At 61.5% G+C, this 54,914-nt stretch carries 61 protein-coding genes (2 of these 61 cut by a window edge); 24 read left to right on the top strand and 37 right to left on the bottom strand.

The genetic code is table 11. The features are described from left to right. Both EOA19_RS08425 and EOA19_RS08435 read left to right on the top strand, forming a co-directional pair. On the top strand, positions 1-863 hold the 3' portion of the coding sequence (locus tag EOA19_RS08425) for a molybdopterin-binding/glycosyltransferase family 2 protein (protein WP_128303295.1). The gene continues 748 nt to the left of window position 1, outside the view; the window shows 863 of its 1,611 coding nt (coding positions 749-1,611); its start codon lies beyond the left edge, outside the window; the stop codon is at positions 861-863. Between the two features lie 239 nt (positions 864-1,102). Continuing rightward, positions 1,103-1,954 (top strand): alpha/beta hydrolase, encoded by an 852-nt coding sequence (locus EOA19_RS08435; protein ID WP_128303296.1) that lies wholly within the window; start codon positions 1,103-1,105, stop codon positions 1,952-1,954. 27 nt (positions 1,955-1,981) lie between these two features. On the opposite strand, the gene EOA19_RS08440 is transcribed toward EOA19_RS08435, so the two are convergent. Beyond that, complete coding sequence (locus tag EOA19_RS08440; protein ID WP_128303297.1) at positions 1,982-3,034, bottom strand: DUF1176 domain-containing protein; 1,053 nt, start codon at positions 3,032-3,034, stop codon at positions 1,982-1,984. A gap of 137 nt (positions 3,035-3,171) precedes the next feature. On the opposite strand from EOA19_RS08440, the gene EOA19_RS08445 reads away from it, so the two are divergent. Further along, positions 3,172-3,678, top strand: a complete 507-nt coding sequence (locus tag EOA19_RS08445) for a DUF1993 family protein (RefSeq protein ID WP_128303298.1) — start codon at positions 3,172-3,174, stop codon at positions 3,676-3,678. A 61-nt stretch (positions 3,679-3,739) separates the two neighbouring features. On the opposite strand, the gene EOA19_RS08450 is transcribed toward EOA19_RS08445, so the two are convergent. Next, the gene (locus EOA19_RS08450) at positions 3,740-3,904 is read right to left on the bottom strand and encodes a hypothetical protein (protein WP_128303299.1); all 165 of its coding nucleotides are present in this window, start codon (positions 3,902-3,904) and stop codon (positions 3,740-3,742) included. 412 nt (positions 3,905-4,316) lie between these two features. Here EOA19_RS08450 and EOA19_RS08455 point away from each other — a divergent pair, with 412 nt between their 5' ends. The 3 genes from EOA19_RS08455 to EOA19_RS08465 all read left to right on the top strand — a co-directional run bounded on the left by EOA19_RS08455 (position 4,317) and on the right by EOA19_RS08465 (position 7,274). Further along, positions 4,317-4,772: a hypothetical protein gene (locus EOA19_RS08455; protein WP_023810362.1), complete on the top strand. Its 456-nt coding sequence runs from the start codon at positions 4,317-4,319 to the stop codon at positions 4,770-4,772. Between the two features lie 115 nt (positions 4,773-4,887). Then, a complete protein-coding gene (locus tag EOA19_RS08460) occupies positions 4,888-5,955 on the top strand; it encodes an aldo/keto reductase (protein ID WP_128303300.1) in 1,068 nt (355 codons plus the stop codon). Positions 5,956-6,008: 53 nt separating this feature from the next. Beyond that, a complete protein-coding gene (locus EOA19_RS08465) occupies positions 6,009-7,274 on the top strand; it encodes a cysteine desulfurase-like protein (RefSeq protein ID WP_128303301.1) in 1,266 nt (421 codons plus the stop codon). Between the two features lie 15 nt (positions 7,275-7,289). Here the strand turns inward: EOA19_RS08465 and EOA19_RS08470 are convergent, their stop codons facing one another. The 5 genes from EOA19_RS08470 to EOA19_RS08495 form a co-directional block, all read right to left on the bottom strand. After that, positions 7,290-8,318, bottom strand: a complete 1,029-nt coding sequence (locus tag EOA19_RS08470) for a histone deacetylase family protein (RefSeq protein WP_128303302.1) — start codon at positions 8,316-8,318, stop codon at positions 7,290-7,292. Beyond that, a complete protein-coding gene (locus tag EOA19_RS08475) occupies positions 8,315-8,830 on the bottom strand; it encodes a GNAT family N-acetyltransferase (RefSeq protein WP_031212950.1) in 516 nt (171 codons plus the stop codon). The genes EOA19_RS08470 and EOA19_RS08475 overlap by 4 nt, the downstream gene beginning before the upstream one ends. Positions 8,831-9,056: 226 nt before the next feature. Further along, the gene (locus tag EOA19_RS08485) at positions 9,057-9,986 is read right to left on the bottom strand and encodes a 3-keto-5-aminohexanoate cleavage protein (protein ID WP_128303303.1); all 930 of its coding nucleotides are present in this window, start codon (positions 9,984-9,986) and stop codon (positions 9,057-9,059) included. Positions 9,987-9,996: 10 nt separating this feature from the next. After that, positions 9,997-11,376, bottom strand: a complete 1,380-nt coding sequence (locus EOA19_RS08490; protein WP_128303304.1) for an aspartate aminotransferase family protein — start codon at positions 11,374-11,376, stop codon at positions 9,997-9,999. A gap of 1 nt (position 11,377) precedes the next feature. After that, positions 11,378-13,021, bottom strand: a complete 1,644-nt coding sequence (locus EOA19_RS08495) for a N,N-dimethylformamidase beta subunit family domain-containing protein (RefSeq protein WP_023810369.1) — start codon at positions 13,019-13,021, stop codon at positions 11,378-11,380. A gap of 154 nt (positions 13,022-13,175) precedes the next feature. Between EOA19_RS08495 and EOA19_RS08500 the strand changes: the two genes are divergently transcribed. The 10 genes from EOA19_RS08500 to EOA19_RS08545 all read left to right on the top strand — a co-directional run bounded on the left by EOA19_RS08500 (position 13,176) and on the right by EOA19_RS08545 (position 21,011). After that, a complete protein-coding gene (locus EOA19_RS08500; protein WP_013532091.1) occupies positions 13,176-13,424 on the top strand; it encodes a ParB N-terminal domain-containing protein in 249 nt (82 codons plus the stop codon). Positions 13,425-13,553: 129 nt separating this feature from the next. Further along, entirely contained in the window at positions 13,554-14,039 is a 486-nt protein-coding gene (locus EOA19_RS08505; RefSeq protein ID WP_023810371.1) for an SRPBCC family protein, read from the top strand. A gap of 43 nt (positions 14,040-14,082) precedes the next feature. Then, positions 14,083-15,039, top strand: a complete 957-nt coding sequence (locus EOA19_RS08510; RefSeq protein ID WP_128303305.1) for an alpha/beta hydrolase — start codon at positions 14,083-14,085, stop codon at positions 15,037-15,039. A 197-nt stretch (positions 15,040-15,236) separates the two neighbouring features. Further along, positions 15,237-15,635, top strand: coding sequence for a GFA family protein (locus EOA19_RS08515; protein WP_128303306.1), 399 nt, complete (start codon positions 15,237-15,239; stop codon positions 15,633-15,635). 184 nt (positions 15,636-15,819) lie between these two features. Continuing rightward, complete coding sequence (locus EOA19_RS08520) at positions 15,820-16,017, top strand: hypothetical protein (protein ID WP_013532087.1); 198 nt, start codon at positions 15,820-15,822, stop codon at positions 16,015-16,017. 189 nt (positions 16,018-16,206) lie between these two features. After that, positions 16,207-17,079: an undecaprenyl-diphosphate phosphatase gene (locus tag EOA19_RS08525; RefSeq protein ID WP_023810374.1), complete on the top strand. Its 873-nt coding sequence runs from the start codon at positions 16,207-16,209 to the stop codon at positions 17,077-17,079. Between the two features lie 72 nt (positions 17,080-17,151). Further along, the gene (locus EOA19_RS08530; RefSeq protein ID WP_128303307.1) at positions 17,152-17,928 is read left to right on the top strand and encodes a phosphodiester glycosidase family protein; all 777 of its coding nucleotides are present in this window, start codon (positions 17,152-17,154) and stop codon (positions 17,926-17,928) included. A gap of 148 nt (positions 17,929-18,076) precedes the next feature. Further along, the gene (locus tag EOA19_RS08535) at positions 18,077-19,165 is read left to right on the top strand and encodes a GH25 family lysozyme (protein WP_023810376.1); all 1,089 of its coding nucleotides are present in this window, start codon (positions 18,077-18,079) and stop codon (positions 19,163-19,165) included. Between the two features lie 154 nt (positions 19,166-19,319). Then, entirely contained in the window at positions 19,320-19,928 is a 609-nt protein-coding gene (locus tag EOA19_RS08540; RefSeq protein WP_128303308.1) for a class I SAM-dependent methyltransferase, read from the top strand. Between the two features lie 117 nt (positions 19,929-20,045). Then, on the top strand, positions 20,046-21,011 hold the full coding sequence (locus tag EOA19_RS08545) for a DUF3592 domain-containing protein (protein ID WP_245486107.1): 966 nt from the start codon (positions 20,046-20,048) through the stop codon (positions 21,009-21,011). A 6-nt stretch (positions 21,012-21,017) separates the two neighbouring features. On the opposite strand, the gene pqqE is transcribed toward EOA19_RS08545, so the two are convergent. From pqqE to EOA19_RS08590, 8 genes are all read right to left on the bottom strand, one after another. Continuing rightward, complete coding sequence (pqqE, locus tag EOA19_RS08550; RefSeq protein ID WP_128303309.1) at positions 21,018-22,139, bottom strand: pyrroloquinoline quinone biosynthesis protein PqqE; 1,122 nt, start codon at positions 22,137-22,139, stop codon at positions 21,018-21,020. After that, the gene (gene pqqD / locus EOA19_RS08555; RefSeq protein WP_128303310.1) at positions 22,136-22,432 is read right to left on the bottom strand and encodes a pyrroloquinoline quinone biosynthesis peptide chaperone PqqD; all 297 of its coding nucleotides are present in this window, start codon (positions 22,430-22,432) and stop codon (positions 22,136-22,138) included. The genes pqqE and pqqD overlap by 4 nt, the downstream gene beginning before the upstream one ends. Further along, the gene (pqqC, locus tag EOA19_RS08560) at positions 22,429-23,187 is read right to left on the bottom strand and encodes a pyrroloquinoline-quinone synthase PqqC (protein WP_023810381.1); all 759 of its coding nucleotides are present in this window, start codon (positions 23,185-23,187) and stop codon (positions 22,429-22,431) included. Before pqqC ends, pqqD begins: the two co-directional genes overlap by 4 nt. Next, on the bottom strand, positions 23,184-24,122 hold the full coding sequence (gene pqqB / locus EOA19_RS08565) for a pyrroloquinoline quinone biosynthesis protein PqqB (RefSeq protein ID WP_128303394.1): 939 nt from the start codon (positions 24,120-24,122) through the stop codon (positions 23,184-23,186). The genes pqqC and pqqB overlap by 4 nt, the downstream gene beginning before the upstream one ends. Positions 24,123-24,509: 387 nt before the next feature. After that, positions 24,510-25,097 (bottom strand): PQQ-dependent catabolism-associated CXXCW motif protein, encoded by a 588-nt coding sequence (locus tag EOA19_RS08575; RefSeq protein WP_128303311.1) that lies wholly within the window; start codon positions 25,095-25,097, stop codon positions 24,510-24,512. Next, a complete protein-coding gene (locus tag EOA19_RS08580; RefSeq protein ID WP_128303312.1) occupies positions 25,094-25,987 on the bottom strand; it encodes a quinoprotein dehydrogenase-associated putative ABC transporter substrate-binding protein in 894 nt (297 codons plus the stop codon). Before EOA19_RS08580 ends, EOA19_RS08575 begins: the two co-directional genes overlap by 4 nt. Beyond that, a complete protein-coding gene (locus EOA19_RS08585) occupies positions 25,959-26,483 on the bottom strand; it encodes a c-type cytochrome, methanol metabolism-related (protein WP_023810386.1) in 525 nt (174 codons plus the stop codon). Before EOA19_RS08585 ends, EOA19_RS08580 begins: the two co-directional genes overlap by 29 nt. A gap of 179 nt (positions 26,484-26,662) precedes the next feature. Further along, positions 26,663-28,564, bottom strand: a complete 1,902-nt coding sequence (locus EOA19_RS08590) for a methanol/ethanol family PQQ-dependent dehydrogenase (protein ID WP_127293373.1) — start codon at positions 28,562-28,564, stop codon at positions 26,663-26,665. Between the two features lie 686 nt (positions 28,565-29,250). Here EOA19_RS08590 and EOA19_RS08595 point away from each other — a divergent pair. After that, the gene (locus EOA19_RS08595) at positions 29,251-29,604 is read left to right on the top strand and encodes a hypothetical protein (RefSeq protein ID WP_023810388.1); all 354 of its coding nucleotides are present in this window, start codon (positions 29,251-29,253) and stop codon (positions 29,602-29,604) included. Positions 29,605-29,731: 127 nt separating this feature from the next. Here the strand turns inward: EOA19_RS08595 and EOA19_RS08600 are convergent, their stop codons facing one another. The 6 genes from EOA19_RS08600 to EOA19_RS08625 form a co-directional block, all read right to left on the bottom strand. After that, the gene (locus EOA19_RS08600) at positions 29,732-30,595 is read right to left on the bottom strand and encodes a quinoprotein dehydrogenase-associated SoxYZ-like carrier (protein ID WP_023810389.1); all 864 of its coding nucleotides are present in this window, start codon (positions 30,593-30,595) and stop codon (positions 29,732-29,734) included. A 118-nt stretch (positions 30,596-30,713) separates the two neighbouring features. Continuing rightward, positions 30,714-31,685 carry a quinoprotein relay system zinc metallohydrolase 2 gene (locus EOA19_RS08605; protein ID WP_128303313.1) on the bottom strand — a complete coding sequence of 324 codons (972 nt, stop codon included), beginning with the start codon at positions 31,683-31,685 and terminating at the stop codon, positions 30,714-30,716. Positions 31,686-31,719: 34 nt separating this feature from the next. Then, positions 31,720-32,460: an ATP-binding cassette domain-containing protein gene (locus tag EOA19_RS08610; protein ID WP_128303395.1), complete on the bottom strand. Its 741-nt coding sequence runs from the start codon at positions 32,458-32,460 to the stop codon at positions 31,720-31,722. Then, positions 32,429-33,253 carry an ABC transporter permease gene (locus EOA19_RS08615; protein WP_128303314.1) on the bottom strand — a complete coding sequence of 275 codons (825 nt, stop codon included), beginning with the start codon at positions 33,251-33,253 and terminating at the stop codon, positions 32,429-32,431. Before EOA19_RS08615 ends, EOA19_RS08610 begins: the two co-directional genes overlap by 32 nt. Beyond that, positions 33,250-34,236 carry an ABC transporter substrate-binding protein gene (locus EOA19_RS08620; RefSeq protein ID WP_128303315.1) on the bottom strand — a complete coding sequence of 329 codons (987 nt, stop codon included), beginning with the start codon at positions 34,234-34,236 and terminating at the stop codon, positions 33,250-33,252. Before EOA19_RS08620 ends, EOA19_RS08615 begins: the two co-directional genes overlap by 4 nt. Positions 34,237-34,269: 33 nt before the next feature. Then, positions 34,270-34,479 carry a hypothetical protein gene (locus tag EOA19_RS08625; RefSeq protein ID WP_023810394.1) on the bottom strand — a complete coding sequence of 70 codons (210 nt, stop codon included), beginning with the start codon at positions 34,477-34,479 and terminating at the stop codon, positions 34,270-34,272. A gap of 363 nt (positions 34,480-34,842) precedes the next feature. Here EOA19_RS08625 and EOA19_RS08630 point away from each other — a divergent pair, with 363 nt between their 5' ends. After that, a complete protein-coding gene (locus tag EOA19_RS08630; protein ID WP_024504374.1) occupies positions 34,843-35,223 on the top strand; it encodes a cytochrome c family protein in 381 nt (126 codons plus the stop codon). A 47-nt stretch (positions 35,224-35,270) separates the two neighbouring features. Here EOA19_RS08630 and gph read toward each other — a convergent pair whose 3' ends face one another. From gph to EOA19_RS08680, 10 genes are read right to left on the bottom strand one after another with little or no spacing between them, the layout of a single operon-like run. After that, the gene (gph, locus tag EOA19_RS08635) at positions 35,271-35,972 is read right to left on the bottom strand and encodes a phosphoglycolate phosphatase (RefSeq protein WP_128303316.1); all 702 of its coding nucleotides are present in this window, start codon (positions 35,970-35,972) and stop codon (positions 35,271-35,273) included. Next, positions 35,969-36,526, bottom strand: a complete 558-nt coding sequence (locus tag EOA19_RS08640; RefSeq protein WP_023810397.1) for a thioredoxin family protein — start codon at positions 36,524-36,526, stop codon at positions 35,969-35,971. Before EOA19_RS08640 ends, gph begins: the two co-directional genes overlap by 4 nt. A gap of 21 nt (positions 36,527-36,547) precedes the next feature. Beyond that, entirely contained in the window at positions 36,548-37,234 is a 687-nt protein-coding gene (gene rpe, locus EOA19_RS08645) for a ribulose-phosphate 3-epimerase (protein WP_128303317.1), read from the bottom strand. A 59-nt stretch (positions 37,235-37,293) separates the two neighbouring features. Continuing rightward, a complete protein-coding gene (cbbX, locus tag EOA19_RS08650; protein WP_128303318.1) occupies positions 37,294-38,232 on the bottom strand; it encodes a CbbX protein in 939 nt (312 codons plus the stop codon). A gap of 7 nt (positions 38,233-38,239) precedes the next feature. After that, a complete protein-coding gene (locus EOA19_RS08655; RefSeq protein WP_013532057.1) occupies positions 38,240-38,674 on the bottom strand; it encodes a ribulose bisphosphate carboxylase small subunit in 435 nt (144 codons plus the stop codon). Positions 38,675-38,692: 18 nt separating this feature from the next. Beyond that, positions 38,693-40,186 carry a ribulose-bisphosphate carboxylase large subunit gene (locus EOA19_RS08660; RefSeq protein ID WP_013532056.1) on the bottom strand — a complete coding sequence of 498 codons (1,494 nt, stop codon included), beginning with the start codon at positions 40,184-40,186 and terminating at the stop codon, positions 38,693-38,695. 21 nt (positions 40,187-40,207) lie between these two features. Beyond that, on the bottom strand, positions 40,208-41,287 hold the full coding sequence (gene fba / locus EOA19_RS08665) for a class II fructose-bisphosphate aldolase (RefSeq protein ID WP_023810402.1): 1,080 nt from the start codon (positions 41,285-41,287) through the stop codon (positions 40,208-40,210). A gap of 11 nt (positions 41,288-41,298) precedes the next feature. Continuing rightward, positions 41,299-43,311, bottom strand: a complete 2,013-nt coding sequence (tkt, locus tag EOA19_RS08670; protein WP_128303319.1) for a transketolase — start codon at positions 43,309-43,311, stop codon at positions 41,299-41,301. A gap of 10 nt (positions 43,312-43,321) precedes the next feature. After that, a complete protein-coding gene (locus EOA19_RS08675; protein WP_128303320.1) occupies positions 43,322-44,194 on the bottom strand; it encodes a phosphoribulokinase in 873 nt (290 codons plus the stop codon). A gap of 8 nt (positions 44,195-44,202) precedes the next feature. Further along, positions 44,203-45,249: a class 1 fructose-bisphosphatase gene (locus tag EOA19_RS08680; RefSeq protein ID WP_023810405.1), complete on the bottom strand. Its 1,047-nt coding sequence runs from the start codon at positions 45,247-45,249 to the stop codon at positions 44,203-44,205. A 124-nt stretch (positions 45,250-45,373) separates the two neighbouring features. Here EOA19_RS08680 and EOA19_RS08685 point away from each other — a divergent pair, with 124 nt between their 5' ends. Next, the gene (locus EOA19_RS08685) at positions 45,374-46,312 is read left to right on the top strand and encodes a LysR family transcriptional regulator (RefSeq protein ID WP_127319312.1); all 939 of its coding nucleotides are present in this window, start codon (positions 45,374-45,376) and stop codon (positions 46,310-46,312) included. A gap of 201 nt (positions 46,313-46,513) precedes the next feature. After that, entirely contained in the window at positions 46,514-46,714 is a 201-nt protein-coding gene (locus EOA19_RS08690) for a hypothetical protein (RefSeq protein ID WP_023810407.1), read from the top strand. A 15-nt stretch (positions 46,715-46,729) separates the two neighbouring features. Here the strand turns inward: EOA19_RS08690 and EOA19_RS08695 are convergent, their stop codons facing one another. From EOA19_RS08695 to EOA19_RS08720, 6 genes are read right to left on the bottom strand one after another with little or no spacing between them, the layout of a single operon-like run. Beyond that, entirely contained in the window at positions 46,730-47,359 is a 630-nt protein-coding gene (locus EOA19_RS08695) for a hypothetical protein (RefSeq protein WP_023810408.1), read from the bottom strand. After that, entirely contained in the window at positions 47,359-48,195 is an 837-nt protein-coding gene (locus tag EOA19_RS08700; RefSeq protein WP_050592673.1) for an ABC transporter permease, read from the bottom strand. The genes EOA19_RS08695 and EOA19_RS08700 overlap by 1 nt, the downstream gene beginning before the upstream one ends. A 35-nt stretch (positions 48,196-48,230) precedes the next feature. Continuing rightward, on the bottom strand, positions 48,231-49,019 hold the full coding sequence (locus tag EOA19_RS08705; RefSeq protein WP_128303321.1) for an ATP-binding cassette domain-containing protein: 789 nt from the start codon (positions 49,017-49,019) through the stop codon (positions 48,231-48,233). Positions 49,020-49,074: 55 nt separating this feature from the next. Then, complete coding sequence (locus tag EOA19_RS08710; RefSeq protein WP_127259695.1) at positions 49,075-49,518, bottom strand: hypothetical protein; 444 nt, start codon at positions 49,516-49,518, stop codon at positions 49,075-49,077. 28 nt (positions 49,519-49,546) lie between these two features. Next, a complete protein-coding gene (locus EOA19_RS08715) occupies positions 49,547-50,518 on the bottom strand; it encodes a YVTN family beta-propeller repeat protein (RefSeq protein WP_023810412.1) in 972 nt (323 codons plus the stop codon). Positions 50,519-50,539: 21 nt separating this feature from the next. Beyond that, entirely contained in the window at positions 50,540-51,769 is a 1,230-nt protein-coding gene (locus EOA19_RS08720; protein WP_128303322.1) for an ABC transporter substrate-binding protein, read from the bottom strand. 38 nt (positions 51,770-51,807) lie between these two features. Between EOA19_RS08720 and EOA19_RS08725 the strand changes: the two genes are divergently transcribed. The 4 genes in view from EOA19_RS08725 to EOA19_RS08740 are tightly spaced (at most 3 nt apart) and all read left to right on the top strand, a layout consistent with a single transcriptional unit that may run on beyond the window. After that, positions 51,808-52,089, top strand: a complete 282-nt coding sequence (locus EOA19_RS08725) for a DUF2380 domain-containing protein (RefSeq protein ID WP_128303323.1) — start codon at positions 51,808-51,810, stop codon at positions 52,087-52,089. After that, a complete protein-coding gene (locus EOA19_RS35830; RefSeq protein ID WP_128303324.1) occupies positions 52,086-53,915 on the top strand; it encodes a (5-formylfuran-3-yl)methyl phosphate synthase in 1,830 nt (609 codons plus the stop codon). Before EOA19_RS08725 ends, EOA19_RS35830 begins: the two co-directional genes overlap by 4 nt. A 3-nt stretch (positions 53,916-53,918) precedes the next feature. Further along, a complete protein-coding gene (locus EOA19_RS08735) occupies positions 53,919-54,470 on the top strand; it encodes a flavoprotein (protein WP_023810415.1) in 552 nt (183 codons plus the stop codon). Next, a protein-coding gene (locus EOA19_RS08740) for a DUF6513 domain-containing protein (RefSeq protein WP_128303325.1) crosses the window boundary here: on the top strand, positions 54,463-54,914 show its 5' end (the start). The gene runs 943 nt beyond the window's last position; only the first 452 of its 1,395 coding nucleotides appear in the window; it begins with the start codon at positions 54,463-54,465; its stop codon lies beyond the right edge, outside the window. The genes EOA19_RS08735 and EOA19_RS08740 overlap by 8 nt, the downstream gene beginning before the upstream one ends.

Here is a 54,914-nt window from a genome sequence, read left to right on the forward strand (position 1 = left end):
GGGCGGGTGGTATAGTCATCCGCGCGGGCATGCCGGTCGATCCCGGCAATCTGCTGGTGCTGGGCACGCTCGGCGGGAAGCACGTCATCGGTGCGCCCGGCTGTGCCCGCAGCCCCAAGGAGAATGGTTTCGACTGGGTGCTGGACCGGTTGATCGCCGGTATCGACGTGACCGCCAGAGATATTGCCGGCATGGGGGTCGGCGGGCTGTTGATGGAGATCCCGACACGGCCGCAGCCGCGCGAACCGCTGCCGGCCAAATCTCAGCTCAAGGTCGGCATCGTGCTGCTGGCGGCCGGCCGGTCGAGCCGCATGGGCGGGCCGAACAAGCTGCTGGCGCTGTTCGACGGCAAGCCGCTGGTGCGCCGCACCGCTGAGCGGGCGCTTGGCTCGAAGGCGTCCGGCACTGTCGTCGTCACCGGCCACCAGCGCGATCGGGTGCGCTCGGCACTGGCGGGTCTCGACGTGACCTTCGCCGACAATTCCGATTTTACCGAGGGCCTGTCCACCTCGCTGAAGGCCGGCATCGCATATCTGCCCGAGGATTCCGCCGGCGTGATGATCGTTCTCGGTGACATGCCTGATATCACGTCCGACGACCTCGACAGATTGATCGATGCTTTCCGCAAGGCCGGCGGCAATGCGGTGGTCCGCGCCTCGCATGACGGCAAGCGCGGCAACCCTGTGCTTTTGCCGCGCTCGCTGTTTCCGGCGATCGCCCATCTCGAAGGCGACACCGGCGCGCGCCATCTGGTCGAGACCGAAGGGCTCGATGTCATCGATGTCGAGATCGGCGCGGCGGCGTCAGTCGATGTCGACACACGCGAGGCACTCGAAGGCGCCGGCGGCGTGCTGCAGGATTGACAAACCCAAGCCTAAAAACGCATGCCAGAGGGATGACTTCATCTTCCATGTTGGCGCTTTTACCCCCCTCTGGCCTGCCGGCCATCTCCCCCTCAAGGGGGGAGATTGGCAGCTTTGACGGCAGCTCACGTCCTGAAACCTTGGAGATTGGTGAAAGCAGAAGGCGCATCCAATCTCCCCCCTTGAGGGGGAGATGGCCGGCAGGCCAGAGGGGGGCGTGCCGCGCTTTCCTCACGGCAATGCTTTTCTTGTTTTCTTCAGCTGCCCACGCTGCCGCTCTCGAACTAAAACCCTTCAAGGACGATCTCTTCGCCTATCCGGCCACGCTGTCGTCCGACACCAGCGGCGCCTACACGGTCATCGACTACCGCGAGATGCGCGATATCAACCAGCGTGACCAGGTGCCTGAGCGCCGGGTGAACGCCCAATACACCGACACCGGCGTCCGCAAGATGCAGCAGGATCTGTTGCTGAAAACCGATGCTGGCGATGTCAGGCATGTCGCCGTCGGCAAGACCGAGGGCGCCGGCATCATCGTGCTTTATCTGCACGGGCAGGGCGGCAGCCGCAAGCAGGGTGTCGACGACTTCACCTTCGGCGGCAATTTCAACCGGCTCAAGAACCTGATGGCCGGCAATGGCGGCCTCTACCTCAGCCCGGATTTTGCCGATTTCGGCGACAAGGGAGCAGCGCAGGTGGCAGCGCTGATCGGTCACTATGCCGAACAGTCGCCAGGCGCGGAGATCTTCGTCGCCTGTGGCTCGATGGGCGGCGCGCTATGCTGGAAGCTGGCCGCGCGCAAGGATACGGGCGGACGCATCAATGGCCTGCTGCTGCTCGGTTCGCTGTGGGATGAGAGCTTTTTCACCAGCCCGGCCTTCAAGCGCCGCGTGCCGGTCTTCTTCGGCCAGGGCAGCCACGACGTGGTCTACCCCGTGGCAAAGCAGGAGGCGTTCTTTCGCTCGATCCTGACCAAATCGAAGACTTACCCGACCCATTTCATCCGTTTCGAGACCGGCACCCATGGCACCCCGATCCGCATGACAGACTGGCGCGGCACGCTCAACTGGATGCTGTCGAAGGCGCCCTGACCGGCATCGCGGAAAGCCCTTCCAGGCTCAGGGCGCGGTGTTGTAGTCGACGACAGTCTGCGGGTTTTGCTCGCCGTCATAGGACGCATCGACGTCGTACTGGACCAGCGAGAAATTGCCGTTGCGGAAAAGATACGTCCCCGCGTCGGACGCATCGCCGATGCCGCGCCACTTGTTGAACGTGGTGATCGTCTGGGTGACCTCGTCATAGTCGGAATTGACCGCCCAGCCGGACGTCTGGAAACCGACGATGGTCATGCCCAGCAATTTGCCGTTGCTGTCATTGTTCTCGTAGCGGATGTCCATCTTGGGTTCGGCGAATTGCAATTGCTGCACGCCCGATATCTCGTCGGTCATGTAGTAGACCGAGCTTTCATTGTAGGCGGCGGCCGAGCAGGAAAAATGGAACAGTCGCGTCTCCTTGTCGGGATCGCCGGGCTGCGCATCCTTGTCCTTGTGTTTGATCGAAAAAACGGTCGGCTCATTGGCGAGGAACTGCTTGTCGCACTGGTCGCCATAGGTTGCCAGAAACGCTTTCTTGGCCTGTTCCAGTGCGGTGTCTTTCTTTGGCGGTGGCGGGCCATCGCCGCAGCTTGGCGGCAGCGCCTCTTCGAAATCGGCGGTGGAGGGTTTCAGCGCGCCTTTTTCGATATGGATTGGATCGAAGGGCGGCGCTGCCTGGATCTGGGCATTCACCTGGCGCAGCGTGTAGCAGCCGGCAAAGACCTTTTCGCCGCCGCTCTTGTCGGTGGCGCGGATGGCGACGGGGACGTTGTAGAAAATGCTGCCCGCCGCACCTTCGTCTGAAACAGCACCAGTCTCGACCTCGACCTTGTCGGTGCCGTCGAAGCCCTTGACGAAACTGTCAAAGTCATTTGCCGGCTTGGTATCGCCAAAATACCCCCAGGCGCGGGCGAATTCGTGCCGGCTGATGGCGCTGTACAGCGAACGGACAACCGCATCGGCGCTCGACCGATCGTCGATATAGGGCGCTTCGGGGGCATCGTCGGCAGCCAATACCGTCTGGCCGATCGGTGCCAGGGAGAGAAAGGCAGTCGCTGCGAAAAGGGCGCGTCTCATCGGGAACCTCCGCTCGATAGAGGATTCTACGATGGCGATTGCGGCAACGTGGTGACGCAGGCTCGACGGACTTGAAGAATCGCGCGCGAAGGCGCTACGTCGCGTCCGCCGGCGTTCGGCCGGGCAGGAGATTTGACGTGACGATATCGATGTATGAGGCGTCCGTGCCGGTGTTTTCGGCCAGACTGAAAGCGCTTTCCAATGTGCTGGCGACCGCCGAACAGAATGCGCTTGACCGCAAGATAGACCCGCAGGTTTTTCTGACGGCGCGGCTGGCGCCAGACATGTTTGCCTTGACCAGGCAGGTGCAGATCGCCACCGATCATGCCAAGGGCGCGCCGTCACGGCTCGCCGGCCGCGAAGTGCCGAAATACGAGGACAATGAGGCGAGTTTTGCCGATATCCAGGCTCGCATCACGAAGACGCTCGACCTTCTCGCGACATTTTCGGCTGCCGAATTCGACGGCTCCGACGACAAGATCATCGAGCTGAAGCTTGGCGGACGGGAAAGTTCGATGCCCGGCCTGCAGTATCTGCTGCATGTGGCCATGCCCAACTTCTATTTCCATCTCACCACGGCTTACGACATCCTTCGCCACAACGGTGTGCCGTTGGGCAAGGCGACGTTTCTGGGGTCGCGCTAAGGAGTTGAGTTTTTTGGAGGTGTCCCGGAGCGATCCGGGACATCCTGAACACCGGATACAGCTAGCGAACGGACATTTCGCGGGCGATGCGGGGGAAGTCGGCCGGCTTGATCCCGATGTCGGCGCGGTCGGCATTGCTCATCGAATGAAGCAGCGCGAGCGCCGAGCGGTATCTCAGATATTCCTGCGGCCGAGGCCGGGCGAACATTTCAGTGAAGAAACCCATGATTCAAGCCCCAAATTGGTCCTCCACGCCAGCCAATATAGGTGAATCGTGACAATTGTGCAGTGCAGCATTTGCATACCTGCCATGTCTTGGCGAATTTTTGCCTTGGCGAATCTTTCGCCATTTTCTGCAACCCGGTGAAACTTTTGGCCGACGCGCACCGTAGCCTCGAATGCTGGCTACATGGCCGGTTTTTCCTCGCCACTCCTGGCGAATTCCGGACTGCGTGAAAATGCAGTCCGGCTTTTGTTTTTGGGATTGCGGTGGGTCAAGCGGTAGACGAGGCGAAGGCTAAATTCGTTAAGATCGGTGCCATGCATTTTTAACGAGCCGGTTCTATGCTTTGATACCCGAATGGTCGGGCGAGGGGGAGGCTGACATCGCTACTGGCGCCAAGCGGGATTTCGCTTCGTTGCTCGACGACCTCTTCATCGCCCCCGACAAGAATGGCGAGGGCGAAGAGGCCGGCGCTCGTCCATCCATCCCGTTCGACTATCTTTCGGTGGCCGATGAACTCCATTCCGGCCGCATCAAGGTTTCCGCTGCCGAATATCGCGAGGCGGGCGCGGATCTGGCGACGGAATTCGCCGCCTTGCTCGATCATGCCAAGCTGGCTCTCGCCGGCGAAGAGCCAAAGCCCGAGGAAAAGCTGCCGCCGATCGATCCCGAAGCCATCGCCATGGAACTCGGCCTCAATCAGCCCAAGCAGGTCGCCGATTTCGGTCGCATGCGCCGCAGCTTTGCCTTTGCCAACCATCCCGACCGTGTCGCCCCGCATCTGCGCCAGCGCGCCATGATCCGCATGCAAGTGGCCAACATGCTGATCGACGAGGCCAAGCGCCGTGCATTGGCAGGTGCTCGCCGCTAACCCGGCTGGTTCACGCAAAAGTCGCTCTGGCGAGGCTTGGAGAGCGGCTCTGCTTTGCCTATAGATGCGGCTTCCTCCGCGCAGTCGCGCCAGCCTTCCTCCGGAGCCGAATTCCATGCACAAGCGTCGTCTCGGTCGGACCGATCTTCTTGTTACCCAGATCTGCCTGGGCTCCATGACCTGGGGCCAGCAGAACACCGAGGCCGAAGGCCACGCCCAGATGGACCTGGCGTTCTCGCGCGGCGTCAATTTCATCGATACCGCCGAGCTCTACCCGATCCCGCCCAAGGCGGAGACGCAAGGGTGGACCGAAAAGATCATCGGCAGCTGGATGAAAGCCAAGGGCAACCGCGACAAGGTAATCCTTGCCTCGAAGGTCGTCGGCCGCACGGCCAACAGCTGGTTTCGCGGCGACAGGCCGTCGCAACTGGTGCGCGCCGATATCTTTGACGCCATCGACAAGTCGCTGGCCAAGCTCGGCACCGACTATATCGACCTCTATCAGATCCACTGGCCGGAGCGGGATATCCCCTGGGGCGCCAACCCGACGCGCGTCGGCGCCGTGTCGCCGCGCGCCGATTCCGTCGGCGCACCGGCCGACGAAACGCCGGTCGCCGAGACGCTTGCCGTGTTCGACGAACTGGTGAAGGCAGGAAAGATACGCCATTTCGGCCTGTCGAACGAGAGTTCCTGGGGCGTGATGCGGTTCCTTGCCGAAGCCGACAAGGACATCGGCCCGCGCGTCGCGTCGATCCAGAACGCCTACAATCTCGTCAACCGCACCTTCGAGGTGAACCTCGCCGAGGTCTGCGAGCGCGAGCAAGTGTCGCTGCTGCCCTATTCGCCGCTGGCACAGGGATACCTGACTGGCAAATACGACCATGGCGCGCGGCCTCAGGGCTCGCGCACGCAGCTATTCAACCGCGGCCAGCGCTACGAGACGCCAGGTGCTGCCGAAGCACAACTTGAATACAATGAGCTGGCGCGCTCCTTTGACCTGGAGCCGGCACTGTTTGCCAATGCCTATGTCTCAAGCCGGCCGTTCGTAACCTCCAACATCGTCGGCGCAACGACGCTTTCGCAGCTCGACATGGCGCTGTCTTCCGTCGATGTCGTCTGGACCGAAGAAATGCAGAAGGCGGTGGATGCGATCCATCAGCGGGTCGGTAATCCCTGTCCTTGAACGGGGATTGGCCGCTGGCCGAATCCAATGATTACAATGGGAGAAGGGCAACAATGAATTTTCCGATCGAGCTGGTCCGCGAAAGATTTCCCGCTCTCTCCCTGACCGACAAGGGCCGTCGCCGCATCTATCTCGACAATCCGGCCGGCACGCAGGTGCCGCAAGTCGTCGCAGACGCCGTGTCGCGCTGTCTTTTGACCACCAACGCCAACCTTGGCGGCTATTTCGAAACGACGATTGCCGCGCAGGCCGTCGTCGATGAGGCGCATCGGGCAATGGCCGATTTCCTTGGTGCGGCGAGCCCGGAAGAAATCATCATCGGCGCCAACATGACGACGCTGACCTATCACATGTCGCGCACGCTCGGCCGCACGATGAAGCCCGGCGACGAGATCATCCTCACCCGCATGGACCATGAGGGCAATGTGTCGCCCTGGCTGCAGCTGGCCGAGGATCTCGGCCTCGTCGTGCGCTGGCTGCCGTTCGACGAAAAGAGCTGGCAGGTCGAAGAGGCGACGCTCGCCGGGTTGCTATCCGACAGGACCCGGCTGGTCGCGTTGAACTATGCCAGCAACCTGACTGGTTCCATCAACCGGGTGAAGGCGCTGAGCGCCATCGCCAGGAACGCCGGCGCGCTGGTCTATGTCGATGCCGTGCAGTTCGCCCCGCACGGCCTGATCGACGTTCAGGAGCTCGGCTGCGATTTCTTGATCTGTTCGGCCTACAAATTCTTCGGCCCGCATATGGGCATTTTGTGGGGCCAGCATGATGTCATCGATGATCTGAAACCCTACAAGTGCCGCTGTTCATCCAACGGCCTGCCGGAGCGGTTCGAGCTGGGCACGCCGCAGATCGAACTGATGGCCGGCCTCACGGCCGCGGTCGATTACTTCGCCGACCTTGGCGCGGCAGCGGGCGAGGGTGGATCGCGAAGGCAGAAGATCGCCAAGGCGTTCGCGGTGTCGATCGCCTATGAAAACCCGCTGGCGCAACAGCTGATCGACGGTCTGTCCGATATCGAGGGTCTGACCATCCACGGCATCACCGATCCGAAGCGGATTGGCGAGCGCGTGCCGACGGTGTCCTTCACCGTCGACGGCATCGTGCCGGAGACGATCGTACGGCAGATGAACGCCGAGAACATCTTCCTGTGGTCGGGGCACAACTATGCCTGGGAGATCGTCCATCAACTCGGCATCCCGGCCGAGTATGGCGCCGTGCGCATCGGCATCGCTCACTACAACACATCTGCCGAAATCGACGAGACGCTGGAGAGCGTGCACCGGGTCATCGCCATGCTCAGGCAGCAGCGCTCCTGACACTGGCTTGAGTACTCACCGCATCTTGCCGCCGAAGCCGGTGAGGAACGCGGTGAGATTGTCGCCGAGTTCGTCGCAGAGGTAGCCGCCCTCCTGGACGATGACCGTCGGCAGGTCGAGCTTTGCGATGGCCTCGCCGATGCGCGAGAAACCCGGCGTCGTCACCGAAAGTCCGCCGAACGGATCGCCCTCGAACGCGTCGAGGCCGAGTGCCACGACCAGCGCGTCCGGCGAAAAGGCACGGATGCGCTGGAACGCCACCTCGAGCGCCTCGAGAAACGCCGCGTCGGCGGATTTGCGCGGCAGCGGCAGGTTGAAATTGTAGCCGAGGCCTGGCCCTTCGCCGCGCTCGTCGGCATGGCCCCAGAAGAACGGGTAGAAACGCACGGGATCGGCGTGCAGCGAGACGGTCAGCACATCCGGTCGTGCATAGAAGATGCCTTGCGTGCCGTTGCCGTGATGCAGGTCGACATCGAGGATCGCCACACGTGCCGCCTGCTTACGCAGAGCCTGTGCGGCGACGGCCGAATTGTTGATGAAACAGAAGCCGCCGGCGACATCGGCAAAGGCGTGGTGACCGGGCGGGCGGCATAGCGCGTAGGCGGCCGGTACGCCTGACATCACCGCCTCGGCCGCATCGACCGCGCTCCAGACGCTCCACAGCGCGCTTTGCCAAGTCTCGCCCGAGATCGGGCAAGCAGTATCGGCCATGTGGTAGCCGGCCTGCCCGACTGCCGAGGCCGGGTAGGAGCCGTTGCGCGCGATCGGATGGATGTTGGGGATCACTTCGGCCGAAGCGCCCTCGATGCGCTGCCAGCGCGCGTAGATATGCTCGAGGAAATCCAGATATTCGGGCGTATGCACAGCCGCGACCGGGCCGAGCCCATGATCCCGAGACCGCTCGATCGTGCAACCGGCGGATAATGCGCCGGCTAACAATCTTTCGACGCGCTCCGGCTTTTCCGGATTGGGCTGCGCCGCACCGCTTGACAGAAAGGCCTTGGGGTCGTGACGCTTCTGTTCCTCGGCGTAGAAGGCTTTCATTCCTGCTCCTCATTCTCGGCCGTGTCGGCGAAGGCAAAGAAGGCATCGCCGATGATCTTCTGGGTCTGTTCGTAGCTCGACCAGGCGATGCCCAGCCTTTCATAAAAGGCCTTGGCGCCCTCATTGTCGGTGTCGACGGATAGCCTCAGATACACGCCGCCTTCTTTCCGGCACTGCGCCGCAACGTGCCGCAGCAGCCGCTCGCCGATCTTGCGGCCACGAAAACGATCCTCGACATAGAGGTCTTGCACATAGACGCCAGGCCGCCCCATCCAGGTCGAAAAGATCGGGAAATGCAGGCAGAGCCCGGCAAATTCGCCGCCGACTTCGGCGATCAGGGTGGAGAAGGATGGCTTTTCACCAAAGCCGTAAGTTCTGAGATCGTCCGGTGTCGAAATGATCTCCTCGGGCGCGCCGATATGGGTGCCGAGTTTCAGGATCGCCGCGTGGATCGTTTCGACGTCGTCGAGAGTGCCGAGTCGAAGGAGGATATTGGGCGGGGGGACAATCATCGGAGGTTCGGTGCCCAGGCACCCCCCTCTGTCCTGCCGGACGTCTCCCCCGCAAGGAGGGAGATTGGCAGTTTTGATACTACCGCCCATCCTGCAACGTTGGAAGTTAGCGAAAGCCGAAATGACATCCGATCTCCCCCCTTGCGGGGGAGATGTCCGGCAGGACAGAGGGGGGTGCGAAGGAACGCAATCATTTCAGATTGTCTCCCTTTCAAACGCCAGCATCTCAAAACGCCACCCGGTCGCCGCCCTTGAGCGCCAGCATGTCGCGCGCTTCGGTGGGGGTTGCAACCTCCAGCGACAGCCCATCGAGAATGCCACGGATGCGGCGCACCTGATCGGCATTGGATTTCGCCAGCTGGCGGCCGTCATAGAGACTGTCCTCCAGCCCGACGCGGACATTGCCGCCCATGGCCGCGGCGATCGAGATCAGCGGCATCTGCTGGCGGCCGGCGGCCAGCACCGAGAACTGGTAGCTGTCGCCGAACAATTTGTCGGCGATCCGCTTCATGTGGACGAGATTGTCCGGGTCAGCGCCGATGCCGCCCAGAATGCCCAGCACGAACTGGATGAACAATGGGCCAGACACCAGCCCCCGGTCGCGGAAATGCGCCAATGAGTAGAGATGGCCGACATCGTAGCATTCGAATTCGAAGCGCGTGCCGCAGCCCTTGCCCAGTCTTTCCAGCACCCCTTCCATGTCGGCGAAGGTGTTCTTGAAGATCGTGTCGCGGGTGGCTTCCAGCAGCTTCGGTTCCCACTCGTGCTGCCATTCCCTCGGCTTGTCGAGCATCGGGAACAGCGCGAAATTCATCGAACCCATGTTGAGCGAGCACATTTCGGGTTCGGCTCTGAGCGGTGCCGCCAGCCGCTGGTCCAGGGTCATCAGCGACGAGCCGCCGGTGGTGATGTTGATCACTGCATCGGTCGCCTGTTTGATGCGCGGCAGGAACTGCATGTAGACGTCCGGATCGGCGGTCGGGCGGCCGTCACTCGGATCGCGGGCGTGCAGATGCAGAATCGAGGCACCGGCTTCGGCCGCCGCGATCGCCTCCGCTGCGATCTGGTCCGGCGTCACCGGCAGATAGGGCGACATCGACGGCGTGTGCACCGAGCCGGTGACAGCGCAGGTGATGATGACTTTTCTAGGCGCCATCTTTGTCGCCTCAGCCTTCGACCGGTAGGTCGAGTTCGGAGGCCAGAACGTCCAGCGAGTCGCCGATGATGGAGACGATCTCGCCGACCTGCTCCCTGGTGACGATCATCGGCGGCGCGACCATGAAATTGTCGCCGTCGACGCCGCCCTTGACCCTGCGGCCATAGATGATCAACCCGCGTTCATAGGCGAGGTCGAGCAGCCGCTGCGTGGCCTTCTTGTTCTGGTCGATCGGCCTCAGCGTCTCGGGATCGGCAACCATCTGGGCGCCGGTGAGCAGGCCCTTGCCACGCATATCGGCGATGAACGGAAACCGCTTCGCCAGCCCCTTCAGCCCGTCCATCAGCACGTCGCCCATGGCGGCCGCATTGGCGATCAGGTCGAGCCGGTCCATTTCACCGAGCACAGCCAGCCCGGCGGCGCAGGCCAGCGGATTGCCAGCATAGGTGTGGCCGTGCTGGAAGCCGCCGGCGTCAAGCAGCGGCTGCACCAGCCGCATCGGGGCGGCGAGCGCGCCAAGCGGCGCATAGCCCGAACCCAGCCCCTTCGACAGCGCAACGATGTCGGGCTTGCAGTTCCAGTGGTCGCCGCCGAGGAATTTGCCGGTGCGGCCGGCGCCGCTCATCACTTCATCGTGGATGAGCAGGATGCCGTAGCGGTCGCAGATCTCGCGGATGCGCGGATAGTAGCTGTCGGGCGCCACCAGCGCTGCGGTCGCAGCGCCACCGATCGGTTCCATGATGAAGGCGACCACGCTCTCCGGCCCTTCGGCCAGGATCTTCTCCTCCAGCATGTCGGCATAGCGGATGCCGCGCTGTTCCATCGAAAGATTGTCGCGGTCGTGCCAGGCGTTCGGCGCCGGCACGGTCGGCATCACCCGCATCATCGGCTCGAAAGTTTCGGCCAGCGCATCGTCGCCGGTAATCGACAGCGAACCCAGCGTGCCGCCATGATAGGAGGGGAAGCGCGTGATCACCTTCCAGCGGCTGGCCTGGCCGGTGGCGACAGCCCATTGCCGCGCCAGCTTGATGCAGGATTCCGTCGCCTCCGAGCCGCCCGAGACGAAGAAGATACGGTCCATGCCTTCCGGCAGCTTGCCGGCCAGCTCACGTGCCAGTTCTTCGGCCGGCTCGTTCTCGAAATGCAGCCGATAGGCGAAGGTGGCGCGGTCCATCTGCCGCTTCATGGCATCCAGCACGTTGCGGTTGGAATGGCCGATATTGGCGACCATCGGGCCGCTCGAGCCGTCGATAAAGCGGCGGCCGTCCTGCGTCCACATATAGATGCCCTCGGCACGGTCGATCAGCGGCCGGCGCAGGCTGGACAGATAGAACAGATGCGAGTCTCGCCGGACTTCGGTTTCTTCAACGGCGGATTGGATTTTCGACATATCAGGGCTTTCCGAGGTAACGATCGAGGACATTTTTTGTGACGCGTTCGACCATCGGGTCCTGTCTTAGCAGGCCGGCGACCCATTCGCAGCTTCCGGCGTGGAACACCTCGCCCTTGCCGCGCGGGAAATTGACGATCATGCCATTGCCGCGTTTGACCTTTTCCAGATTGGCGTCGCTCGCCTCTCCGAACAGTGTTTCGGCGGTGAAGCGACCGTCTTCGTCGGTGAGGAACTGATCCTCGATCGGAATGTCGGCGCTTTCCTCGACCTGGGATGCCATGCCGACCGCGAGAACCTGCAGGCCGTCTGGCGCGCCGCTGGTCGCTGTGGGGTAGGGCAGGCCGCCGCGTATCTCGAAGTCGAGCCCATCGACTTCATAGCCATAGACATGGCTGTCGGAGCCCAGCAGGTCACCATAATAGATGCCGGTGCCGGCAAAGGCCCAGTGCTCCGGCCGGTAGACCGGAAAGCCACGCACGCCGCGCGGCGCGCAACCGCCCCAACCGGTATAAACCCCGCGCGTGGCGTTGAGCCCGAAGGTCGCCGAACCCGGCCGGCCGATTTCCGGCGCTTCCCAGGAGTTGGTGGCGCGGGTGATGTCGCCGCCTGGGAGATAGGCGGGGTCTTCGGCACGCGCGCGATATTTGTAGCAGACCTGCCGGCGGGCCTCGTCTTCCAGCCGCGTCTGCCACATGAAATTGCCGGCAAAGCGCGCCGCATGGCCGCCGCGCTCGACATAGGCGTCGACGGCATCGCGCATTTCCCAGGTCCAGTATTCGTCATGGCCGACGAAGACGGCACAGTCGTAGCCGTCGAGAATTTCGGACGAAAAATGCAGATCGTGCTGGCTGATGAGATCGACGCCATAGCCGGCCTGTTCGGCGAAGCGGAAGAAATGGCTGTCATAGCTGGCCCAGCCCGAAGAGGCGTATTTCTTCGAATGGCCTGTGGCGAGCGCCCATTCCATATGCGGATAGCGGGGAATCGTCTTGGGTGGCACGGCGACTTCCAGCGGCACGCGCGGCGCGTCTTTCGGCAGCACGACGAAGCCGCGGCACCAGGGGCGTTGCGTCGACACGATGGGCGAATACTGGTTGCGATCCGGCCCGGTGATGCCCTGGTAGTGGTTGGAGCCGCCCCAGGTGTTGTAGGCCAGCCATGTGCCTGTCGCAGCCACCTGCAGCACACGGCCGGGTTTACGGCCCGGCTGCGGGCTGACGATGAAAAGATGATGGGATTGGATCGGTTTGCCGTCGCGGCCGTCGGCGGTCAGCGTGACCCGATAGGCGCCGGACGGCCAGTCCGCCCCGACGCGAAATTCGAAGGATACGTCCCAGCCGCAGCCTTCAACCGAACACTGGTCAGGTGTGTCCTGCCGGCGTGCCGCGATGCCCGATTTTTCGAACGCTTTGGTCTCGCTGCCGCCATCCCGGGTGATTGTCATGCCGAAGTTCGGAGCTGTCGAACTGACATGCAACGCCACCGTTTCGCCGGCGCGATAGGAAAAGCGGTCGCTGTAGCACCAGATCTCGCCGCGCTCGCCATCCATCCCCGGCCATTCGTAGTAATGGCCACGCACCGCGTGGCGGCGCTGCTCCGGCGTCAGTCCGAAATCGGGGAATTCGGTCGGCAGATGGGTCATGAACACCTGAAAGGTCGAAGGCCGCCATTTCGGCGATCTGCTGTCGTTGCGTCAAATGGAAACGATCGGACCAGCATTCGTTAGCCGCACCCTTGGCCGCCTCCATCAAACGGACTATCTCAGGGCAGGCGGCGTTTCCGCCACGGGGGTCGGAATGCTCAGAGTGCAAAAGGTCAAAGTCGACGAGATCTACGTGCCGACAGCGCGCAAGAAGACGCTGCATCCCGAGACCGTCCGCCATCTGGCCGAGGACATTCTGGAAAACGGCATGAAGACGCCGATCCAGGTCCGCCATGACGGCAAACGCCACATCCTCGTCGAAGGCCTGCACCGGCTGGAAGCGGCAAAGTGGCTCGGCGAGACCGAAATCGAGGCTTATCTGGTGCAAGCCAAGCGCCACTGACACTTCCTTCGTTCCCCACGGACCGACGCGGAGCAGGGACGTCATCGCAAAATTTTCGTGGACGATGTCGGTTTGCGGTTCATCGGCTCGTCCTTGGGACGGAAGCCAGATCAAACGCAGGACGCCCTTATGACCACCAAGCTCGACACCGCCCCCACCAACGACCGTGAAGTGGTTCTTGCCCGCATCATCGATGCGCCGCGTGAGAACGTCTATCGCTGCTGGACCGATCCGAAACTGATCACGCGCTGGTTCTCGCCAAAGCCGTGGACGACGCCGCGCGCCGAGATGGATGTGCGCACCGGCGGCTCGAGCCTTGTCGTCATGGCTAGCCCGGACGGTAACGAATTCCCCAACCCGGGAATCTTCCTCGAAGTCGTTCCCGGCAGGAAGATCGTCTTCACCGACGCCTACACAGAGGCTTGGCAGCCTTCGGAAAAGCCGTTCATGACCGTCGTGCTGACCTTCGAGGACGAGGGCAACGGCAAGACGCGCTACATCGCTCGGGTCAGGCACTGGAGCGTCGCCGACCGCGAACAGCATGAGAAGATGGGTTTCCACGAGGGTTGGGGACAGTGCGCCGACCAGCTCGAAGAACTCGCCAAAACGCTTTGATCCGCATGACGCTCTGATACCGGCAGGACGAGAGGAGATCGATATGTCCAAAACCCTGTTTTTCGCCATTTTTGCTTCGGCCGCAGCACTGCTTGCCTGCCCGGGCACCACCAATGCGGAGGAGACAAAACCCGCCATGACGACTGAGACGAACGCACTGCCGAAGCCGGAAAAGTCTGGCCTGCTGCCGATCGACGGCCTGAATTATTATTATGCCATCTATGGCAAGGGCGAGCCGCTGCTTCTGCTGCATGGCGGTCTCGGCACCACGGATATGTTCGCGCCGATCCTGCCGAAACTTGCCGAAAACCGCACCGTCATCGGCGTCGACCTGCAGGGTCACGGTCGCACCGCGCTGGGTGACCGACCATTCACCGTGGAAGCGATGGGCGACGACATGGCCGCCATCGTCAAGGCGCTCGGTTACGACCAGGTCGATGTCATGGGCTATTCGCTGGGCGGCGGCGTCGCCTTCCGCATGGCCGGCCAGCATCCCGAAGCGGTGCGCCGCCTCGTCCTGGTATCGACCGGCTACGCCACGGACGGCTTCTATGACGAGATGCGTCCCCAGCAGGCACAGGTGAGCGCGGCTGCGGCTGAGTTCATGAAGGACACGCCGATGTACAAATCCTACGTCGCGGTGGCGCCGCATCCGGAGGAGTTCCCGAAGCTCCTCGATGCGCTGGGCGGCTTCATGCGTCAGAACCGCGATTACTCGGCCGACGTCGCCAAGCTGAAGATGCCTGTCATGCTGGTCTATGGCGACAGCGATATGTACAAGCCCGAGCACGAGATCAAGTTTTATCAGATGCTCGGCGGCGGGCTGAAGGACGCCGGCTGGATGCGCGAGAACCTGTCGCAGAACCGCCTGGCGATCCTGCCCAACCGCACCCACTACGACACTTTCTTCGCCCCCGAACTCACGGCCGCCGCGCTGCCGTTCCTCAACGGCCAGACCAAGGTCAAAACCTGGGACGAGGTCGTCGGCGAAACGGAGTGAACGCCAAGGCCGCCGGTTGTTGGCTGGCAGCCGGCGGATCGTCATGCGGCCGCCATGACGGCTTTCGGCGTCATGACTTCAGCCCCACTCGCATCAGCATAAGCGATGACGTTGCATCAAAGCTTTTCAATTGACCCAATCGGCCGCGCCGATACCTTGCGCGCCTATTCTCCCCCACCAGTGGATCGATCCGGACAATGGCAAGATATGACGGCGGATGCCTGTGCAAGGCGGTGCGCTACCGCGCGGACGCGGCCCCCATCAACGAACGCGTCTGCCACTGCCGGGTTTGCCAGAAGGCGATCGCCGCCGCCTTCAACGCACGCGTCCTGTTTCGCATCGACGACGTGACGATCGACGGGCCGCTGGCGACCATAAACTCTTCGCCGGATCTCAAGCGCGGCTTTTGCCCGAGCTGCGGCACGACGATGTTTTCCCGGCGTGATTCCGCTGATATCATCGGCATCACCACCGGTTCGCTCGACGATCCCACGGTTTTCAAGCCGCAAATGCATATTTTCACCGCCTCGAAGCAGCCCTGGGTGGTGCTCGATGACAGCCTGCCGAAATACGAAGGCGCCCCTCCGCCAGGCTAATTTTCCCTTTTCCCTTTGTTGTGGAAGAAGGTGGATCGACGCGCTACGCCAGCGAGAAGGAAGAACGCAACCATGGCCAAAATTTAATCCAAATCGACACGAGATAGCCGGCAAAGCGTCATTGGCGGGCCATCATTGTCTCCCTATTTATGGGTCGCGGGTACGGCATTCGAGGAGACGACGGATGAACGACAGCATCAGCACCCTGGACGAGCTTTTGAGCGATCCGATGGTCCTGCTTGTGATGGAGCGCGATCGTGTGCGCCCCGAACAGGTGCGCATGCTGCTCGAACGGGCTCGCCGGCCTTCGACCGATGAGCCCGAAGTGCCGCCGGCGCATGTGATCGCCAGGACATGCCAGAAACTCTGGCTCTGCCCGTAGTCGCTTTGCGATTTTCCCTGTGTATCTCAAGCCGGCTCCAAGGTGGGCCGGTTTTCGAACGGCGTGCACTTCGGCACGCCAGCTTACAAATCCGTAAATTGATTATCCGGCCCATGACGATAAGGCTTGTCGGGGATTGACCGGTGGTCGGTCCACGCAACTCTGATCTCTCATGCACGGAATTCGATTTTGGCCGACATCTGCACACAAGGCCTGGACACGGGCTTCGTCGGGCTGGGGTTCGCCAAGGTGGCGTTCCTCGGCGTGGTGCAAGGCATCACCGAACTGTTGCCGATTTCCTCGACCGCCCATATGCGCATCGTGCCGGCCGTGCTCGGCTGGCAGGATCCTGGCTCCGCCTTCTCCGCCGCCATGCAACTCGCGGCTCTTGCCGCGGTGGTCAGCTATTTCTGGAGTGATGTCAGGAATATCCTGTTTGGTTCGTTCGACGCTCTGGCGCGACGCGATTTCGCCGACCGGCATTTCAAGCTGGCGCTCTGGATCGTGCTGGCGACGATCCCGATCGTCATCGCCGGCGTGGCGCTGTCGGGCGTGCTCAACGCCTGCAATTCGCCGCTACGCAGCCTAACGGTGATCGGCTGGGCCTGCATCGCAATGGCGATCTTGCTGGCGCTGGCCGAGATCTTTGCCCGTCACCGGCGCAGCATGGGCGGTGCGTCGCTGACCGATGCGCTGCTCGTCGGTGTTGCCCAGATCGGCGCGCTTGTCCCCGGCGTCTCGCGCTCGGGCTCGACCCTGACGGCGGCACTGGGGCTCGGCTTCAAGCGGGCCGAGGCGGCGCGCTTCTCGTTCCTGCTCGGGTTGCCGGCGATTGCACTCGCCGGCCTTAAGGAACTCTGGGAACTGCACAAGGTCCATCTCGACGCCCATGGGTGGTCGGTCCTTGCCGTCGGGCTGGTCGTCGCCTCGATCTCCGCCTTCTTCGCCATATGGGGGCTGATGCACGTGCTGGAGCGTTTCTCGGCCTGGCCGTTCGTCATTTATCGCGGCCTGCTCGGTGTCGTCCTGCTGCTGGGCGTGGCGATGGGATGGCTCGTCTAAGGCAAGTTCCACAGTATCGCTTGAAACGGGCTATATCCGTACCGGACCTCGAACTTCGATTCCGGTACGCACATGGATTTTTTGACCCTCCTGCAATCACTGCCGTTGCTGCTGGCGTTGGCCAAGGGCGCACTGCCGTCGGTGGCGGCATTTGGCCAGTGGGCCGCTTCACTGCCGCCATGCCGGGACTTCACCTTCGAGGCGACCAGCTATCTCGTTTGCGAGGTCGATCCGAAACGATACCAGCTCGAGCTGTTCTGGAAGGATGCGGCGGGCAAGCCGTTTCAGTCGCTGCACAATCTGCATGCCGCGCAACAGGCGATCGGGCGCACGATGGTGTTCGGCATCAATGCCGGCATGTATCACCCTAACCTCGCGCCGGTCGGCCTCTATGTCGAGCGTGGCCAGGAGATGGCCTCGGTGAAAACGGGATCGGGAAGCGGCAATTTTTCCCTGCAGCCGAACGGCATTTTCTACCTGCGCGACGGCAAGGCCGCGGTCCGTGCCACCAGGGATTTCGTGAAAAGGCGCCCGACCGTCGACTATGCGACGCAATCGGGGCCGATGCTGGTGATCGACGGCAAGCTGCATCCAAAATTCCAGGCTGACGGCACTTCGCGGAAAACCCGCGACGGTGTCGGGGTGCGAAAGGACGGCGTCGCGGTCTTTGCGATTTCGAACGGCACAGTGACCTTCCATGCCTTCGCCCGGCTTTTCCGCGACGCGCTTGGCTGCGACAACGCGCTGTTCCTCGACGGCACGATATCAAGCTTGTTTGCGCCTGCCATCGGCCGCAAAGACGACTACTGGAATCTCGGGCCGATGATCGGCGTTTTCAGGAAATCCTAGCCGGTTTTCCACCGCGCTTACCCACACGCGGTATGGGCGAAAAAAATTGATTCAAACTTTATTGGTAATTTCTCATTCATAACTGATCCGGTTTGTCCGTCGGCTGTCGTTTTGCCCTCGGTCTGTTGTGTTTTGAGTACAGGTCCAGATGCGGATTCCGGGCGTCGTCAGTTTTTTGATCGCATCGCTATGCCTTGCCGGCTGCTCTTCAACGGCCGGCGTCGACGCGCTGGATTTGCAGAAACCGTCCAACGAGACCACCAGTTCCGTGATTCGGCCGCCGGCACCGATCGCCGCTGCTCCGGCGGCAAGGGGCAACAGGGCGGCAAGGGCCGAATTGGCCCCCATGTCTGACAACGGTCCGAGGCGCCCGTTTGGTTTGGCGGAGGAGGAAGAGACGGGGGTGTTTGCCGCACCTGATGTGCCTGATCCCCAAGTGCCTGATGTCGGCGGGTTGCCGGTCGAGCCGGCAGCCTTGGTGTCGCCGCCCAAGCTGTTGACCCGCGCGGCACCGGCCATGCTTGCCGGGCCGCTCACCCGTTACGGTTTTCGTGATGCCAAGCCTATCAATTTCGGCAAGGCTTCGCCTCGCCGCCTTGCAGTGCACGGCGTCGACGTCTCGCGTTGGCAAGGCAACGTGAATTGGGACAAGCTGCGCGCCCAGGGCGCCAACTTCGCCTACATCAAGGCGACCGACGGTGGCGACCACCTCGATCCGATGTTCATGAAAAACTGGCGCAACGCCGACGCCGCCGGCTTGAAGCGCGGCGCCTATCATTTCTTCTACTGGTGCCGCACGGCCGGCGAGCAGGCGGACTGGTTCATCCGCAACGTGCCCAGGGTCGAAGGCGCACTGCCGCCGGTGATAGACGTCGAGTGGAACGGCGAGTCCAGCTGCAAGCGCCGGCCGTCGCGCGAAAAGGTGCTGGAAAAGATGCAGGTGTTCATGGACAAGCTGGAGCGCCATTACGGCCAGCGTCCCATCATCTACACCGCGCCCGATTTCTACCGCGACAATCTCAGGGGCGAATTCCTCGACTATCCGTTCTGGCTGCGTGCCGTGGCCCAGCATCCGTCAAAGGTCTATCCCGGCCGCAAATGGCTCTTCTGGCAGTATTCCGGCTCCGGCCTGTCGCACGGCGTCACCGGCCGTATAGACCTCAATGTCTTCCATGGCGACGAACGGCAATGGCGCGCCTGGGCCGGCGGCCGGCAGACGGTAGCCGACGCCAACTGAGACAGTCGTCAGTCCCGGCGCGCTTCGCTCTGCCTGATGCCCGCGGTCTGGGCAAGCGCGATATCGGACTGCTCGATGGACACGCTTCCGCCGGCAGCATTCGCTGAGGAAAGTGTCCGGCCCTTTGACCGACATGGACGCATGGGAGGGAAAGATGGGTGTGTCATCGGAGGCTCTGGCGCAGAGCCGTCAAACGATCAGCGCTTACGAGGATTATGCGGAACAATATGATGCCATCGTGCGCCATGTTCCCAATGAGAGAGAGCAGGCATCGCTGAAGCGCCTGGTGGCAATCGCCGGTGCAGGCGGCCGGATTTTGGAAGTCGGATCCGGAGCTGGATACGACGCGGATTTTCTGGAGACTTTGGGCGTCAAAGTCCGGCGCACCGACGCAACCAAGCGGTTTCTGGAACTGCAGGCCGCGCGTGGCAAGCATGGCGAGTTGCTCGATCTCATCACCGATGATCTCGGCGGCCCCTACGACGCAGTCCTGGCCCTATGCGTCCTCATCCATGTGCCTCGCGACGAGACCGACCAGGTACTTGCCAAGATAGCCGGGTCGCTGCGGCCGGGCGGCGCCTTCCTCGTCTCGATGCGCAATGGCGACGGCGAGACATCAGGCGAATATCACATGGTCTACTGGCGCAGGGACGACTTCGCGGCCCGTCTCGAAGGCGCCGGGCTCGTCCTCATCAGGGACGATTTCAACGTCGGCCGCGATAGCGAAGAATGGAACACGTTCCTGGCCGTCAAGCCTGCATGACCCGCCGAACGCTGTCGCTGTTTGCGCTGCTCAGCCTTTTCAGATTTCGCGAATAAGCAAGACATTGCCGCAGCCTTGCTGTCTATGTGAAGTTCCTGCACTCCTGGGGGAGACGAGTTGGAACTCAAGATCATGCTTGTCGGCTTTGCCTGCGTGGTCGCGGGCGCGCTGTCGTTCATCACCTTCATGAAATGGCGAGAGGTGAAAGCGCTCAGCCGCTGGTTGCCGGCCCCGGGAAAGATCATTTCCTCGCGCGTCGAGGCACGTGAAGTGAGAAACTCGGGCGTTGGCTCGGACAGCAGCGATACCACCGAAATGCGCAATTTTCCGGCGATCACCTTCGAATACAAGGTCGGCGGCAAGAAATTTCAAAGCTCGCGCTACAGCGTGAAGGAGAATTTGGGGAATTTCGAAGTCGCTGAAACCCTTGCCCAGTTTCCCCGCGGCGCGGAGGTGACTGTCTTCTACAATCCGGCCGATCCGAGCAAAGCGGTGATCGAGCGCACACTGCCGGACGGCGCCTTCAAGTTCATGGTCCAACTTTCGGCAGGATTGGTGATCGGGGCGGTTGTGCTGGTGTTTTCCGTCGGCGGTGTTCTGGAAGCGATTGGGCCGCATTTGCCCAAGCCGCAGAATCTCGGTGCCGCGGCGTTGCTGCTTTTTATGGGCTTGTTCATCCTGCGCATGGGTTTTGCCCAGAAATCGTTGGCCGAACAGGCGGCAAAATGGCCGATCGCGGCCGGCCGCATCGAAACCTCAGGCCTGCAGGCGCTCCGAAACCATTCAGGCTATGGTCGCTGGCGCACCGTCTTCAAATCCCGCATCGTCTACTCCTATGGCGTCGCCGGCCAGCGCTACAGCGCCGATCGTGTGACCTTCGGCGCCACCGTGACCGCCTCGCTGCCCGGCCTCGTCGGCGGCCAGGCACGGCAATATGTCGAAGGTAGCAAGGTCGACGTTCACTATGACCCCGTCAACCCCGGCTCAGCGGTGCTCGAATGCCGGGTCCGGGGGCTTGGGCTGCTATGGATCTGCTCGGCAGGCTTTCTCGGCGGCGCCGCCTTTCTGCTCGGGCTGGTATGACACTGGTCAGGCGGATTCGGTCACGGCGCCGATCCGCCGGTAGACGAATGGTTCTTCTCTCGAAGGAATTGTGGCAATGCGCTTGGCTTCGTCGATCAGCATTGCCATGCGAGCATGGATCGGCGATTTCGCGCAAGCCGGGTCCGTTGCGGCGGCATCGCCGGCGATCGCCATCGCCTGGCAGCGGCAGCCGCCCCAGTCGATCTCGCGCCGCTCACAGCCGCGGCACGGCTCCTGCATCCAGTCCGTACCGCGAAAGGCATTGAACCCCGGTGAATCGGCCCAGATCGAGGACAGTCTGCGTGGTTCGAAACGCTCGAAGCTGAGAGACGGGATCGTCTGTGCGGCATGACAGGGCAGTACGGTGCCGTCAGGCGTCACCATGAAGGCGTCACGCGCCCAGCCGCCCATGCACGGCTTGGGATAGATCGCAAAATAGTCCGGCGTCACAAAATCGATGTTGATGATGCCGGCCAACCGCTCCTGTGCCTCCGCGACGATCTCCGCCTGCCTGTCGACCGCTTCACGCTCGGGCATCAGTTGGTCGCGATTGGTCAACGCCCAGCCGGCATACTGCACATTGGCGATCTCGAGCCTCTCCGCGCCCAGCGAAAGGGCGAGATCGATGAATTCCGGCACTTCCTCGATGTTATGGCGATGGATCGGCGCGTTGATGGTAAGAGGCAGACCGGCAGCGCGCGCGCGGCGTGCCGTCTCCAGCTTCTTTTCGTGAGCGCCCTTGTGGTTGCCGATGCGATCGGTGGTCGCCGGCCGCGCACCCTGAAAGCTCAGTTGCAGATGGTCGAGACCGGCTTCGGCAAATGCCTCGATACGGCCCTCGACGATGCCAACGCCCGCGGTAATCAGATTGGTGTAGACGCCGCGCCCCGCAAGCCCGGCGATCAATTGCTCGAGGTCGCGGCGCAGTGTCGGCTCGCCGCCGGACAGATGCACCTGCAGCACTCCGAGATCGGCTGCCTCCGAGAACAGAGCGAGCCAGGTCTCTGTGTCGAGTTCGCGATTGGCCTTCAGCAGTTCGAGCGGATTGGAGCAATAAGGGCATTGCAGCGGGCAGCGATGCGTCAGTTCCGCCAGCATGCCGATTGGAGGGAGGAGGGGCGTGCTCATAGCCTCACCAGCAGCTTGTCCGACCATTCCTGCAGGAAGGCGATGACGTCGGTCGCCACGGCCTCCTGTTCAGCCTCATAATCCGCGGCAAGGCCGGCAATGATGTCACCTGCCGTTGCCCGTCCATCGCAGCGGCGCAATATGTCGAGACTGACATCGTTCGGCCAGAATATCTTTTCCGGTGACAGTACGGCGAATGCCTGCCGCACGGAATCGTACTGTATGCGCACGTGCTTCGGCAGCGAAGGCACCGATCGCAACGACACCACGGCTCTTTCGCGCAGCGCCATCATTGGGCTGCCTCGGGCTGGAAGGCGCCAGGCGGTATGCTGCCCTGCTCGCCATAAGCGTGTTGAAGCGCATCAAGCATGGCCCAGAGTATATCGCATTTGAACACCAGTGCATCGATTGCCTGCTGCTGGCGCTCCGCCGTATCGGCATGGCTGAGCACGTAGGCGAGGGCGAAGCCGGCGTCACGCGAGGCTTGTTCGGGCCTTTGCCTGAAATAGGCCAGCGTATCCTCGGTGATGTAGTCGTATTTGGCCAGCATTGCCGGCACCCGCTCACCGATGATGAGTGGCGAGAACATCTCGGTCAGCGACGACGCGACCGCCTCGAACAGCGTCCGGTTTGTACAAAAGGAAAGGTAAGCGCCCACCGCGAAGCGCGTCGCCGGCAGCGCCAGCCTTTCGCTCTTCACGGCCTCGGCGTCCAGGCCGAGCGAAGTTGCCAGATGCAGCCAGCGCGCGATGCCGCCGCTCCAGCCGTCCTCGCCGTCATGGTCTTCGATCCGCTTGCGCCAAGCGGCGCGAAACGCCGGATCCTCGGCATGCACGAGGATCATGGCATCCTTGCGCGGGATGACCGCCTGATAGCAATAGCGGTTCAGCGCCCAGGCCTTCATCTCGGCCTTTGACAACGCGCCGCTGGTCATCCTGTGGTGAAAGGGATGGCGATTGTGATAGCGCTCGGCGCCAACCTGCCTCAATACGGCTTCGAGAGCGCTCGTGGAGAGTCCGCCTTTGGCTGCATCGCGGAAGTCGCTCAAAATTCCATCTCCATACCGTCGTTTGCGATTTCCCAGCCTGCCGCCTTGACCGCCGCGTGCTCGGCGGAATTCTCGTCAAGGATGGGGTTGGTGTTGTTGATGTGGACGAACACACGGCGGCTAACCTTCACATCGGCCAAGCCGGCGATCGAACCCAATTCTCCCGAGATCGCCAGATGCCCCATGCGCGCGCCGGTTTTCTGACCGACGCCGGCGACGATCATCTCGTCGTCGGTATAGACCGTGCCGTCGAACAAAAGACAGGCGGCATCGGCGAGACGCGCGCGTAAGCGCGCATCGATGCGCGCGCAGCCCGGAATATAGAAGACGGAGCCGCGGCTGCCGATGCCGGCGATTCGGACTCCGATCGTATCACCTGCGTCGGAGCTGAAATTGGCATCCGGATGGTCTCTATCCTCCAGATAGAGTGCTATCTTCCCGGGCACCGGAAAGGGCTCGATCATCACGCCGGTCTCGCGGCTTTCTGCATCGCAGATGGCCAATTCTTTCGTCGGCGGCAGGATGCGCCGCGGCACAAGCGCTGGATCGAGAACGTTGAAAATCGAATTCGCCTCCAGCGTCGCCAGAACCTGCGCCGTTGCATAGATGGCGAAAGGCTGCCGTTCGCGCAGGCTGAGCAGTCCGGCGATATGATCGACATCGGCATTGGTCAGCACCACCGCGCGAATAGGCGTCGAGCGCAGCGGCGCATCGCCCGCAGGCTGCAGTTCAGGTGTTGCAGCGATTTGTTGGCGAATGTCGGGCGAGGCATTGAAAAGAACCCAGCCGAACCCGTCCGCAGAGGCGGCGACACTTGACTGGGTTCGTGAATGTACGCCGGCCATGCCGGTGCGAGCCGCACGACTCAGACGGTAGTTGCAGTTCCATTGCGGAAAGCCGCCGCCCGCCGCCGATCCGATGATCTTTAAATGCATGAAAATGCCCGCGCGGCGGCTTCTCTGACCTGCAGGCAATTTGCAGTCACAAAAAACGCTTCGCACGCTTTGCGTGCGTCAAAATCTTTCACGAAAATCCCATGCGGCGAGGGATGCGCGCCCCTGTCGCCAGGGACGCGCACCTCTGCGGCCTACTTCTTGGGAGTAATTTCAGCAGGCAGATACCGTGAAATTTCGAAGCCAGCGGCAACCTGACACATGGTCGGTTTTTTCCAGTTCTTCTTCATGACATTTCTCCTCTTATACCAGCCCGAAGGGACCGATCCTGTCGTTAGCCAACCATTGCAGGGCACCGACGCAATGGCTCGTCCATCAAGTCTCAAAATGGACAAATGAAACAATAGGTTTTGAAAAATTGAAAACAAACTATCGAGAATAATTGCAGTCCTTACTTCGATTGGTCGTGGCGTAGGGTTTTTTCTCCTCCAGTGGCAGGTTTGCATCTTCCCACCCATCAGCGCCAAGCGGATACCAGATTACTGAACTGTAGCCCCACTCGACGGCGCGTTTCGCCGCATTCCACGACATCCAGCAATTCGTCATGCAGTAGAACAGAATCGCGCGCGACTTGTCCGTCCCGGCCTTGGCCGTGAGGCCTCGGCGAAAATAGCTGGCGGTCTCCTGCGAAATAGCGCCGTATCCCACATTGGCCAGCCATATGCTGCCTGGAATGTCCTTTCTGACCTTGTCCCTCCATATGGTTCCTGCCGGCAAATTGGCCGGCTTGGGCGTGTCCGGCATCACGTCGAAGAAGATCGCCTTTTTCGCTCGCCACAGCGCTTCCGCTTCCACCGTCGTCACCACCCTCGCGCCTTGCAGCGTCCGCGGCACCGGCGCCCGATAGTCGTCCATCCGGAAACCGCTGGGTTCGACGACATCGCCAGCCCATGTCGGCTCGGTCAGACCCAGAAGGCTCGCGGCGACCAGCAAGAAAATAGTCTCCCTTCCATTCATTGGGTAATCAGGTTGTCGTGTTCGTCGATCAGCGGCACGTTATAGCTCAGCAGGATCCTGGTGATCTCAGCCTGGTTTTCCCTGATCACCCGGTTGAGCGTCCGCTTCCATTCCTGGTCGGACGGACGTACGCCCATGGTGATGCGGTAAGACATGCGCGAGCCGGTTTTTTCCTTCACCAGTGGAACGATCGTCACATCAGCTCCGAGTTCCCTTGCATAGTAACCTGCCATCGGTCCCCACAGCACCGCCGCATCGATCTTGTGTGCCAGCATGTCCTTGATCATGACCTCTCCCATGGATGGGGTGACGCGCGTATCCACCGCAAGCGGATAGATCTTGGCGGTCCGCAGAAGCTTGTTGGCGGCCATGTTGGCGGTTGGCGGCGTGCTTTCAACGACGCCGATCGTCTTGCCCGTGAGTCTGGGATCCTCGATCGTTTCCACACCTTCCATATCGTGGCTTTTTGGATGCACCAGCACATAGACGGAGCGATAGTAGGCGTTGGTGTTCTGCACCAGCTCATCGCCTTGGGCATAGCCCATGATGATGTCGCATCGGTTGGCCCCCAACGTATTGCGCACGAAGCCGGTGATCGTGGGAAACCAGGTGTAGGAGACGGACTTGCGCCCGGTTTTCGCGGCAACCAGCTCGGCCAGCTTGTTTTCGAAGCCTTCGCCGCTCTTGTCGGTGAAGGGCATATTCGAGGGATCGGCGCAGACGCGCAGAATGTCGGGATCGACCAGTTCTCCCGCCGCGCCAAGACCGGCGCTTTGCGCATGCGCGTTCGACGGCAGCAAGGCGAGTGTGCCGAGGATCGGCAGAACGACGCGCAGCTTCAATGCATCGCGGCCAATCATGTCATCCACCCATGCAGGATGCTTCGGCATCCTTCGCCGCCTGGGCCTTGTCTTCGTGCTTGGGCGGCCGTCCGCGGGGGGCCGCGCCATCTGCGCGCGCGCGCAGGTAGACGTAGAGGTCGTCCATGTAGCAATAGACATTCTTGTTGTCGCCAAAGGCAGGCATGACGTTTTCCTTGCCGCCGCCGACATTCTTGCGGCCTTCGGCGACGATCGAGAGGAATGTGGCGTAATCCATGGTTTTCAGGCTGTTGACCAAAGCCGGCGCATAGCTCGAACCTGTCGCGTCCTGTCCGTGGCAGACATGGCAATCGGAGTGATACCGGCGGTAGCCGCTGAACGTGTACCAATCGACGGTTCCGTTTTCGATCTTGTAGGTCGGATTTCCATCCGCATCCATATACTTGCCGCCTTCTTCCTTTACCGCCTTGGCTTTTTCCATGCTGTCGTCGGCCTGGGCGACGCCTGAGCTTGCCAGAGGCAGCAGAGCCAGGACCAAAGCCGAAATTACAATGCGAACGGACATTCAAACGCTTCCTTCATTTGCCAATGGACACGGTTTTGCTGTCGCGACCGGCATTGATCGGTGTTTTTGGGTGCGTAACCGAATCGAGAGCCCGGACATGGCTTCCGGATGATCCGGGCTCTCGTTCTTCAAGCCTTTGGTCTCACAAGACCCGAGGCGTGCTCAAGGTTCCCGGCGCATCAATCCGGGAGACCGAAGACGGTGAGCTGACCGCCCAGCGTTGTGTAGTCGGCAAGTGCCGCGTAGCCGCCGACGGCACCAAGACCAGCGGTGCCAACGACCGCCGCCTCGTCGCCTTGGGCACGGCCCTGATCGACGGCGCCATGCCAGGCAGCGGCGTTATCAGGCGAAAGCAGGCCGCCTGCCAGGCCGATACCTGCCCAGCCACCGACGCCGGACAGAACGGCGATGTACTGCTTGCCGCCCTGCTCGTAGGTCGTGATGTTGCCGATGATGCCGGACGGGGTCTTGAACTTGTAGAGTTCCTTGCCGTCCTTATCGACCGCCTTGATGTAGCCTTCGAGTGTACCGTAGAAGACGACGTCGCCATCTGTCGCCAACGCACCCGACCACACCGAGAACTGCTCGGGCTTCGACCAGACGATCTCACCCTTGGCCGCATCCCAGGCAATGAAGTTGCCCATGTTGCCGTCGCCGCCAGGTGCGGGATACATCGACACGGTGGCGCCAACATAAGGCTGACCGGCGGTGTAGCTCACCTTGTAAGGCTCATAGTCCATGCAGACATGGTTGGTCGGGACATAGAACAGCCCGGTCTTCGGCGAATAGGCCGCCGGCTGCTGGTCCTTCGTTCCAAGCGCCGCCGGGCAGATGCCCGTCGAGTTGGTGTCTTCGCCGTTCTGCTGGGTCGAATATTTCGCCACGACCTGCGGGCGACCATATTGTTCGCTCTTGGGGTCCATGACGACTTCCGTCGCCCAGTTCACGGCCGGATCGTATTTCTTGGCGACGAGAAGGTCGCCGGTGGCGCGATCCATGGTGTAGGCGAAACCATTGCGATCGAAATGCACCAGCACGTCGTGCTTGGCGCCGTTGACCTCCATGCCATCGACGAGGATCATCTCGTTGATGCCGTCATAGTCCCATTCGTCATGCGGGGTCATCTGGTAGAGCCATTTGGCAACACCGGTATCCGCATCGCGGGCCATGATCGTCATCGACCAGCGATTGTCGCCGGGGCGTTGTACCGGGTTCCACGTCGAGGGATTGCCGGTGCCATAGTAGACCAGGTTCAGCTTGGGATCATAGGAATACCATCCCCATGTCGTGCCGCCGCCTGTCTTCCACTGCTCGCCTTCCCAGGTGTTCGTGCCGGAATCCTTGCCCACCGGCTTGCCGAGATGCGTGGTCTTCTCGGGATCGAGCAGGGTGTCCGCGTCCGGACCTTCCGAATAGGCTTTCCAGGCGAGTTTGCCATCTTTCAGATTGTAGGCGGCCAGCCAGCCGCGAACGCCGAATTCGGCGCCGGATACGCCGATGAGCACCTTGTCCTTGACGACGACGGGGGCAGCCGTACCGGATTCGCCTTTGCCGCCATCGGTCTGGTCGCCGTTCTTGACAGACCAGACGACCTTGCCGGTCTTCGCGTCGAGGGCGACGACCGTGGTGTCGGCCTGATTGAGAATGATCTTGCCGTCACCATAGGCAACGCCGCGATTGACCGTATCGCAACACATGATCGGAATGACGTTGGGATCCTGCTTGGGTTCGTATTTCCAGAGGATCTTCCCGTCATTCTTGAGGTCGAGCGCAAAGACATTGTTCGGGAAAGGCGTGTGGACATACATCACATCGCCGATGATAAGCGGTCCACCCTCGTGGCCTCGTAGCACGCCGGTGGAAAAGGTCCACTTGACCTGCAGGTTCTTCACATTGTCCGCAGTAATCTGGTTGAGTTTGGAATAGCGGGTGTTGGCGTAGTCACCCGTCTGCATCGCCCAGTTCTTCGAATCCGAAGCCAGCTTTGCAAGGTCCTCGTTAGCCGACGCCGTAAAGGCAGCGCCGAGCGACAGAAACGCCGCAGTGGTTAGAATATAGGTAGCTTTCGTAAGTACACGCATCCGAATTCCTCCCGAGGTTCATAGTGATGAATCATTTGCTGAGCCCACAAGGGCTTGCCCAAGCGATTCACGGGGGGGAAATATTTCCGGCAGCGTGTCACGACCTAAGCCAGATGTGCAGAGGGCACCGTTACTGCCCACCTCACCTTGGCCTACGAAAGACTGTCGCCGCTCCCTAATGACGGTGACGCCCTTGAAGCCGGAAACAGGGTGAGGCTATGTCATCGCAAAACGCTAGGCAAGCAAAAAAGCCTGGGTGTTTTTTTGCACCGCAATATCGTAAATGATGCGGCGCAATATAAGGAAATAAGTGGGGTAGTATTTGTTAGATGAAGTATTTCTGATTGAGAAATAACGGTGGGCCGGATAAAATTTGATTATTTTTTGAGTTTTACATTTCACCTAAGTGTGGATTTTATTTGGAGGTATTCACTTCGATGTCTCGGCCTGGCCATGTACGTGCCCCATTGGGAATCGATAGTGAGCCAAGCATGAGATGATCGTTGGAGTTGGGGCGTGGAGCGGGCCATGGGGCCGCCATGCGGAACCACCGTCGACCAGCACCGCATTCCTCCTTTGGTCGTATACGGAAGCCATGGGCGCTTGACTGACTCTGCGGCACGTTGCCAACTGCCACGGTGATCCCGACTGGGCGCATCGCGCCCAGGCCAACCGGAGGTTTTCCCGTGATCAGATATGTTGGATTTTCGACTTTGCCGCTGCTCCTTGCCGCGCCGCTGGCCTTCGCAAACCCGGCGGGCGCCGCGGGAGATTACCCGACAGCAACGATTGCCGATTACGTGCTCGGCTGCATGCAGACGAACGGCCAGACACGTCAGGCGCTGGAAAGCTGTTCCTGCTCGATCGACGTCATCGCCTCGATCCTTCCCTACGATCACTATGAGAGAGCCGAGACTTTCAAGAGCATGTCTTTGACCACAGGGGAAAACGCGGGGCTGTTTCGCGAGAGCGCACCGGCGAAGGCAGCCCGTACCGAATTGAAGCGCGCGCAGTCGGAAGCCGACGTGCGCTGCTTTTAGAACCTGCTCAAATCCGCAAGCCGGATGGGGTTCCATCCTTTGTCTGGACAGTACCTTCCCGAAACAAGCTCCACTTTCGGGGTCAAGCTGGCAAGCACCCGGCAGTCCGGCACAGGATATCGAGACTTCAGAGTCCCGCTGTCTCCAGCGGCCACTGATTGCGAAATGTCTTGCCATCCGTATCGATCGCTTCAACCTGGATTTCGCCGTTGCCGTGCACGGTGAAATCAAATCGGAAATTGGGGTCTTCCGAAATCGATATTCCACCTTCCATGGAGAGGATCGGCTGGCCGGCTTGGGAGATCGACAGTTTCTGGACAAAATGCGCCGGTATGAAATACTGGGTCAGCGGATCCCGCTGCAGCCCCGAATTGTTAGGGTGCCGGATCATCAACTGCAGTTCCTCGGTCTTGGTCATCGTCTCTTTGGGCGGGAACTGGCGCAGCTTCATCTGACCCATCGTCGCGTTGGCCTCGTCCTGGTTCTTGACCGCAGGGGCGGAGCATCCGCCTGACGCCTTGACGAAGGTCTGCGCCATATGGAGTTGGCCGCCCTGCGTCTCAGCGATGGCACGCAGATAGGAATAGTCGTTGACGCGCACGCGCGTCGACAGATGCGTCACGCCGGCATCCTTGCCGAGCTGGAACGTTGCCGCCACCGGTGCAGGGTTGGCATCGATGATCAAGGTAACGGATTTGATGCCGTCCGGGGCCTTGGCTGGATCGAGATAGATGTCGACGGGCACGATGGCGGCATCCTGCGCCCGCTTCGGCGCTTCGATCCTGACGACGCCGGTATCGACCAGAATTGCCCGATCGCCGAACACGTCGCCCTTCAAATCCTGCCAGATCCTATCCGAGGACGCGGTTGTTTGCTGTGCGCTGGCGGTTCCCGAGGAGCCGAGCAGCGTGCCGATGGCCAAGATGATCGCGACGAAAACGAATGCGAGCGGCAAAGCGAGCTGCCGGCTCGAGTAAGCGTGATTTTGCATTTCGATGCCTCCACCAATGCAAGAGAGGTGGTGCCCAGGCTGGCGTTGAGGATAAGCCTTTGGCGACGCCTTGGCAAATCGCCGTGCCTTACAGCTGCCTGGCGCATGTCGGTGTCGTCTATTCCCATTCGAGTTCGGCAAATGCGGCCGTTGCGTTGCGCTCGTTGTAGTCGTCGAACAGGTGCCAATTATCCCGTTCGCTTTCGCCAGCGGTTTTGACTGCTTCGCGCAGCGGCGTTCCGTCGGCGATCGCCTTGCGGATATCGCGCGCCAGAACCTCGAAATAGCGTCGCTCCCCCGCCAGCGCCTGTGGCCAGTCGGCCGTTAAAGGACCATGACCTGGAACGACGCGCGCGGCGTCGATCGCGGTGAGCGCATCCATCTGGCGGAGCCATCCAAGCAGGGATCCGTCGAGCGTCGGCAAGGAGCCCATAAACACGAGATCGCCGGCAAAGAGCGTTCTGGTCGCGGGATCGAACACGGTCAGGTCGTTGTCGGTGTGCGCCGCCTTCCATGCCCGCAGTTCGATCATGCGCCCGCCGAGGTCGAGTTGCAGGCGATCGTCGACCAGCATGGTCGGCGACACGATCTCGATCCCCTCCATCAGCGCCTCGCCAAGCTGTTCGCGATAGTTGTGCAGATAGAACGCGCCACGCGCCTCGAGGGCACGCGGCAGATTACGGTGACCGACGATGGTCGCGCCGATCTTCCGGAATGCCGCATTGCCGAAGATATGGTCGGGATGCATGTGGGTGTTGACCAGGAAGCGAACCGGCTTTGCTGTCAGCTTTCCGATCGCGGCGAGAAAGGCGTGCGCCTCGATGAGGCTGCCACCGCTGTCGATGACGGCAACCGCATCGGTGCCGATGACGGCGCCCAGATTGCAGATCGCACCGTCGTTGGCGGCGGTCATCAACTCATCCGCGCCCTGGAAGGCGAAGACGCCGTCGGCGATTTGCCTGACCGAGAACCGCAAGCTGCCGCCTGCGGCCAGAGCGGCTCGTCCGAGGCAGCATGGCAGCAAGGCGGCGCTGGTGGCGGTGCAGGCGAAGCCACTCACAAGCCTGCGTCTTAGCCGATCGATCGACATGAAGGTCTCCGATATGCATTTCGCCTGCAGGCGATCAGGTGACGTCCGGAAATCTATGATGGAACGACCGCAGAAGATCGCTCATCGCCTGCGAATTGCGATGTTGCCGTGGCAACCGTACGTCGAACACGCCGAGCACATGGGTTGGCCGCGGCGCGAGCACGATGATGCGGTCCGACAGCATCAGTGCCTCGTGTAGATTGTGCGTCACCATCAAGGCGGTCGTTGGCCGTGCCGACCATACGGTCAAAAGCAGATGCCGAAGCCGCTCGGCGGTCTGTTCGTCGAGCGAGACAAAGGGTTCGTCCAGGAAAAGCACCGCCGGCTCGGTGGCGAAAGCCCTGGCAAGTGCTGCCCTGCGCGCAAGGCCGAGCGACAGTTCGGCAGGATAGAGCGAGCGCATGCCGGCGAGGCCGAGCGTGTCGAACAGCCTGTCGAGATTTTTCGCTCTCAAGCTTTTCGGCAACGCCAGCCTGACATTCTGCTCCACCGTTCGCCACGGCAGCAGGGTCGGTTCCTGGAAAACGGCGGCGATGCGGTTCGAACCTCCTCGCGGCAACTGGAAGGAGCCGGAAAAGTCTTTGTCCAAGCCAAGCAGGATACGCAGCGTCGTGGTTTTGCCGCAGCCAGACGGTCCCAGCAAGCAGGCGAATTCGCCTTGCCGGACCTCGAAGGAAAGGTCCTGAAGCGCCGTGATCGAGACGCCTCGCGCGGACCTGAAGGTCTTTTCGGCGATGTCGACCTTAAGCGGGACGACGGCGCCAACGGGTTGCATGTCGTTCAACGGGCTGCACCAGGAGAAGTTCAATGACAAGCATCACCGCCACGAAAGCCAGCGTGTAGGCAAGAATGGCGGCGACATCGAAGAGCTGGAAATAGAGATGGATCTGGAAGCCGACACCGTTCGAGCGGCCGAGCAGTTCGACGACCAAGACGATCTTCCAGATGAGGGCGATGCCGGATCGCGATGCGGCGGCAAGATAGGGCTGCAATTGCGGCAGCAGGATATGGCGGATGCGTTCAAGGCGGCCGAAGCGATAGACGGTGGCCATTTCGGCGTAACTTGGATCAAGCGCCCTGGCGCCTTCGCGCATCGTCACCACGACATTCGGGATCTTGTTCACCGCCACCGCGCCGATCGCCGCCGCCTCGTTGAGGCCGAACCAGATATAGCCGAGGACGATGACCACCAGCGCCGGGATGTTGAGGAACAGGATCACCCACGGGTTGAAAAAATGGTCGACACGACGATGGCTGCCGAGCAAAACGCCGATGACGGATCCGATGATCATTGCGACGATATATGCCGCGGCGACCCGGCCGAGGGTCACGCCGAGATGGTAAAAGAGATCGCCGTTCGCAGCCTCCCTGAGAAGCACCTGCCAGACCTGCCCAGGTCCTGGAAAGGCACGGCTTGGCCAGACGCTTGCCGCAAGGTTCCACAGCAGGCAAAGCCCGAGCAGGGAAACCGCTACGGTCAGCGCGGGCACCAGTGCCATCGCCAGGCTACGTCGGCCGGACATGCTCGGCGGGGCATCACGCGTGCCGCCGGTTTCCAATGCGGTCATTTCCGGGGTTCCTGCCAGAATGTGCCGGGCGCCATCTCCGGTGCGCTGCCGACCAGCTTCGCGCCGCCGATCGCCGCCAGCACATGGTATAGCCTGCCGGCGTCGGCCGCTTCGTCGGCGACCGACCGTCTGGGAATGCCCTGGCGGTAGCGATCGCGCAGCTTTTCCAGTTCCTTGCCTTCCGCGCGAATGATCGGCGCCAGGCGCAGCCATTCGTCATCGGATCTGGCCAGCAAGTCCTTGGCTTGCGCGGACGCCCTCACGAAACCCCTGACGGCATCCGGGTTCTGGTTTGCCCATTGGTCATGGAAGACGTAACCGAGCGCCGAAACGGGTCCCAGAGCCCCGAGCGTCTTTGCCGCGTCATTCACGCCGATCAATCGACGGAAGCCATTGGCCTCGAGACGCGCGCAAAAATGCCAGAAATTCAGCACTGCATCGAGTTCGCCCTGTATCGCCTTTTCCGAAATCAGTGGCGGCGCGCCAAAGACGATGTCGCTGGTTGCCGACAGGTCGACGCCGAGATCGCGTCTGGTCAGCGCTTGTATCAGCAGCCAACTCTTGTCGAGCGGGCCGCCGGCGACGCCGATCTTCTTGTCCTTGAGATCGGCGACCGTCCGGATCGGCGAATCCTCCTTCACCATGATCGCACCCACCGCGGTCGAATAGGGGGTCAATGTGAGGTCGCCGCCTTCGGAGCGCTGGCGCGAGACCCACAGCCAGTCGGAGACGATCATATCGATCGCGCCAGCCAGCATCGCGACGTTGGTTGCATCCTCGCCGGCGAAGTCGATGATCTCCAGACCGATCCCGTTCGCGGCATCGAATTTGTGCTGCCTTAGCGTATCGAGTTCCCAACTCACGGTTCCAAACTTCAGCACACCGAGGCGAATCCTGGCTGCCGCAACGCCCGGCCTGGTAGCAAGAACAGCGGCTGTCCCGAGAACCGCCAGACGCAACGTCATGCGCCGTGAAACCATCATGACACCTCCTCCCCAGGGTTCCGCGCTGCCAAATCAAATGGCTCGTTCCTTGTTTGGAAATGCGCATTTCCAGCGCATGACCTTGAGGGTCGGGTGTTCTTGGGACCATTTCGCGATTTCGCTGGGGGCAAGGATCATGCATTGGAACAGAGTGCCGCGGCTCTCGAAATAGAGATGTTCGTCTCGGCAATTGCTCGGATTGGCGCTGAGGCAAACCGTCAATATGAGATCGACCATGTCCATTCAGCACCTCTTGCGCGTTCCCAAACGCTCATCCCGGCGAGCTCAGCCCAACCAGAAGCGAGGGCAAAATCACCGTTTGCCGGATTTCCCGAGGTGCCAATGGAGAAACCGGAGTGAGGTCAAGCTACGCGCTCGCCGGATCACCGTCAACAAAGACGAATGGACGGGTCTGTTGAGCACCCAGGCCTCTAAACCTTTGTACGATTGACTTTCACAACATGCCAATTAGCTTCTGAATCACGCGGCGCGGCTCCACGGGAGAAGCGGATATTCCACACCACCGCGTAAGGCGCATGCCGACGGATCAAAGGATCGGCATGCGCAAATCGTCCAGGGCACCCAGACGATCAATGAGGAAATGCCATGCGCGCAATCGCATTTTTCGCAGTCATGTCCGTTGTGCCCTTCATCGCGAGCCAATCCCAGGCACAGGATGCGGCGGCGGGTGAGAAGGTCTTCGCCAAATGCAAGGTCTGCCACGTCGCCGACCAGGACAAGAACAAGGTCGGCCCGTCGTTGAACGGCGTCATCGGCCGAACGGCCGGCACGCACCCGGGGTTCAGCTATTCTCAGGCGATGGTCGCGGCAGGCAAGTCCGGCGTCAAATGGGATGAACCCACGCTGAAGACTTACCTTCACGATCCCAAGGCCATGGTCAAAGGAACGAAGATGGCGTTTGTCGGCCTCAAACAGGACGAAGACATCGCCAATGTCATCGCCTATCTGAAGCAATTCTCGAAATAGCGCGCCGCCGGCCGTTCGAACTTGCGTTCGGCCGGCGTTCGCCTCGATCACGCATCGGCTTGCAGCCTCTGCATTGCTGAAGGCAGATCGAAAAGGCTGTCGCAAACAAGGTCGGCGCCAAGCTCTTCCACCGGAATGTGGCTATAGCCGCCGCGCAACAGAATGACGGGCATGCCGGCGGCGCGTGCGGCGCCCAGGTCAGCGCCACTGTCTCCGACCAGCAGCGCGTCACCGGCGTCGACCCCAAGCTGTGCCAACGCCAGCAGCAGGGCATCGGGCGCCGGTTTCAGGTATGTCACCGCGTCTCCGCCAACGATTGCGCCGAAATATTCCGTCAATCCGAAATGAAGCAGGATTTCGCGGGTCGCCAACTGCGGTTTGTTGGTTGCCACCCCCATGCTTACTCCGCCCAAATGAAAGTGGGTGAGAGCCTCCCTGACGCCAGGCATCAGCCTTGTCAGGCCGGTCAGATGCCGGCGGTAGATAGGCGCCATGACGCGGTTGGCCTCATCGAGAGCGTTGCCGAGCAGTGGCGCTCCCGACGCCGCGAAGGCTCGCTCGATCAATTTCCTGACGCCGCCGCCGATCATGGCGGTGACCTGATCCAGGCGCAGCGGCGGCAGATCGCGGCTGGCCAGCAATTCGTTGACTGCGGCCGCTATGTCCGGTGCCGAGTCGACTAGCGTGCCGTCGAGGTCGAACAGGATCGCCTTCGGCGATCGAAGCGGCCTACCTGCGCCGACGTTCATGCGGCATCCTTCCACTTGATCGAGCAGCCGATCGAGGCGATCTGGTCCAGCGGCCCGTCGCCGGTTCGGGCAACCTGCTTCATCGCCTCGAACAGATCGCGTCTCAGCCCGGGCGCTCCGGCTTCTCGTCGCGAGGCGTCCAGCCGACCGCGATATTGCAGTCCCAACTCGCTGTTGAACCCGAAGAAATCGGGAGTGCACACGGCTGCGTAATCGCGCGCCACAGTTTGGTGCTGGTCGTGCAGGTAAGGGAAGCTGAAGCCGCTCGTCGTGGCGAATAGCTTCATTTGGTCGAAGGAATCCTCCGGGTAGGCATCGGCATCGTTTGAGTTGATCGCGACAAAGCCGATACCTTCGGCTTTGAGGTCGTTGGCATCGCGCACGATACGTGAAATCACCGCCTTCACATAAGGGCAGTGATTGCAGATGAAGGCCACGACCAGGCCGTTCGGGCCGGCCTGGCTGAAGATCGAATGCGACCTGCCGTCGACGTCAGGCAAAACGGCATCGATGGCGCGCCAGCCGAAATCGCAGACAGGGGGGACGGCCGCCATGCTTGCCTCCGATGGAATGGTTTACGCGGCTTTCCGGATCGCACCGTCGGCCGCCTGTCGGATGGTTCCAATGTTGGCGCGATAGGCCGCCTCGGTGCCCCCCTTGAACACGGCCGACCCGGCGACCAGCACATTGGCGCCGGCCGCGGCGACCAGCGGGGCGGTTTCGGCCGTGACGCCGCCATCGATTTCGATGTCAATCGGGCGGTGGCCAACCAGTGCCTTGATTCGCCTGATCTTCTCGATGACCGCGGAAATGAAGGCCTGGCCGCCAAAGCCTGGATTGACCGTCATCAGAAGCACCAGGTCGAGCCTGTCGAGCACATATTCGATGGCGCTCTCCGGCGTCGAAGGATTCAGCGATACGCCGGCCTTCTTGCCGAGATTTTTGATCGCCTGCAGGGAACGATCGAGATGCGGCCCGGCCTCGGCGTGCACCGTGATGATGTCGCAGCCGGCGTCGGCGAAGGCGGCCAGATAGGGGTCGGCCGGCGCGATCATCAGATGGCAGTCGAAGACTTTGTCCGTTCGGTCGCGGATCGCCTTGATCACCGGCGGACCGAAGGTGATGTTGGGTACGAAATGCCCGTCCATCACGTCGAGATGGATCCAGTCGGCACCCGCCCGCACGACAGCTTCGACCTCGTCGCCGAGCCGCGAGAAATCCGCGGAAAGCACGGAGGGTGCGATGATTGTCCTGGTGACCATGGTCGTCGTCTCCAATCCTGTCTGCGCTGTTGGTCTCTGCGCCAGCCGGCTTCATCCCGTCAGCGCATCTTCGTCTCCGGTTCGCCTTCGAGTTTCCCTTCCGCGAACACGCGGCTGCCGCGGATGTCGGATTCCTCGATGGTGACAAGATCGGCCTTGGTCAACACCCTGCTGCGCGATGCGAAAAGCCGGTTGGCCTGCCGCAGCCGTGCCCGATCGAGCCCATTGCGGACCGAACGCGCGTTGGAGAAATGCGGCAGCCTCATGCGGATCGGAAGATACTCTTCGAGCGCACGGGATGCCGCCTCGCTGAGGCGATAATTCTGCTCCGCGAGCATAATCTCGGCGATAGATTTCAGTTCGCTGACGCCGTAGTCGGGAAAATCGAGGTGGTGGGCGATGCGCGAACGCATGCCGGGATTGCTGTCGAAGAAGCGGTCCATCTTGTTCTTGTAGCCGGCAAGAATCACGACCAGATCGTCACGGTTGTTCTCCATGCACTGCAGCAGGATTTCGATCGATTCCTGGCCGTAGTCGCGTTCGTTCTCGGGCTTGTAGAGATAGTAGGCCTCGTCGATGAAAAGCACGCCGCCCATGGCACGCTTGATCACCTCGCGGGTCTTGGGCGCGGTGTGGCCCACATACTGGCCAACAAGATCGTCGCGCGTCACGGCGACCATGTGGCCTTCGCGGACATAGCCCAGACGATACAGGATTTCGGCCATCCTCAGCGCCACGGTGGTCTTTCCGGTGCCGGGATTTCCCGTAAAGTTCATGTGCAGCGTCGGGGCGCCCGAGGTCAGCCCGAACTTGCGGCGAAGCCGGTCGACCAGGAGGAGAGCGGCGATCTCGCGGATGCGGGTCTTGACCGGCTTCAGGCCAACGAGTTCACGGTCGAGCTTGTCCATCACCTCGTCGATGTTGGAGGCCTCGAACTCGGCCTGCAGATCAACCGTCGCGTCCTGTGCGGCAGCGTCCTTGGTCATCGCGTTCAGCATGGTTCAGCTAGCTCCGCTCGCCCTCGGGCCTGTCGGTCGCATAAGGCACGATCGAATAACCCTGGCTGCGGCCGTCGCGCTCCTGGCGCAGCAGCCGGAATCCGGGTTCGCTGGGCGGCCGGTTGACAATGAACGACATGCGCGGCGCTTCCCAGCCCTTGGTCGAATCGAAGGCGGTCACCCGCACATACATGTTCGGACAGGCTTTCCGGCAAGCATTGACCTCGAGCAGTATGCCCGCCGGATCTTTCAAATCGAACATCGGGTTGCCGTACATTTCCCAGTAGGTGTTTCGCGGATGCGGATCGTCCGTGTACTCGACGCTGACCGCCCAATGGTTCTTCAGCGCGTATTTGATCTGCGCCGAAATCTGCTCGTCGGTCAGGTCGGGCAGGAACGAGAACTGTCCCTGCGTGACCTTGTTTCCCGGATTGGTCATCATGACGACGGTTCCTTTCGTCTAGAAGCTGGGTGTTGCGGTTGGCACGAAGTCGGCCGTGTCGGTCGATTCGTAGTTGAAGGTGACGTCCTTCCAGGTCTCCAGGGCAGCCTTCAGCGGCGTGCACCATCTGGCCGCCTGTTCGAGGATCTTGGTCCCTTCGCGCAAATAATCGCGCCCCTCGTTGCGGGCCAGGATCATCGCTTCCAGGGCGACGCGATTGGCCGTCGCGCCTGCCTGGATGCCGTCCGGATGGCCGATTGTGCCGCCGCCGAACTGCAGGATGACGTCCTCGCCGAGATAGTGGATCAACTGATGCATCTGGCCGGCATGGATGCCGCCCGAGGCGACGGGCATCACCTTGTTGAGCGAGGCCCATTCCTGATCGAAGAACAGCCCGGTTTCGAGGTTCTGCGGCGTGCGCTCCTCACGCAGCGTGTCATAAAATCCCTTGATCATGAGCGGGTCGCCTTCCAGCTTGCCGACCACCGTGCCGGCATGGATGTGGTCGACGCCGGCCATGCGCATCCATTTGCAGATGACGCGGAAATTCATGCCGTGGTTCTTCTGGCGCGAATAGGTCGAGTTGCCGGCACGGTGCAGGTGCAGGATCATGTCGTTGCGGCGTGCCCACTTGGCCATCGACTGGATCGCCGTGTAGCCGATGACGAGGTCGATCATGACGATGCAGGAGCCAAGCTGCTTGGCGAATTCGGCGCGCTCGTACATCTCCTCCATCGTGCCGGCGGTGACGTTGAGATAATGGCCTTTGACCTCGCCGGTGGCAGCCGACGCCTTGTTCACGGCCTCCATGCAGTAGAGGAAGCGGTCGCGCCAGTGCATGAAGGGCTGCGAGTTGATGTTCTCGTCGTCCTTGACGAAATCGAGGCCGCCCTTCAGCGCTTCGTAAACGACGCGGCCGTAATTGCGGCCCGACAGGCCGAGCTTCGGCTTCGTCGTAGCGCCGAGCAGCGGCCGGCCGAACTTGTCGAGCCGCTCACGCTCCACCACGATGCCTGTCGCCGGCCCCTGGAAGGTTTTGAGGTACGCGACCGGGATACGCATGTCTTCCAGCCGCAGCGCCTTGACTGCCTTGAAGCCGAACACATTGCCGATGATCGATGCGGTCAAATTGGCGATCGAGCCCGGCTCGAACAGGTCGAGGTCGTAGGCGATGTAGGCGAAGTACTGTTGTTCGGTCTTGGTTCCGGGACCGGTGTTCGGCACCGGCTCGGATCTGAACGCCTTGGCGCGGTAGAGCTCGCAGGCGGTCAGCCGGTCGGTCCACACCACGGTCCACGTCGCAGTGGAGGATTCGCCGGCGATGGCGGCCGCCGCCTCCTCGTGGTCGACGCCCGGCTGCGGCGTGATCCGGAACATGGCGATCAGATCGGTCTCCTTGGGCCTGTAGTCAGGCTCCCAATAGCCCATCTTCTTGTAGGGGATGACCCCTGACTTATAGCGTTCCTTGCCTTCCTTGAGCGTCCCCGCTGGCAGTATGTCGATCTTGTTCATGACAGGTCTCCTGTTTGTTGCTCAGGCGGCTTTCGCGGTTGCGATATGGGGGTCGAGTTTTCCCGCGGCGTAACGTTTCGCCATCTCGTCCATGGCGATGACCTTGATCTTCGAGGCGTTGGACGCCGTACCGAAGCGCTCGAAGCGGTCCCGGCAAAGGTCGCGCAAGGCATCCATGGCGGGTTTCAGGAATTTGCGGGGATCGAACTCGCGCGGGTCTTCCGTCGCGACGCGGCGGAACTGTCCGGCCATGGCCATGCGGCAATCGGTGTCGATGTTGACCTTGCGCACGCCGTAGCGGATGCCGCGCTCGATCTCCTCGACCGGAACGCCAAAGGTCTGGGGCATCTCGCCGCCGTATCTGTTGATGATGTCCTGCAGCTCCTGCGGCACCGAGGAAGAGCCGTGCATGACCAGATGCGTGTTGGGCAGCTTCTCGTGGATCGCCTCGATCACCTGCATGGCCAGGATGTCGCCGTCCGGCTTGCGGGTGAATTTGTAGGCGCCGTGCGAGGTGCCGCAGGCAATCGCCAGCGCGTCGACCTGGGTTGCAGTCACAAAGTCGACCGCCTGATCGGGATCGGTCAAGAGTTGGTCGTGAGAGAGCGCGCCCTCGGCGCCGTGGCCATCCTCCGCCTCGCTTTGGCCGGTTTCCAGCGAGCCGAGCACGCCCAGTTCGCCTTCGACGGAAGCGCCGACCCAATGCGCCATGCGTGCGACGCGTTCGGTTATGGCGACGTTGTAGTCGTAGCTTGCCGGCGTCTTGGCGTCCGCCATCAAGGATCCGTCCATCATCACCGAGGTGAAGCCGTGGCGGATCGCGGAAAGGCAGGTGGCCTCGCTGTTGCCGTGGTCTTGATGGATGCATAGCGGGATGGCCGGGTGGATTTCGGTCAGCGCCTCCATCATCTTGGCCAGCATGATGTCGTTGGCATAGGACCGGGCGCCACGTGAAGCCTGGATGATGACTGGCGCGTCGCAGGCCTTGGCCGCCTCCATGATGGCGAGGCCCTGTTCCATGTTGTTGATGTTGAATGCCGGAACGCCGTAGCCGTGCTCGGCGGCATGGTCGAGAAGCTGGCGAAGGGTGATGCGAGCCATTGTGAATCCTCCTAGATGATGAGCTTCAGCGCCGCTGCAGCAACCGCTTCGGACGTTATGTTGAAATGCCGGTAGAGGTCGGGGGCAGGGGCGCTGGCGCCGAAGCCGGTCATGCCGACGAAAGCGCCGGTCTCGCCGATCCAGCGATCCCAGCCCAGCCGGGCTGCCGCTTCGACCGCGACGCGCGGCGCCGAGCCGAGAACGGCCTTGCGGGTGGCGCTTTCCTGCTCCTCGAAAAGCTCCCAGCACGGCATCGACACGACGGCGACGGCGACGCCATGCTCGGTCTCCAGCCTTTCGGCGGCAGCAACCGCGATCTCGACCTCCGAGCCGGTGGCGATCAGGGTGACGGCGCGGTGCTTTGTCGGCTCGCGCAGGATGTAAGCGCCTTGGCAGGAGCGGTTCTCGTCGCTGTGCGACCGACGCAGCATCGGCAAGTTCTGGCGCGACAGCACCAGGACGCTCGGCCGATCCTTGCTCTTTAGCGCGAGTTCCCAGCACTCCGCCGTTTCGATGACATCCGCCGGGCGGAAGACGTTGAGATTAGGCGTGGCACGCAGCATCGCAAGGTGCTCGACCGGCTGGTGCGTCGGGCCGTCCTCGCCGAGGCCGATGGAATCGTGTGTCATCACATAGATGACGCGCTGGCCCATGAGCGCCGAGAGCCGCATCGCGCCGCGCGCATAATCGGCGAAGCACAGGAACGTACCGCCATAGGGCACGAAACCGCCATGCAGCGCGATGCCGTTCATGGCGGCAGCCATGCCGTGCTCACGAATGCCGTAGTGAATGTAGCGGCCCGCATAATCACCCGGCGCAATGCGGTTCATGCCCTTGGTGATCGTCAGATTTGAATGCGTCAGATCGGCCGAGCCGCCGACGGTCAATTCCGTTACGCCGTTGATGGCCTCCAGCGCCATTTCGGAGGCTTTTCGCGTCGCCACCTTGGTTGCCTTCTCGACATGTTCGCGACGAAAGGCGTCGAGCGCTTTGAAGACGGTGTCGGGCAGTTCGGCGGCGACGGCGCTCTCAAAAGCCTCGCGCCGCGGCGAGGCGGCAAGCCGCTGCTCCCAGGCGCGCCGCATCGCTTCGCCGCGACCGGCAATCTCGCGCCAGGCGAAAAGGATATCATCCGGCACATCGAACGGCGCGTGGGCCCAGCCGATGTTTTCGCGTGTCGCGGCGATCTCTGCTTCACCCAGCGGTGCGCCGTGCGTCTTCTCCGAACCGCCGAGATTGGGGGCACCCATGCCGATCACTGTGCGGCAGGCAATCAGCGATGGCCGATCCGACCGCCGCGCCGACTCGATTGTCGCGGCGACTGCCTCCATGTCGTGGCCGGCGACGCTTTGGACATCCCAGCCGGCGGCCTTGAAGCGCGCCGGCTGGTCCATCGACGTGGAGAGGGAGGTCGGCCCGTCAATGGAAATCGCATTGTCGTCCCAGAAGACGATCAGGCGGGAAAGCTTCAGGTGACCAGCGAGGTCTATCGCCTCGTGACTGATGCCCTCCTGAAGGCAGCCGTCGCCCGCAATCACATAGGTATGATGATCGACCAGATCGGTACCGTAGCGGGCGGCAAGCATACGTTCCGCCAGCGCCATGCCGACCGCCGTGGAAATGCCCTGTCCCAGCGGTCCGGTGGTGGTCTCCACGCCAAGCGCATGGCCGTATTCCGGATGTCCGGCGGTGCGGCTGCCCAACTGCCGAAATCGCTGCAATTCCTCGATCTGCATGTCTTCATAGCCGAGCAGATGATGCAGCGCGTATTGCAGCATCGAGCCGTGGCCGGCTGAAAGCACGAAACGGTCACGGTCGGGCCAGCCCGGCCTCGACGGATCGATGTTGATGAAGCGGTTGAACAGCACCGTTGCGACATCGGCCATGCCCATCGGCATGCCAGGGTGACCCGAATTCGCCTTTTGGACACTGTCCATCGCCAGCGCGCGAATGGCGTTCGCCATGTCGCGCTCCGAGACGGGAGCGGTTGTGGTGACGGGCTTCAGTGCTGTTTGGCTGGTCATTGCATCCTCCTCACGACACACGGCTCTTGCGTTCAATCAATTGCAGGATGAGCGGCGTCAGGATCAGCTGCATGGCAAGATCGAGCTTGTTGCCTGGCACCACGATGGAATTTGGCCGCGACATGAACGAGTCGTGGATCATCGACAGCAGATACGGAAAATCGATGCCGCGCGGATTGGCGAAGCGGATAACCAGCATCGATTCGTCCGGCGTCGGGATCCAGCGCGCGATGAACGGGTTGGACGTGTCGACGATCGGCACGCGCTGGAAGTTGATGGCGGTCTGCGAGAATTGCGGGACGATGTAGCGGACATAGTCGGGCATCCGGCGCAGGATCACGTCCATCACCGCCTCGGTGGAATAGCCGCGTGTCGAACGGTCGCGATGGATCTTCTGGATCCATTCGAGATTGATGACCGGCACGACGCCGATCTTGAGATCCGCATGCTTGGCCAAATTGATCGTGTCGGTGACGACACAGCCGTGCAGCCCCTCGTAGAAGAGCAGGTCGCTGGGAGCGAATTCGCGCCATTCGGTAAAGGTTCCCGGTGGCGTGCCGTGCTGCTTTTCCTCTTCCTCATCATGAATGTAGGTGCGGGTCTTGCCGGTTCCGCGGCGGCCATATTCCGTGAACACCTCTTCGAGAATTCCGAGTTCGTTGGCCGCGGCATTGAAATGGGTGAAGTTCGGGTTGCCGGCCTTTTCCTCCTCGGCCACCTTTGCCTTCATCGCCGCGCGGTCGTAGCGGTGGAATGCGTCGCCTTCGATGAAAGCGGCCTCGATGTTCTCGCGCCGGAAAATCAGCTCGAAGATGCGCTTGACCGAGGTCGTGCCGGCGCCCGACGACCCGGTGATGGTGATGATGGGGTGCTTGGCTGACATGGTGCTGCTCAGGCTCTGAACAGGCCGCGGCGGCTGAACAGCGGCGCACGCTCACCGATGTTGCTCGGCTCTGTGTGGTAGCGGGTGATGCGCGCGACTTCCCGCGCCGACCCGAAGATCATCGGCACGCGCTGATGCAGGCTCTCGGGTTCGATTTCCAGGATGCGGTTGATCGCATCGGTGGCGGCACCGCCAGCCTGTTCTATGAGATAGGCGATCGGGTTGGCCTCGTAGACGAGGCGCAGCCGTCCCTGACCATAGCCCTTGCGCCGATCGCCGGGGTAGAGAAAAACGCCGCCGCGCATCAATATGCGGTAACAGTCGGCAACCAGAGAGGCGATCCAGCGCATGTTGAAATCCTTCTCGCGCGGTCCTTCGGTGCCCTCCAGGCAGTCGTCTACATAGAGCCGCACGGCCTCGTCCCAGTGCCGGTAGTTGGCGGCGTTGATGGCGAACTCCTGAGTGCGTTGCGGAATGATCCGGCTTTCATAGGCCTGGACGAAGGTTCCGAGCCTTGTCGAGAAGACGAAGACATGCGTGCCGCTGCCGAGCGACAGGACGAGTGCCAGCTGCGGCCCATAGATGAAGAAACCGGCGCCTAGCTGGTTCACGCCCGCCTGCAGGAAAGAGGCGGCCGGATCAGCGTCCGGCGCGCCAGTTGCGGTCAGGAGCGAGAAGATCGTTCCGATCGACACGTTGGTGTCGATGTTGGAAGAGCCGTCGAGCGGGTCGATCGCGATGGCGAGTGGCGCTTGCCTGTCGAGCAGGACTGGCTGCTCCAGCTCCTCGGAGGCGTAAAGCGCGACCGGTGCACGGCGCATGGCGTCGAGGAAGATGTCGTCGGAGAAGACGTCGAGATCCTTCTGGACGTCGCCATCGGCATTGGCGCCACGGGTTTCGGCAAAGGCGGCGCCGAGCACCCCTTGGTTGATGGTGTTGCGGACCTTGATGGCGGCCTGTGTCAACTGACGGACGGTCGTCACAACTGCCGAGCGAAATTCGTCAGGCTGGCCGAGATAGGAGTTCAGAAAAGCGTCGAGCGTTGCCGCTGGCATCGTAACCTCCCGGTCGGGCCGCATCTCCTCGGAGCGGCTGGACTGGAGGAATGGAAACAAACGTCGCCAGATAAGTAAAATTCAATAACTTTACTTAATCAGTAAAAATAATTTAGTATGCGGCATGAGAAACCTCACCCTTAAGCATTTCAAGACCGTCCAGGCAATCATCAAGTGCGGCAAAATTGTCAGCGCAGCCAAGATGTTAGGTCTGTCTCCTCCAGCGCTGACAATCCAGCTGCGGCAAGTGGAGGAAGAATTCCAGCTGGCTCTGTTCGACCGAACGTCGGACGGCATGCGTCCCACTGCCGCAGGTCGGGCTTTCGTCGAGACAGCGCAGGTTATCGAGGAGCATCTCGGTTTGCTCGAAGACAAGATGGATGCCATCAAGGGCGTACGCACCGGCAGCTTGAGGCTCGGCGTTGTTTCCACCGCCAAATATTTCGCGCCGCGGCTGATGGCTGCGTTCATGAAGGACCATCCCGACATCGACATGCGGCTTGCCATCGGCAACCGTGCCCAGACGATCGACAACCTCAGGAATCACGACATCGATATCGCGCTGATGGGGCGCCCGGCGAAGGAGGTTCCGGTGCGTGCTTCGGTCTTCGGCGATCACCCGCTGGTCATCATCGCGCCGCCCGACCATCCGTTGGTCGCGGCGCGCGATATCTCCAAGGAGCGCATCGCCGAGGAGCATTTCCTTATTCGCGAGCCCGGCTCCGGAACCCGCATCTCGTTGGAAATATTCCTGAGCGACGTGCCTGGGCGCATCGACGACCTCGGTGTCGAGATGGCCTCGAACGAAACGATCAAGCAGGCGGTGATGGCTGGTCTGGGCATCGCCTTCATCTCTGCCCACACCATCGCTGCGGAAACCGAAGCAGGCCGGCTCGTCATCCTCGACGTTGTCGGCATGCCGATCCGCCGGCAATGGTTCTCGGTGATGCGGACCGATCACGCAATCTCGCCGGCCATGGCCACGTTCAACGATTTCCTGATGCGCAAGGGCGCGATGTATCTGCCCCTTTTCGGAAAGCTGTATCCAGACAAGGCGGGATGACATTTTACGAACGCAACGGATGAAAGTCCGGTGGAGAACGCCCGCGATCGTTGGTGTTATATAAGCGATATGTTATGTTGCAGTGCGAAAGAGCGGGGGCCACGTCCTTTCACATCCGTAAGCGATCCGTATGTGCAACCCCTGCAGACTGTTCGGAAATCTCCCGGGTAGGGTTCGGGAATTCGATGGGGAAAAGGGGTAATGCTTTACACACTCGTTATGATGGTCTGCCTGACGGATGTACCGCGGACCTGCGAACAACGCGAACAAATGGTAGACGGTCTGGCGATGAATCCCGGGACTGCCTTCATGCAGGCGCAGCCGCTGGTGGCTCGGTGGATCGAGACGCATCCCGGTTATTTCGTGCAGCGCTGGCGTGTGCTGCCTGGCAGGGGGTCATGAGGCAGGCGCCAAGGTCTATTTCTTCACGACGAGCGTTTCCGAGACGGTCTTCGACAACTGGTAAAGCCGCTGCTCGATTATCGTGGGCACATCGCAGACATAAGTCAGCGACTGGACCCGTTCGGTGAAAATTCGCGTCGCGAAATTCAGCTGGTCGGTTCGCCGTTCGACTTCGTCCGGATCCGCATCGGCCTTGGCGCGCAGCGCGTCGACTTCGGATGCTTCCTTGCGCAACTGTGCCGCCATTTCGAGCTGTTTGTGCGCATAGCGGGAGATGCCGGAGATCACGTGCGAACGCTCGGCGTCCATATGGTCGAACATTCCCTGCACCAGCATCGTCATTTTTGGTGCGACCTGCTCGGCCGACAGGGAAGTCGCGAAATCCTTGATCTCTTTCTGGGCTTCGGCAATCGGCGTCCGCCGGGCCGCCACCGCCTCGACAAGCGCCGACACACGGGCATCCTTCGCCCAATCTTTCGCGGTCGCAGGAAGCTCCGGCCCATTCCAGATCTGGCCAAGCGAGAGCTGTGGCACCTTACGCTGCATGCAGGGCCAGTCGGGATCGGTGTTTGCCGCGCCGGCGCTCCCCATCGAGGCAAGCGTGGCGACCAGAACCAGAGTGTGAGCAAGCCTCATTCGCGCCATCAGGCGTTTCCTCCCATGTCCTGTTTGCGGATCAACAAACCGCGCGAAGGATCGTATGCGATGATGGCGCCGCCCAGAAACAGCAGCGTGCAGCCGGCGACGACGCCCAGCGACAGCCATTCGATCTGTCCGTAGAAGGCAAAGCGGATCAGTTCGACGGCATAGGTGAACGGGTTGCAGAGGCAGATCTTGTAGAGCAGCGGGCTCGCCTCCTGGATGCGCCACAAGGGATAGAGCGCCGGAGACGCGAAATAGCCGGGAAAGATGACGAAGTTCATGATGCCGGCGAAGTTTTCGAGCTGCTTGATCAGCGAAGACAAGAGCATACCGAGCGCGCAAAGCATCATGCCCGACAGGAACAGTGCCGGCAGCACGTAGAGGTAGCCGAGTGGCGGCGCCTTGACGCCCCACAACCAGGCAACGATCAGGAACGCGTAGACCTGCACGATCGATACGGCCACACCGGCCAGCATCTTCGACACCAGCAGGAACCAGCGCGGAAACGGGCTGACCAGCAGGATGCGCATGTTGCCCATCTCGCGGTCGTAGACCATCGACAGCGAAGACTGCATGCCGGAAAACAGCAGGATCATGCCGCAAAGGCCCGGTGTGATATAGACCTCGTAGAGCACATAGGTCTTGTAGGGCGGGATGATCGACACGCCGAGCACCTGGCGAAAGCCGGCGGCGAAGATGAACAGCCAGACGAGCGGCCGGACCAGCGAGGAAATGAAGCGTTCGCGCTGGTGCAGGAAGCGCAGGCACTCGCGCAGGACGACGCCTTTCAGGCAAATGAGATAGTGGCGCAGGCCGAATGGCTCAGACCGCACCGGCATGATGCCGGCGACCTTTCCAGGCATCGCAGGAGCGCTCATGGCGACGTCTCCGCCATGCCCGCCGCATCGACGCGGCTGAGCTTCGAAAAGGTTTCGCGAATCGAATTTCCACCGTTCGCACGGGTCACATCCGACACCTTGCCGCTCGCGACCAGGTCACCTCGCCGCAGTATGACGACATGGTCGGCGTCTTCGACTTCGTCGATCAGATGCGTGGCCCAGAGCACGCCGATGCCCTCTGCCTGGACGAGCTTGCGGATGGTGGCGAGGATGCCCGCGCGGGACTCGATGTCGAGGCCGACGGTCGCCTCGTCAAGCAGGAGCAGGGAAGGTCGGTGAAGCAGCGCCCTGGCGATTTCGATGCGTCGCATCTGACCGCCGGAGAGGCTGCGTGCCTTGTCGTGCTGGCGGCCCTGCATGTCGACCGTTTCAAGCAGCGCGGCAATGCGCTGGCGAGCTTCGCGTCCGCCAATGCCATGCAGCGAGGCGTGGTAGGAGAGATTCTGGTAGACGCTGAGGTCGAGGTCGAGCGTGCGTGCCTGGAACACGATGCCGACCCGTCTGAGTGCTTCGCCGGACGCGCGGCGAATGTCATGGCCGAAGATGCGGATCGATCCGTGACGCGTGTCGTAGAGGTGGCTTATCAGTGAGAACAGCGTTGTCTTGCCGGCCCCGTTGAGGCCGAGCAGAACGGTGAAAGTCGCCGGCGCGATCGAGAAGGAGACGTCGTTGAGCGCCCGCTTCTGGCCATAGGAATGGCTGACGGCGCCGACATCGAGCGCCGCCACCTCTTCTCCCGGACCGTTTGTCCTCATATGCTGCATGCCGGGTCGCTCCTTCAGGACGCGTTGGCTATCTGGCGCCCTGGTCGCCTTTGTCTCACTTGATCGTAATCTTGCCCTTCAGTCCCTTGTCGGCAAGGTCGGGAACCGACCAGGTATATTCGCCCGGGCGAACGGTATGGAACTGCACCTGGATCGTTCCCGCATCGTCGAATTCCAGCCAGGCTGGTCCGCCGTCCATATGCACTTCCAAATCGTTGATGACGATCTGGTCCATCCAGACATTGCGGAAGAGGTCGGTCACGAACTTGTATTCGAAACCGCCTTTGGAGGTGATCTTCCAGCGATAGCCCTGGCCGGCGATCAGCTCGAAATCCTTCTGATTGACGGCGTAAGTGGAATCGGCCGAACCGATAATCAATTCCGGCAGGTTCTTGCTGGCACGCGACGGTTTTGGCGTTGCATCGTCGGCGTTTGCTCCGATCGGAGCAAGGACAAATCCGGCGAGCGCGGCGAAGAAAAACCTGCGGCAAAGTTTCATGTCTTGACCTCCCGATGATCAATGTCTGCTATTTGGGCGAAATGACCACACCCCAGGGCTGCTGGCCCACGGTGAGCGATTGGACCGGCTCGTCGGTGGCCGTGTCGATGAAGGTGATATCGTTGGAATTGCCATTAGTGGTGATTAGCGTTTTCTGGTCGGGCGTGAAGGCCAGATGCCAGACGCGCTGGCCGACGAGGATGTATTTCTCCACCTCGTAGGTATCGGTATTGATCACCGCGACATGGTTCGCCGGGCCGAGCGCGACATAGGCTTTCTTGCCATCGGCACTGATGGCGATGCCTACCGGCTGGATGGTTTCGGCCCGTAGTCCCTGAATCGCGAACTGGATCTTCTTCACCACTTCGCGTTTGGCGTTGTCGATGACGCTGACGGTGCCGCCAACCTCGGCGCTGACCCAGACCTGCGTGCCGTCGGGCTTGAAGTCGGCGAAGCGCGGGCGCGTGTCGACCAGCACGTTGTCGGTCACCTCATGCGTGCCGGTGTCGATGAAATGCGCCATGCTGGTGGTTTCCGAGGTGTTGACCATGGTCTTGCCATCGGGGCTGACACCCATGCCTTCCGGTTCCACGCCGACCGGAATCTCGGCCAGGACTTGCTTGCTTTCGACGTCGATGGCGGTGACGAGATTATCGTCCTCATTGGCGACATAAAGCGTCTTGCCGTCCGGCGAGAGCACGAACAATTCGGGATCGGGGCCGGATGGCAGCGTACCGACGATTTCAAGCGTCGCGGTATCGATGATCTGGACCGTATCGTCATCGCTGGCGCATAGGTAGACGAATTTGCCGTCATGCGAGATGGTGATGCCGCGAGGTCTCTGGCCGACTTCAACTGTCTTCACCACCTGCATCGTCGCCGTGTCGACGACGGTCATCGTGTTGTCCTTCTCGTTGGAAACGTAGGCCGTATAGGCCGATGCCGGACTGGCCGTCAGGCCGGCCGCGAGAATGGCGAATGCGCAAGCTCGTTTCTGCACGCAAATTCCTCCCGATTGACTCTACTTGAGAGCGCATTTCGTTTCCGGCTGATCGACACCGAGCGTGTCGAGTTCGGAGACCTGGTGAAGATAGCCCTCTTGTGGCGATGTCGAGACGACGGACTTGGTGTCGCCAAGCAGGATCGGCTGGCGAAGCTGGAGGTTCCATTTGCGGAAGGTCAGCTTCTGCCCCTTGAAAGCAGCAACCGAAAAATCGTCAGAGCGCATGTAGTCGCTGATCTTTTTCGCATCGTCGCCCTTGGTGCGCGTGGTGGCCTCGCCGACGGCACGCACCGCCGTCCAGGCCGACATGTCCTTGGAGAGCATCCGCCGGCTCGTCGTCTTCAGGAAGCGGCTCTGCATCTGGATGCCGCCCCATTGTTCGCTGGCGGGATGCCACGACGATGCAACCAGACCGGCCGTGCCGGCGACCAGCCGCGGCGTCCAGGTGCGATAGGGCACGTAGGTCCCGAAAACCTCGCTTTCGTCGGCGACAAGCACCACGTCATGCTCCGGGAGATCTTGCGTGAACACGGAAATCTGCTGCTGTATCTGCGTGGCGCCGGTGTCGGTGCGCCTGGCTGTGCCGGTATCCTTGAATTCCTTCTCGGCGACGATCTGGCCGCCGAAGCGGGTTGCCGCGCGGCGCAACGCATCGGCGTAGAGATGATCCTGCTTATGCGATCCATAGAGCAGCACCCAATTCGGCCACTTCTTTACCATGAGATACTGCGCCAGCGCATCGGCCAGCATGCTGCGCGTCGGCGCGATATGGAAAACGTTGATGCGGCAGTCCTCCTCGCGAAGGCTGTCGTCGGTCGCGCCGACGTTGAAGATCAGCACGCCTTTTTCGCGGGCGATGTCGGCGATCGACAGCAATTGTTTGGCTGAAAGATCGGCGACCACATAGCGGTCGCCTTTGGCGATCATGTCCTCGAACGCCCGAACCGCGTCGCCTTCGGGTTTGATCTCGGTCACGTCGAGGCTGAATTTCTGGTTGGTGAACTTTCCCGTCGTATTGTTGTCGCCGATCGCCACCTCGGCGCCGGCGACACCTTCGTCACGTGGCGGCAGGTCGAGCATGGAAAGCGTCAATCGCGGTGCGTAGGCCCGCAAATAGCCTATTTTGATTTCAGTTGTCTTTTTTTCCGGCTTCGCCACCGTTTCCTGGCCTGTCGCGTCGGAAACGTTGACGGTCAGGGAAAAAAAGCACAAAAAGGCAGCGAGAGTGCCTGGCACCGCGCTCGTCATCGATAGTAATTACCCATTCTTGCGCAAAGGTTCGACTGTTGCCGGACCCGCGCCAAGTCAAGGTGCCCATGATCAGCTTAGCGGACCCGCAAAATTTATCAAACCCCATCGGGAAACTTTTCGCGTCTGCCGGAACGGTGCGGAAGGTCTCTGACTTTATCCTCCAAATCAACGGCTACGCTCATGCCGCCGTCCCGTCGCGGCCGGCAGCTGCCGCCAGCGTCGATTTGCGTGGCAACACCGAGGAGACGTGGCGCAGCGACGTCGACTGCCTTTATAAAAACGTCTTGTCCTCCAAGCTGGAGAAACTGTTCAAATGACCAGAATGCTGGCAAGCGTCACCGGCATCGAAGAGGCGGAGATCGCTCTTTCTGGAGGTGTCGATATCGTCGACCTGAAGGACCCGAAGGCGGGAGCCCTGGGCGCGGTGTCCACGGAAACCATGCGCCGAACGATTTCGTTCATCGCTGGTCGGGCTCCGGTCAGCGCCGTCTGCGGCGACCTGCCGATGGAACCTGAAACGATCCGCATCAAGGCCGAAGAGATCGCGGCGACCGGCGTCGACTATGTGAAGATCGGATTTTTCCCTTCGGCAAATATCTCTGCCTGCGCGGAAGCGCTCGAACCGCTCGCCGCACGAACGAAGCTGATTGCCGTGCTGTTTGCCGATCTGGCGCCGGAGTTCGAGCTTCTGCCGATGTTCGCCAGGCATCGCTTCCATGGCGTGATGGTCGATACCGCGCAAAAGGGGAAGGGCCGGCTGCTCGATCATCTGCCGCCGGAGCATATTCCGGGATTCGTCGATCGCACGAAATCGCTCGGTCTGATGGTCGGCCTGAGTGGATCGCTGGAAGCTCCGGATGTTCCGCGCCTCTTGCCTTTCGCTCCCGATTTTCTCGGCTTTCGGGGGGCGCTGTGTGGCCATTCCGGTCGCACGAGTTCGATCAGCGCCGAGGCGGTCTCGCAGATTCGAGAGTTGATCCCGGCGGAATCCGGGACCGGCGGTCAATCGAGTATCGACTATCGCCTGTTGGCGGCGAGAGGCTATTCGCCGGACACCGACCCGACACTGGGCACGGACAGGATTTTTGTGCGGGATTTTGTTCTGCCGGTCCAGATCGGTGCCTACAGCTTCGAGCATGGCCATACTCAAAAAGTGCGCTTTGATGTGACCGCCGACGTGCTGCAAATCACCGACCATCCCGAGGACATGCGCCATGTATTCTCTTATGACATCATCATGGACGGCATTCGCACCATCGTCGCGCGAGGCCATATCCAGCTCAGCGAGGCTTTGGCCGAGCAGGTGGCAGCGCACGTCCTGGAGAACCAGCGGGTCGTGCGCGTTACGGTAAGGGTGGAAAAGCTCGAGCTCGGTCCTGGCGGTGTCGGCGTCGAGATCGAACGCAAGCGCCAATCGGCGGGACGCGGCGCTGCCTCCGGCACTGCTGGCCGAAAAGACCGAAGCGTTGTCTTCCGGCCGCGCCAGGAACGCCCCGAAATGCTCCGACGGGCCATCGTCAAGCTTGGCGGCAGCACGGCCCACGCGGCGGAGATGAAGAGCTGGATCGCAGCGCTGGCGGGTTCCAGGCTGCCGATCGTCATCGTGCCCGGCGGCGGGCTCTTTGCCGATCATGTGCGCGAGACGCAGACACGCATGGATTTTTCCGACACCGCCGCACATGCCATGGCCATCCTGGCCATGGAACAGTTCGGCCATGTCATCCTCGACCGGGACGAAAGGCTGACGCCGGCACGGTCGCTGGACGAGATTGGGCGAGCGTTGGAGGCGGGGAAGGTTCCGGTGTGGCTGCCGTCGTCACTGGCACTGCCGGCGCTGGATGTTCCGGCCTCCTGGGACATTACCTCCGATTCTCTGGCCGCCTGGCTTGCCGGCAAGCTTGGCGCAAACGCGCTGTTGCTTATCAAGCAGACCGGTGCATTCTTCGACAGCGATACCGCTGACAGCCTTCGGACCCGAGGCATTGTCGACCCAGGCTTTGCCGCCATGCTGCCCGACGGCGTCGATTTCCATCTCGCCGGTCCTAAGGATGCTGCCGAGGCCGGCGCGATGCTCGCGTTGGGCAAGCTGCCCGGCATCAGGATCGTGGCTTCAACAGGGTCGTCGGCAAAGAAGGCGGGATAGCCGATGGTGAAGCTGCATGTGCCGCGCTGGGCATGGGTTTTGACGGGTTCCGGGCATTTCTTTACGGAGAGCTTCGCACTTGTTCGCCAACTCGAACATTGCGATGTCTTCGTGTCGAAGGCCGCCAACGAAGTGCTGCGCATGTACAAGCTTAAACTTGATTTCCCGGAGACGACGCGCGTGCTGCACGACAAGACCGCGAGTGCGATCCCTGTCGGCGAATTCTACCACGGCGTCTATCACACGGTCGTGGTGGCGCCGGCCACGTCCAACACGGTCGCCAAATGCGTGCATGGCATTTCCGACACGCTCGCCACCAATGTCTTTGCCCAAGCGGGAAAGTGCCGTGTGCCAGCCATCGTCTTTGCTTGCGACACCGCACCGGAACTCGAAACCCAGGCACCGCACGGGCTGGTCAAGGTCTATCCGCGCAGGATCGATCTGGAAAATACCGAGCAGTTGAAGAGTTTCGAGCGGACCCAGGTGGTCGAGTCGCTCGCTGATCTCGAAGCCTCGCTCACACGGCGACAGGCCGAACTCGCAAGCGATGGCTGAGCGGCTGGTTTTTCTTACCGGCCATCTGGCCAAGGCGCGGCTGGAACGGCTGCTGGCCGGGCTGGGCAAAACCGAATTCGCGTGGGAAATCGTCGACGTCGGCGTCAAGGTCGCCGCGCTGATGAGCGAGGACATTGTGAAGCGTCGGCTCACTCTGACAGGAGACGTCGACCGCGTCATCCTGCCCGGACGCTATCGGGGAAACATCGAGCACCTGTCGGAGCATTTCGGCGTGCCTTTTGTGCGCGGCCCCGACGAGATCGCCGACCTTCCGGCCTTCCTTGGCCGGGCGGGCAAACCGCCGGATCTGACGCGTCACGATATGCGCATCTTCGCCGAGATCGTCGATGCGCCGATGCTGTCGGTCGAGGCACTGATGGCGAGGGCCTCGATGCTAGCTGCGGCCGGCGCCGATGTCATCGATCTGGGCTGCCTGCCGGAGAC

This window comes from Mesorhizobium sp. M7A.F.Ca.US.010.02.1.1 (assembly GCF_004023085.1).
In the GTDB taxonomy this organism is placed as follows: Bacteria; Pseudomonadota; Alphaproteobacteria; order Rhizobiales; family Rhizobiaceae; genus Mesorhizobium.

Excerpts from the sequence above, each read along its gene's own strand:
- EOA19_RS08435 (WP_128303296.1), top strand. The coding sequence starts at position 1,103 with ATGCTTTTCTTGTTTTCTTCAGCTGCCCACGCTGCCGCTCTCGAACTA.
- EOA19_RS08440 (WP_128303297.1), bottom strand. The coding sequence starts at position 3,034 with ATGAGACGCGCCCTTTTCGCAGCGACTGCCTTTCTCTCCCTGGCACCG.
- EOA19_RS08450 (WP_128303299.1), bottom strand. The coding sequence starts at position 3,904 with ATGGGTTTCTTCACTGAAATGTTCGCCCGGCCTCGGCCGCAGGAATAT.
- EOA19_RS08460 (WP_128303300.1), top strand. The coding sequence starts at position 4,888 with ATGCACAAGCGTCGTCTCGGTCGGACCGATCTTCTTGTTACCCAGATC.
- EOA19_RS08465 (WP_128303301.1), top strand. The coding sequence starts at position 6,009 with ATGAATTTTCCGATCGAGCTGGTCCGCGAAAGATTTCCCGCTCTCTCC.
- EOA19_RS08470 (WP_128303302.1), bottom strand. The coding sequence starts at position 8,318 with ATGAAAGCCTTCTACGCCGAGGAACAGAAGCGTCACGACCCCAAGGCC.
- EOA19_RS08475 (WP_031212950.1), bottom strand. The coding sequence starts at position 8,830 with ATGATTGTCCCCCCGCCCAATATCCTCCTTCGACTCGGCACTCTCGAC.
- EOA19_RS08485 (WP_128303303.1), bottom strand. The coding sequence starts at position 9,986 with ATGGCGCCTAGAAAAGTCATCATCACCTGCGCTGTCACCGGCTCGGTG.
- EOA19_RS08490 (WP_128303304.1), bottom strand. The coding sequence starts at position 11,376 with ATGTCGAAAATCCAATCCGCCGTTGAAGAAACCGAAGTCCGGCGAGAC.
- EOA19_RS08495 (WP_023810369.1), bottom strand. The coding sequence starts at position 13,021 with ATGACCCATCTGCCGACCGAATTCCCCGATTTCGGACTGACGCCGGAG.
- EOA19_RS08500 (WP_013532091.1), top strand. The coding sequence starts at position 13,176 with ATGCTCAGAGTGCAAAAGGTCAAAGTCGACGAGATCTACGTGCCGACA.
- EOA19_RS08505 (WP_023810371.1), top strand. The coding sequence starts at position 13,554 with ATGACCACCAAGCTCGACACCGCCCCCACCAACGACCGTGAAGTGGTT.
- EOA19_RS08510 (WP_128303305.1), top strand. The coding sequence starts at position 14,083 with ATGTCCAAAACCCTGTTTTTCGCCATTTTTGCTTCGGCCGCAGCACTG.
- EOA19_RS08515 (WP_128303306.1), top strand. The coding sequence starts at position 15,237 with ATGGCAAGATATGACGGCGGATGCCTGTGCAAGGCGGTGCGCTACCGC.
- EOA19_RS08520 (WP_013532087.1), top strand. The coding sequence starts at position 15,820 with ATGAACGACAGCATCAGCACCCTGGACGAGCTTTTGAGCGATCCGATG.
- EOA19_RS08530 (WP_128303307.1), top strand. The coding sequence starts at position 17,152 with ATGGATTTTTTGACCCTCCTGCAATCACTGCCGTTGCTGCTGGCGTTG.
- EOA19_RS08535 (WP_023810376.1), top strand. The coding sequence starts at position 18,077 with ATGCGGATTCCGGGCGTCGTCAGTTTTTTGATCGCATCGCTATGCCTT.
- EOA19_RS08540 (WP_128303308.1), top strand. The coding sequence starts at position 19,320 with ATGGGTGTGTCATCGGAGGCTCTGGCGCAGAGCCGTCAAACGATCAGC.
- pqqE (WP_128303309.1), bottom strand. The coding sequence starts at position 22,139 with ATGAGCACGCCCCTCCTCCCTCCAATCGGCATGCTGGCGGAACTGACG.
- pqqD (WP_128303310.1), bottom strand. The coding sequence starts at position 22,432 with ATGATGGCGCTGCGCGAAAGAGCCGTGGTGTCGTTGCGATCGGTGCCT.
- pqqB (WP_128303394.1), bottom strand. The coding sequence starts at position 24,122 with ATGCATTTAAAGATCATCGGATCGGCGGCGGGCGGCGGCTTTCCGCAA.
- EOA19_RS08575 (WP_128303311.1), bottom strand. The coding sequence starts at position 25,097 with ATGAATGGAAGGGAGACTATTTTCTTGCTGGTCGCCGCGAGCCTTCTG.
- EOA19_RS08580 (WP_128303312.1), bottom strand. The coding sequence starts at position 25,987 with ATGCCGAAGCATCCTGCATGGGTGGATGACATGATTGGCCGCGATGCA.
- EOA19_RS08585 (WP_023810386.1), bottom strand. The coding sequence starts at position 26,483 with ATGTCCGTTCGCATTGTAATTTCGGCTTTGGTCCTGGCTCTGCTGCCT.
- EOA19_RS08590 (WP_127293373.1), bottom strand. The coding sequence starts at position 28,564 with ATGCGTGTACTTACGAAAGCTACCTATATTCTAACCACTGCGGCGTTT.
- EOA19_RS08600 (WP_023810389.1), bottom strand. The coding sequence starts at position 30,595 with ATGCAAAATCACGCTTACTCGAGCCGGCAGCTCGCTTTGCCGCTCGCA.
- EOA19_RS08605 (WP_128303313.1), bottom strand. The coding sequence starts at position 31,685 with ATGTCGATCGATCGGCTAAGACGCAGGCTTGTGAGTGGCTTCGCCTGC.
- EOA19_RS08610 (WP_128303395.1), bottom strand. The coding sequence starts at position 32,460 with ATGCAACCCGTTGGCGCCGTCGTCCCGCTTAAGGTCGACATCGCCGAA.
- EOA19_RS08615 (WP_128303314.1), bottom strand. The coding sequence starts at position 33,253 with ATGACCGCATTGGAAACCGGCGGCACGCGTGATGCCCCGCCGAGCATG.
- EOA19_RS08620 (WP_128303315.1), bottom strand. The coding sequence starts at position 34,236 with ATGATGGTTTCACGGCGCATGACGTTGCGTCTGGCGGTTCTCGGGACA.
- EOA19_RS08625 (WP_023810394.1), bottom strand. The coding sequence starts at position 34,479 with ATGGACATGGTCGATCTCATATTGACGGTTTGCCTCAGCGCCAATCCG.
- EOA19_RS08630 (WP_024504374.1), top strand. The coding sequence starts at position 34,843 with ATGCGCGCAATCGCATTTTTCGCAGTCATGTCCGTTGTGCCCTTCATC.
- gph (WP_128303316.1), bottom strand. The coding sequence starts at position 35,972 with ATGAACGTCGGCGCAGGTAGGCCGCTTCGATCGCCGAAGGCGATCCTG.
- EOA19_RS08640 (WP_023810397.1), bottom strand. The coding sequence starts at position 36,526 with ATGGCGGCCGTCCCCCCTGTCTGCGATTTCGGCTGGCGCGCCATCGAT.
- rpe (WP_128303317.1), bottom strand. The coding sequence starts at position 37,234 with ATGGTCACCAGGACAATCATCGCACCCTCCGTGCTTTCCGCGGATTTC.
- cbbX (WP_128303318.1), bottom strand. The coding sequence starts at position 38,232 with ATGCTGAACGCGATGACCAAGGACGCTGCCGCACAGGACGCGACGGTT.
- EOA19_RS08655 (WP_013532057.1), bottom strand. The coding sequence starts at position 38,674 with ATGATGACCAATCCGGGAAACAAGGTCACGCAGGGACAGTTCTCGTTC.
- EOA19_RS08660 (WP_013532056.1), bottom strand. The coding sequence starts at position 40,186 with ATGAACAAGATCGACATACTGCCAGCGGGGACGCTCAAGGAAGGCAAG.
- fba (WP_023810402.1), bottom strand. The coding sequence starts at position 41,287 with ATGGCTCGCATCACCCTTCGCCAGCTTCTCGACCATGCCGCCGAGCAC.
- tkt (WP_128303319.1), bottom strand. The coding sequence starts at position 43,311 with ATGACCAGCCAAACAGCACTGAAGCCCGTCACCACAACCGCTCCCGTC.
- EOA19_RS08675 (WP_128303320.1), bottom strand. The coding sequence starts at position 44,194 with ATGTCAGCCAAGCACCCCATCATCACCATCACCGGGTCGTCGGGCGCC.
- EOA19_RS08680 (WP_023810405.1), bottom strand. The coding sequence starts at position 45,249 with ATGCCAGCGGCAACGCTCGACGCTTTTCTGAACTCCTATCTCGGCCAG.
- EOA19_RS08685 (WP_127319312.1), top strand. The coding sequence starts at position 45,374 with ATGAGAAACCTCACCCTTAAGCATTTCAAGACCGTCCAGGCAATCATC.
- EOA19_RS08690 (WP_023810407.1), top strand. The coding sequence starts at position 46,514 with ATGCTTTACACACTCGTTATGATGGTCTGCCTGACGGATGTACCGCGG.
- EOA19_RS08695 (WP_023810408.1), bottom strand. The coding sequence starts at position 47,359 with ATGGCGCGAATGAGGCTTGCTCACACTCTGGTTCTGGTCGCCACGCTT.
- EOA19_RS08700 (WP_050592673.1), bottom strand. The coding sequence starts at position 48,195 with ATGCCGGTGCGGTCTGAGCCATTCGGCCTGCGCCACTATCTCATTTGC.
- EOA19_RS08705 (WP_128303321.1), bottom strand. The coding sequence starts at position 49,019 with ATGCAGCATATGAGGACAAACGGTCCGGGAGAAGAGGTGGCGGCGCTC.
- EOA19_RS08710 (WP_127259695.1), bottom strand. The coding sequence starts at position 49,518 with ATGAAACTTTGCCGCAGGTTTTTCTTCGCCGCGCTCGCCGGATTTGTC.
- EOA19_RS08720 (WP_128303322.1), bottom strand. The coding sequence starts at position 51,769 with ATGACGAGCGCGGTGCCAGGCACTCTCGCTGCCTTTTTGTGCTTTTTT.
- EOA19_RS35830 (WP_128303324.1), top strand. The coding sequence starts at position 52,086 with ATGACCAGAATGCTGGCAAGCGTCACCGGCATCGAAGAGGCGGAGATC.
- EOA19_RS08735 (WP_023810415.1), top strand. The coding sequence starts at position 53,919 with ATGGTGAAGCTGCATGTGCCGCGCTGGGCATGGGTTTTGACGGGTTCC.